Annotated in this window: 55 protein-coding genes and 1 tRNA gene (2 of these 56 running past the window's edge); 36 read left to right on the forward strand and 20 right to left on the reverse strand. The window is 62.4% G+C overall.

Annotation, left to right across the window (positions count from 1 at the left end):
* A protein-coding gene (locus tag E8Q41_RS24400; RefSeq protein ID WP_137158168.1) for an ATP-binding protein crosses the window boundary here: on the reverse strand, window positions 1-468 show its start. Its footprint begins 1,044 nt before the window's first position; 468 of the gene's 1,512 nt are visible here — the first part of the coding sequence; it begins with the start codon at window positions 466-468; its stop codon lies beyond the left edge, outside the window.
* 163 nt (window positions 469-631) lie between these two features.
* Between E8Q41_RS24400 and E8Q41_RS24405 the strand changes: the two genes are divergently transcribed.
* The 3 genes from E8Q41_RS24405 (at window position 632) to E8Q41_RS24415 (ending at window position 2,812) form a co-directional block, all read left to right on the forward strand.
* The gene (locus tag E8Q41_RS24405; protein WP_137158169.1) at window positions 632-1,093 is read left to right on the forward strand and encodes a hypothetical protein; all 462 of its coding nucleotides are present in this window, start codon (window positions 632-634) and stop codon (window positions 1,091-1,093) included.
* Between the two features lie 59 nt (window positions 1,094-1,152).
* Complete coding sequence (locus E8Q41_RS24410) at window positions 1,153-1,680, forward strand: flavodoxin domain-containing protein (RefSeq protein WP_137158170.1); 528 nt, start codon at window positions 1,153-1,155, stop codon at window positions 1,678-1,680.
* Window positions 1,681-1,855: 175 nt separating this feature from the next.
* A complete protein-coding gene (locus E8Q41_RS24415; protein ID WP_170976603.1) occupies window positions 1,856-2,812 on the forward strand; it encodes a flagellin in 957 nt (318 codons plus the stop codon).
* Window positions 2,813-2,825: 13 nt separating this feature from the next.
* Here E8Q41_RS24415 and E8Q41_RS24420 read toward each other — a convergent pair whose 3' ends face one another.
* Window positions 2,826-3,266: a hypothetical protein gene (locus E8Q41_RS24420; RefSeq protein ID WP_137158172.1), complete on the reverse strand. Its 441-nt coding sequence runs from the start codon at window positions 3,264-3,266 to the stop codon at window positions 2,826-2,828.
* A gap of 82 nt (window positions 3,267-3,348) precedes the next feature.
* Complete coding sequence (locus tag E8Q41_RS24425) at window positions 3,349-4,563, reverse strand: NADP-dependent isocitrate dehydrogenase (protein ID WP_137158173.1); 1,215 nt, start codon at window positions 4,561-4,563, stop codon at window positions 3,349-3,351.
* A gap of 253 nt (window positions 4,564-4,816) precedes the next feature.
* On the opposite strand from E8Q41_RS24425, the gene E8Q41_RS24430 reads away from it, so the two are divergent.
* The 8 genes from E8Q41_RS24430 (at window position 4,817) to E8Q41_RS24465 (ending at window position 12,136) form a co-directional block, all read left to right on the forward strand.
* Window positions 4,817-5,824, forward strand: a complete 1,008-nt coding sequence (locus E8Q41_RS24430; protein WP_137158174.1) for a hypothetical protein — start codon at window positions 4,817-4,819, stop codon at window positions 5,822-5,824.
* 26 nt (window positions 5,825-5,850) lie between these two features.
* Entirely contained in the window at window positions 5,851-6,420 is a 570-nt protein-coding gene (locus tag E8Q41_RS24435; RefSeq protein WP_137158175.1) for a hypothetical protein, read from the forward strand.
* Between the two features lie 158 nt (window positions 6,421-6,578).
* Window positions 6,579-7,208, forward strand: a complete 630-nt coding sequence (locus E8Q41_RS24440; protein WP_137158176.1) for a hypothetical protein — start codon at window positions 6,579-6,581, stop codon at window positions 7,206-7,208.
* A gap of 74 nt (window positions 7,209-7,282) precedes the next feature.
* Window positions 7,283-8,086, forward strand: coding sequence for an RNA methyltransferase (locus tag E8Q41_RS24445; protein WP_137158177.1), 804 nt, complete (start codon window positions 7,283-7,285; stop codon window positions 8,084-8,086).
* Window positions 8,070-8,870 (forward strand): glutamate racemase, encoded by an 801-nt coding sequence (gene murI, locus E8Q41_RS24450; RefSeq protein WP_170976604.1) that lies wholly within the window; start codon window positions 8,070-8,072, stop codon window positions 8,868-8,870. Before E8Q41_RS24445 ends, murI begins: the two co-directional genes overlap by 17 nt.
* Before the next feature lie 356 nt (window positions 8,871-9,226).
* On the forward strand, window positions 9,227-9,475 hold the full coding sequence (locus tag E8Q41_RS24455) for a hypothetical protein (protein ID WP_137158179.1): 249 nt from the start codon (window positions 9,227-9,229) through the stop codon (window positions 9,473-9,475).
* Window positions 9,476-9,609: 134 nt separating this feature from the next.
* Window positions 9,610-10,374: an EAL domain-containing protein gene (locus E8Q41_RS24460; protein WP_137158180.1), complete on the forward strand. Its 765-nt coding sequence runs from the start codon at window positions 9,610-9,612 to the stop codon at window positions 10,372-10,374.
* A gap of 100 nt (window positions 10,375-10,474) precedes the next feature.
* On the forward strand, window positions 10,475-12,136 hold the full coding sequence (locus tag E8Q41_RS24465; RefSeq protein ID WP_137158181.1) for a SulP family inorganic anion transporter: 1,662 nt from the start codon (window positions 10,475-10,477) through the stop codon (window positions 12,134-12,136).
* A 6-nt stretch (window positions 12,137-12,142) separates the two neighbouring features.
* Here E8Q41_RS24465 and E8Q41_RS24470 read toward each other — a convergent pair whose 3' ends face one another.
* From E8Q41_RS24470 to recA, 3 genes are all read right to left on the reverse strand, one after another.
* A complete protein-coding gene (locus E8Q41_RS24470) occupies window positions 12,143-13,408 on the reverse strand; it encodes a GGDEF domain-containing protein (RefSeq protein ID WP_137158182.1) in 1,266 nt (421 codons plus the stop codon).
* 140 nt (window positions 13,409-13,548) lie between these two features.
* Window positions 13,549-16,203 (reverse strand): alanine--tRNA ligase, encoded by a 2,655-nt coding sequence (gene alaS / locus E8Q41_RS24475; protein ID WP_137158183.1) that lies wholly within the window; start codon window positions 16,201-16,203, stop codon window positions 13,549-13,551.
* Between the two features lie 147 nt (window positions 16,204-16,350).
* On the reverse strand, window positions 16,351-17,439 hold the full coding sequence (gene recA / locus E8Q41_RS24480) for a recombinase RecA (RefSeq protein ID WP_137158184.1): 1,089 nt from the start codon (window positions 17,437-17,439) through the stop codon (window positions 16,351-16,353).
* A gap of 222 nt (window positions 17,440-17,661) precedes the next feature.
* Between recA and E8Q41_RS24485 the strand changes: the two genes are divergently transcribed.
* The 3 genes from E8Q41_RS24485 to E8Q41_RS24495 all read left to right on the forward strand — a co-directional run bounded on the left by E8Q41_RS24485 (window position 17,662) and on the right by E8Q41_RS24495 (window position 20,132).
* Window positions 17,662-18,603, forward strand: a complete 942-nt coding sequence (locus tag E8Q41_RS24485; protein ID WP_137158185.1) for a carbohydrate kinase family protein — start codon at window positions 17,662-17,664, stop codon at window positions 18,601-18,603.
* Window positions 18,604-18,633: 30 nt separating this feature from the next.
* Window positions 18,634-19,551 carry a pseudouridine-5'-phosphate glycosidase gene (locus E8Q41_RS24490; protein ID WP_137158186.1) on the forward strand — a complete coding sequence of 306 codons (918 nt, stop codon included), beginning with the start codon at window positions 18,634-18,636 and terminating at the stop codon, window positions 19,549-19,551.
* A gap of 149 nt (window positions 19,552-19,700) precedes the next feature.
* Window positions 19,701-20,132 (forward strand): VOC family protein, encoded by a 432-nt coding sequence (locus tag E8Q41_RS24495; RefSeq protein WP_137158187.1) that lies wholly within the window; start codon window positions 19,701-19,703, stop codon window positions 20,130-20,132.
* Window positions 20,133-20,142: 10 nt separating this feature from the next.
* On the opposite strand, the gene E8Q41_RS24500 is transcribed toward E8Q41_RS24495, so the two are convergent.
* Window positions 20,143-20,460, reverse strand: coding sequence for a hypothetical protein (locus E8Q41_RS24500; RefSeq protein WP_137158188.1), 318 nt, complete (start codon window positions 20,458-20,460; stop codon window positions 20,143-20,145).
* 68 nt (window positions 20,461-20,528) lie between these two features.
* Between E8Q41_RS24500 and E8Q41_RS24505 the strand changes: the two genes are divergently transcribed.
* Window positions 20,529-20,957 carry a CoA-binding protein gene (locus tag E8Q41_RS24505; protein WP_137158189.1) on the forward strand — a complete coding sequence of 143 codons (429 nt, stop codon included), beginning with the start codon at window positions 20,529-20,531 and terminating at the stop codon, window positions 20,955-20,957.
* 22 nt (window positions 20,958-20,979) lie between these two features.
* Here E8Q41_RS24505 and E8Q41_RS24510 read toward each other — a convergent pair whose 3' ends face one another.
* The 3 genes from E8Q41_RS24510 to E8Q41_RS24520 all read right to left on the reverse strand — a co-directional run bounded on the left by E8Q41_RS24510 (window position 20,980) and on the right by E8Q41_RS24520 (window position 23,932).
* A complete protein-coding gene (locus E8Q41_RS24510) occupies window positions 20,980-21,402 on the reverse strand; it encodes a DUF6455 family protein (RefSeq protein ID WP_137158190.1) in 423 nt (140 codons plus the stop codon).
* A gap of 359 nt (window positions 21,403-21,761) precedes the next feature.
* Window positions 21,762-22,706 (reverse strand): TIM barrel protein, encoded by a 945-nt coding sequence (locus tag E8Q41_RS24515; RefSeq protein ID WP_205910420.1) that lies wholly within the window; start codon window positions 22,704-22,706, stop codon window positions 21,762-21,764.
* Between the two features lie 92 nt (window positions 22,707-22,798).
* Window positions 22,799-23,932: a flagellar biosynthetic protein FliO gene (locus E8Q41_RS24520; RefSeq protein ID WP_170976605.1), complete on the reverse strand. Its 1,134-nt coding sequence runs from the start codon at window positions 23,930-23,932 to the stop codon at window positions 22,799-22,801.
* 265 nt (window positions 23,933-24,197) lie between these two features.
* Here E8Q41_RS24520 and E8Q41_RS24525 point away from each other — a divergent pair, with 265 nt between their 5' ends.
* The 3 genes from E8Q41_RS24525 (at window position 24,198) to E8Q41_RS24535 (ending at window position 28,308) form a co-directional block, all read left to right on the forward strand.
* The gene (locus E8Q41_RS24525) at window positions 24,198-26,795 is read left to right on the forward strand and encodes a PAS domain-containing sensor histidine kinase (RefSeq protein WP_137158193.1); all 2,598 of its coding nucleotides are present in this window, start codon (window positions 24,198-24,200) and stop codon (window positions 26,793-26,795) included.
* Between the two features lie 8 nt (window positions 26,796-26,803).
* Window positions 26,804-27,352, forward strand: coding sequence for a DUF924 family protein (locus tag E8Q41_RS24530; RefSeq protein WP_137158194.1), 549 nt, complete (start codon window positions 26,804-26,806; stop codon window positions 27,350-27,352).
* A gap of 113 nt (window positions 27,353-27,465) precedes the next feature.
* Window positions 27,466-28,308, forward strand: a complete 843-nt coding sequence (locus E8Q41_RS24535; protein ID WP_137158195.1) for a DMT family transporter — start codon at window positions 27,466-27,468, stop codon at window positions 28,306-28,308.
* Between the two features lie 33 nt (window positions 28,309-28,341).
* Here the strand turns inward: E8Q41_RS24535 and E8Q41_RS24540 are convergent, their stop codons facing one another.
* Window positions 28,342-30,516 carry a TonB-dependent siderophore receptor gene (locus tag E8Q41_RS24540; RefSeq protein ID WP_137158196.1) on the reverse strand — a complete coding sequence of 725 codons (2,175 nt, stop codon included), beginning with the start codon at window positions 30,514-30,516 and terminating at the stop codon, window positions 28,342-28,344.
* A 438-nt stretch (window positions 30,517-30,954) separates the two neighbouring features.
* On the opposite strand from E8Q41_RS24540, the gene rplM reads away from it, so the two are divergent.
* A complete protein-coding gene (gene rplM, locus E8Q41_RS24545; protein ID WP_137158197.1) occupies window positions 30,955-31,419 on the forward strand; it encodes a 50S ribosomal protein L13 in 465 nt (154 codons plus the stop codon).
* A gap of 2 nt (window positions 31,420-31,421) precedes the next feature.
* Window positions 31,422-31,889: a 30S ribosomal protein S9 gene (gene rpsI, locus E8Q41_RS24550; RefSeq protein ID WP_137158198.1), complete on the forward strand. Its 468-nt coding sequence runs from the start codon at window positions 31,422-31,424 to the stop codon at window positions 31,887-31,889.
* Window positions 31,890-31,964: 75 nt separating this feature from the next.
* On the opposite strand, the gene E8Q41_RS24555 is transcribed toward rpsI, so the two are convergent.
* Window positions 31,965-32,267: a DUF982 domain-containing protein gene (locus E8Q41_RS24555; RefSeq protein ID WP_137158199.1), complete on the reverse strand. Its 303-nt coding sequence runs from the start codon at window positions 32,265-32,267 to the stop codon at window positions 31,965-31,967.
* Window positions 32,268-32,439: 172 nt separating this feature from the next.
* Between E8Q41_RS24555 and E8Q41_RS24560 the strand changes: the two genes are divergently transcribed.
* Together E8Q41_RS24560 and speB are read left to right on the forward strand one after the other, a co-directional pair.
* Window positions 32,440-32,793, forward strand: coding sequence for an antibiotic biosynthesis monooxygenase (locus E8Q41_RS24560; RefSeq protein WP_137158200.1), 354 nt, complete (start codon window positions 32,440-32,442; stop codon window positions 32,791-32,793).
* A 57-nt stretch (window positions 32,794-32,850) separates the two neighbouring features.
* Entirely contained in the window at window positions 32,851-33,798 is a 948-nt protein-coding gene (speB, locus tag E8Q41_RS24565; protein WP_246660310.1) for an agmatinase, read from the forward strand.
* Between the two features lie 6 nt (window positions 33,799-33,804).
* On the opposite strand, the gene E8Q41_RS24570 is transcribed toward speB, so the two are convergent.
* Complete coding sequence (locus tag E8Q41_RS24570) at window positions 33,805-35,490, reverse strand: sulfatase-like hydrolase/transferase (protein WP_170976606.1); 1,686 nt, start codon at window positions 35,488-35,490, stop codon at window positions 33,805-33,807.
* A 190-nt stretch (window positions 35,491-35,680) separates the two neighbouring features.
* On the opposite strand from E8Q41_RS24570, the gene argC reads away from it, so the two are divergent.
* The 3 genes from argC to E8Q41_RS24585 all read left to right on the forward strand — a co-directional run bounded on the left by argC (window position 35,681) and on the right by E8Q41_RS24585 (window position 38,295).
* Window positions 35,681-36,613, forward strand: a complete 933-nt coding sequence (argC, locus tag E8Q41_RS24575) for an N-acetyl-gamma-glutamyl-phosphate reductase (protein ID WP_137158203.1) — start codon at window positions 35,681-35,683, stop codon at window positions 36,611-36,613.
* 104 nt (window positions 36,614-36,717) lie between these two features.
* Entirely contained in the window at window positions 36,718-37,452 is a 735-nt protein-coding gene (locus tag E8Q41_RS24580) for a LuxR family transcriptional regulator (RefSeq protein ID WP_137158204.1), read from the forward strand.
* Between the two features lie 99 nt (window positions 37,453-37,551).
* Complete coding sequence (locus E8Q41_RS24585; RefSeq protein ID WP_137158205.1) at window positions 37,552-38,295, forward strand: acyl-homoserine-lactone synthase; 744 nt, start codon at window positions 37,552-37,554, stop codon at window positions 38,293-38,295.
* Here the strand turns inward: E8Q41_RS24585 and E8Q41_RS24590 are convergent.
* Window positions 38,255-39,403 carry a COX15/CtaA family protein gene (locus E8Q41_RS24590; RefSeq protein WP_137158206.1) on the reverse strand — a complete coding sequence of 383 codons (1,149 nt, stop codon included), beginning with the start codon at window positions 39,401-39,403 and terminating at the stop codon, window positions 38,255-38,257. The two genes, E8Q41_RS24585 and E8Q41_RS24590, sit on opposite strands and share 41 nt — an antisense overlap.
* Before the next feature lie 79 nt (window positions 39,404-39,482).
* On the opposite strand from E8Q41_RS24590, the gene E8Q41_RS24595 reads away from it, so the two are divergent.
* The gene (locus tag E8Q41_RS24595) at window positions 39,483-39,698 is read left to right on the forward strand and encodes a DUF2842 domain-containing protein (RefSeq protein ID WP_137158207.1); all 216 of its coding nucleotides are present in this window, start codon (window positions 39,483-39,485) and stop codon (window positions 39,696-39,698) included.
* A 162-nt stretch (window positions 39,699-39,860) separates the two neighbouring features.
* The gene (locus tag E8Q41_RS24600) at window positions 39,861-41,072 is read left to right on the forward strand and encodes a GNAT family N-acetyltransferase (protein ID WP_137158208.1); all 1,212 of its coding nucleotides are present in this window, start codon (window positions 39,861-39,863) and stop codon (window positions 41,070-41,072) included.
* A gap of 27 nt (window positions 41,073-41,099) precedes the next feature.
* Here the strand turns inward: E8Q41_RS24600 and E8Q41_RS24605 are convergent, their stop codons facing one another.
* Window positions 41,100-43,295: a Wzz/FepE/Etk N-terminal domain-containing protein gene (locus E8Q41_RS24605; RefSeq protein ID WP_137158209.1), complete on the reverse strand. Its 2,196-nt coding sequence runs from the start codon at window positions 43,293-43,295 to the stop codon at window positions 41,100-41,102.
* 269 nt (window positions 43,296-43,564) lie between these two features.
* On the opposite strand from E8Q41_RS24605, the gene E8Q41_RS24610 reads away from it, so the two are divergent.
* From E8Q41_RS24610 to E8Q41_RS24630, 5 genes are all read left to right on the forward strand, one after another.
* Window positions 43,565-44,104 (forward strand): polysaccharide biosynthesis/export family protein, encoded by a 540-nt coding sequence (locus tag E8Q41_RS24610; protein ID WP_246660314.1) that lies wholly within the window; start codon window positions 43,565-43,567, stop codon window positions 44,102-44,104.
* An 11-nt stretch (window positions 44,105-44,115) separates the two neighbouring features.
* Entirely contained in the window at window positions 44,116-45,255 is a 1,140-nt protein-coding gene (locus E8Q41_RS24615) for a glycosyltransferase family 4 protein (protein WP_137158211.1), read from the forward strand.
* A 114-nt stretch (window positions 45,256-45,369) separates the two neighbouring features.
* Entirely contained in the window at window positions 45,370-46,911 is a 1,542-nt protein-coding gene (locus tag E8Q41_RS24620; RefSeq protein WP_137158212.1) for an undecaprenyl-phosphate glucose phosphotransferase, read from the forward strand.
* Window positions 46,908-48,161 (forward strand): O-antigen ligase family protein, encoded by a 1,254-nt coding sequence (locus E8Q41_RS24625; RefSeq protein ID WP_137158213.1) that lies wholly within the window; start codon window positions 46,908-46,910, stop codon window positions 48,159-48,161. The genes E8Q41_RS24620 and E8Q41_RS24625 overlap by 4 nt, the downstream gene beginning before the upstream one ends.
* Window positions 48,161-49,306 (forward strand): glycosyltransferase family 4 protein, encoded by a 1,146-nt coding sequence (locus E8Q41_RS24630; RefSeq protein WP_137158214.1) that lies wholly within the window; start codon window positions 48,161-48,163, stop codon window positions 49,304-49,306. The genes E8Q41_RS24625 and E8Q41_RS24630 overlap by 1 nt, the downstream gene beginning before the upstream one ends.
* A 334-nt stretch (window positions 49,307-49,640) precedes the next feature.
* Here E8Q41_RS24630 and E8Q41_RS24635 read toward each other — a convergent pair whose 3' ends face one another.
* On the reverse strand, window positions 49,641-50,201 hold the full coding sequence (locus E8Q41_RS24635) for a cytochrome b/b6 domain-containing protein (protein WP_137158215.1): 561 nt from the start codon (window positions 50,199-50,201) through the stop codon (window positions 49,641-49,643).
* Window positions 50,202-50,203: 2 nt separating this feature from the next.
* Window positions 50,204-50,479: a PepSY domain-containing protein gene (locus E8Q41_RS24640; RefSeq protein WP_137158216.1), complete on the reverse strand. Its 276-nt coding sequence runs from the start codon at window positions 50,477-50,479 to the stop codon at window positions 50,204-50,206.
* Window positions 50,480-50,611: 132 nt separating this feature from the next.
* Here E8Q41_RS24640 and E8Q41_RS24645 point away from each other — a divergent pair, with 132 nt between their 5' ends.
* The 3 genes from E8Q41_RS24645 to E8Q41_RS24655 are packed head-to-tail and all read left to right on the forward strand — an operon-like array spanning window position 50,612 to window position 52,988.
* Window positions 50,612-50,959 carry a PepSY domain-containing protein gene (locus tag E8Q41_RS24645; protein WP_137158217.1) on the forward strand — a complete coding sequence of 116 codons (348 nt, stop codon included), beginning with the start codon at window positions 50,612-50,614 and terminating at the stop codon, window positions 50,957-50,959.
* Complete coding sequence (locus tag E8Q41_RS24650; RefSeq protein ID WP_170976607.1) at window positions 50,959-51,627, forward strand: response regulator transcription factor; 669 nt, start codon at window positions 50,959-50,961, stop codon at window positions 51,625-51,627. Before E8Q41_RS24645 ends, E8Q41_RS24650 begins: the two co-directional genes overlap by 1 nt.
* Window positions 51,624-52,988 (forward strand): HAMP domain-containing sensor histidine kinase, encoded by a 1,365-nt coding sequence (locus E8Q41_RS24655; RefSeq protein ID WP_137158219.1) that lies wholly within the window; start codon window positions 51,624-51,626, stop codon window positions 52,986-52,988. Before E8Q41_RS24650 ends, E8Q41_RS24655 begins: the two co-directional genes overlap by 4 nt.
* Before the next feature lie 68 nt (window positions 52,989-53,056).
* Here E8Q41_RS24655 and E8Q41_RS24660 read toward each other — a convergent pair.
* Window positions 53,057-53,130, reverse strand: a tRNA-Pro gene (locus tag E8Q41_RS24660).
* Between the two features lie 330 nt (window positions 53,131-53,460).
* Between E8Q41_RS24660 and E8Q41_RS24665 the strand changes: the two genes are divergently transcribed.
* Window positions 53,461-55,038: an HWE histidine kinase domain-containing protein gene (locus tag E8Q41_RS24665; RefSeq protein WP_137158220.1), complete on the forward strand. Its 1,578-nt coding sequence runs from the start codon at window positions 53,461-53,463 to the stop codon at window positions 55,036-55,038.
* Here E8Q41_RS24665 and E8Q41_RS24670 read toward each other — a convergent pair.
* Together E8Q41_RS24670 and E8Q41_RS24675 are read right to left on the reverse strand one after the other, a co-directional pair.
* Window positions 55,032-55,223 carry a hypothetical protein gene (locus E8Q41_RS24670; RefSeq protein ID WP_137158221.1) on the reverse strand — a complete coding sequence of 64 codons (192 nt, stop codon included), beginning with the start codon at window positions 55,221-55,223 and terminating at the stop codon, window positions 55,032-55,034. The genes E8Q41_RS24665 and E8Q41_RS24670 overlap by 7 nt on opposite strands.
* 65 nt (window positions 55,224-55,288) lie before the next feature.
* Window positions 55,289-55,602, reverse strand: partial view of a MerR family transcriptional regulator gene (locus E8Q41_RS24675; RefSeq protein WP_137158222.1) — the 3' portion only. The gene runs 271 nt beyond the window's last position; only the last 314 of its 585 coding nucleotides appear in the window; its start codon lies beyond the right edge, outside the window — the gene reads right to left on this strand; the stop codon is at window positions 55,289-55,291.

Genomic DNA, 55,602 nt, shown 5'->3' on the forward strand with positions numbered 1-55,602 from the left:
ACGAACCTCGTCATTGACTTCGCCGGCGGCGGCGGGGGCAAAGAGCTGGGCTTCGTCGACCACCACCAGCACGGGATACCAGAAATCGCGATCGGCGTCGAACATGCCGTTGAGGAATATCGCGGCATTGCGCATCTGGTCTTCGGCGTCGAGGCCTTCGAGCGAGAGGACGCAGGAGACGCGATGCTGTCGCACACGGGCGGCGATGCCGAGCAGTTCGGCCTCGGTGCGGTCGCCCTCGATGGCGACATGGCCGTAACGGTCGCCAAGCGTGACGAAATCGCCTTCGGGATCGATGATGACCTGCTGCACCCAACCGGCCGATTGCTCCAGCAACCTGCGCAGAAGATGCGATTTGCCCGAACCGGAATTGCCCTGCACCAAAAGACGGGTCGCCAGCAATTCCTCAAGGTCGAGCGTCGCGCGCGTGCCGCCCGCGCCGGTTCCCATGTCGATGCCTGCCGTCATGCCAATCCTCGTCGTCCGCCAATCCCTCTCCTAGCAACGATTCTCACCAGGGGGCAATCAAATCGATCTTCCCCACAGATTTTGCGCGTGCTTCAATGTCCATTCTGGAAACCGATCGGAAAAGTTTGGCTGCTATCACAGCAGGACAACCGGATATCCAGCCATGACCAAATCTCTCGAGCTCTTTTATCGACCCGGACTGCTGATCGTCTGGCTGTTGCTGCTCTTGGGAGGATTTACGGTGATCGGCGCGCAGGCGCTCCAATCGCTCCGGCTGGGCGCGACGCCCATCGCCTCCCTCCTGCTTTTGATGTTCACGGCTGTAGGCATCCTCTATATCCTTCGTCGCCTGCTGACCCCGTCAAAACCGGCATTGGTCGCCGATATCGCGGGGATCTCCTACCGGGGCGGCGCGAACCGGATTGAATGGCGCGACGTCAGGGAATTCACCCTCCGCCGGGAGATGATGATCACCTATCTCCGCCTCCGCTATGCGGCCTCTGGTCAACCCGGCAAGATGCGAAGCGTCGACCTCTGCCTGTCGGGGCTGAGCCTTCCTCCTGAGGACATCGCCATTCAACTGCGCGCCTTGAAGGAAAATAGCGCCGCGCCGAAGCCTGCTTGATCCTGCACAAAGCGCCGGCCGCCGCATGAGCGCAGTCTGCCGAAAACGGAGGACGCGCCATGAAGCTGATGATCATCTACGCCTCGATCGAGGGACAGACCCGCAAGATCGCCGAACACATCGCCGCGCATGCCGAAAACAAGGGGCATGCCGCCGCGCTGATGAATGTCAACGCCGCCCAGGAATTCGGCCTCGAAAAACCGGACGCCGTGATACTCGCGGCTCCCATCCATGCGGCGCGTTATCCCACGCCCTTCGTGGATTTCGTCCATCGCGAGAAGGACTGGCTCAACGCCCTGCCCTCGGCCTTCGTCTCGGTCACGCTGTCAATCCACAGCGAGCATGACGACGAACGCGCCGCGGCGGCAAATTTTCCCGAGGCGCTCAAAGCCGAAACCGGTTGGCGGCCGCAAGCGATCCACAACGCCGCCGGCGCTCTCCGCTTCACCGAATATGATTTTTTCAAGCGCTGGATGATGCGTCGCATCGCCGAGGCCGAAGGCGCGCCGACTGATCGCGGCGACGTGGAATTCACCGACTGGCGGCTGCTCGACGACTTCGTCGACGCTTTTCTCGACCTCGTCTGACGGCTGTTTCTGGGCGGCGACGGCGCGCCCGCGGCGCGCCTGTAAACCCGGCGTTAAGCATAGGCCTTTACGGTTGATTTGCCATAGTTCTTCACGAGTTCATGACGAATTCGAATGTGTTCGAGGAATGTGGCCAGGCATTTGTATCGTCCATGTATTGAGTTCGGAAGTTGCCGTGACGAGTATCAACACCAACGCCAGCGCAATTGCGGCTGTCGACATCCTGCGCGCGCAGAGCACCAAGGTGCTGAATGCGCAACAGGAGGTCGCGACCGGCTATCGCGTCAAGGATGCGAGCGACAACGCCGCATACTGGTCCATCGCGACCCAGATGAAGTCCGACAACAAGGCTTTGTCGGCTGCGGAGGATTCGCTCGCCTTTGGCGCAGCGGCCGTCGATGTCGCCTATACCGGCCTCAACCAGGCGATCGACGTCATCAAGGATATTCGCAACAAACTGATCACCGCGCTGGGCGCCGGCAACGAAATCAACAAGATCAACGATGAAATCCAGGAATTGCGACAGCAGTTGCGCACGGTGGCCGAGGAGTCCTCGTTCAACGGCGAAAACTGGCTGGTTCGCGACGACGCCAGCGACGACAAGGACCGAGAACTCGTGGGCTCGTTCCGCCGCGCCGCCGACGGTACGGTCGAAGTCAAGCTCCTGCGCTATTCGATGGCGAATGCGCTCGGCACCAATCACCTGATCGACCAGGACAGCCAGCTCGGCATTCTCACCAATCCCGGTTATGCGAGCGCCATCGGCGCAAGCACGGACTGGGTGATGCTGAATGGGGAAAACGACCCCACTGCGCATACGGAATTCGCCGTCAGCCAGTCGACAACGGATGTCGAGATCACCGAGATGATGGAGGTGTCCGACAATATGCTCGAGGCGATGATCGAAGCGTCCTCCAATCTCGGCGCGCTCAGCAAGCGAATCGAGATGCAGAACGATTTCGTCAAGGATCTCCAGGACACGCAGGACCGAGGCGTGGGACGCATGGTCGACAGCAATCTCGACATCGCCTCCTCGCGACTCCGGGCCGTCGAGGCGCAGCGCAGCCTGACGATTTCGGCGCTGTCCATCGCCAATTCGCAACCGCTGACGACCCTGAGGCTGCTGGAATAGCCACTCTCACGCTTCAGTTTTCCGGCGGCAACGCGTCGCGCCAGGCGCCGGCGGTTCGGCCGGCCATCCGCCAGTAGATCAGCCCCCAAACGAGGCCGCTCAGAGCATAGATCAAGGCGACGACCCCGAGCAGGTCTTCGCCATTGGCCTTGCTGTATTGAATGCCGGCAGTCGAAGAGAAAAGACCGAGGGCAAGCCCAGAGACGAGATAGTATCGCGCGTTCCGGTAAGACCGCCATTCGGCGACGAGAACGATCAGGCAAACCGGGATGAATTCGACGCCGGCGATCAGCAGGCTGCCGAGAAGGACGATCGGGCTGAACACGATCATCAGCGCCCGAGGCTCCGCCGTTCCCCGGAGCACATCCAAGCCGCTCAACATGAACGCTCCGAAAACCAGCGCGCCGAGGCAGGCGATGGTATGGGCCAACAGGATCATCATTACGCGCGCCATGCGGCAGGTCCCGTTCTCCAATTAGGGAAAAGGCCCGGCGTCGATGACGCCGGGCCCGCTCATGTCAGCGAAATCTATGGCCTCAAGCGGACATGGCCTTCTGCAGGTTCTCGTCGATCTTGTCGAGGAAGCCGGTCGTCGACAGCCAGGGCTGATCCGGACCGATCAGCAGCGCGAGATCCTTGGTCATGAAGCCGGATTCGACGGTGGCGACGCAGACCTTTTCGAGCGTGTCGCAGAACTTGGCGAGTTCGGCGTTGTCGTCGAGCTTGGCGCGATGAGCGAGACCACGGGTCCAGGCGAAGATCGAGGCGATCGAGTTGGTCGACGTTTCCTGACCCTTCTGATGCTGGCGGTAGTGACGGGTCACCGTGCCATGGGCGGCTTCGGCTTCCACCGTCTTGCCATCCGGCGTCAAGAGAACCGAGGTCATCAGGCCGAGCGAACCGAAGCCCTGGGCCACGGTGTCGGACTGCACGTCGCCGTCGTAGTTCTTGCAGGCCCATACATAGCCGCCGGACCACTTGAGCGCGGAAGCGACCATGTCGTCGATCAGGCGGTGTTCATAGGTGATGCCGGCTTCCTTGAACTGGTCGAGGAATTCAGTCTGATAGACTTCTTCGAAGATGTCCTTGAAGCGGCCGTCATAGGCCTTGAGAATGGTGTTCTTGGTCGACAGATAGACCGGCCACTTGCGCATCAGGCCGTACATCATCGAGGCGCGGGCGAATTCGCGGATCGATTCGTCCAGGTTGTACATCGCCATGGCGACGCCGGCGCCGGGGGCGTCGAACACTTCCTTCTCGATCACCTGGCCGTCTTCGCCGACGAACTTGATGGTCAGCTTGCCCTTGCCGGGGAATTTGAAATCGGTGGCGCGATACTGGTCGCCGAAAGCGTGACGGCCGACGACGATCGGCTGCGTCCAGCCCGGAACCAGGCGCGGCACGTTCTTGCAGATGATCGGCTCGCGGAAGATCACGCCGCCGAGAATGTTGCGGATCGTGCCGTTCGGGCTCTTCCACATCTGCTTGAGATTGAATTCCTTCACGCGGGCTTCATCCGGCGTGATGGTCGCGCATTTGATGCCGACGCCGTACTTCTTGATGGCGTTGGCGGCGTCGACGGTCACCTGGTCGTTGGTGGCGTCGCGGTTTTCGACGGAGAGATCGAAATAGTCGATGTCGAGGTCAAGATAGGGGTGGATCAGCTTGTCCTTGATGAGCTGCCAGATGATGCGGGTCATCTCATCGCCGTCGAGATCGGCGACTGGATTGGCTACCTTGATCTTCGTCATATTTCGTCCTCTTGATGTCGCCGCCGGTTGGGAGCCGACGACGTTCGGCTGTGAATGCAAATGCCTATAACACCCGCCGCGCGCGAGGCAAACAGGAAGCGCCGAATTCGACGAAAATCCTAGGTCGACGGCGTTCAAACCGCGCGCTGGAAACTTTGGGCGTGAGCTATGAAGAAGGCCTCGCCCCCGTTGACCGCAAAAAGCCGCTCTGTATCGGATCTCGCGAAATCTTCGCTCACCGATGGGGGACGCCATGTTCAAGACCATTCTCGCCGCCCTGCTCCTGGGCGCCGCCCTGCCCGCTTACGCTGCGGATGTCACGGGGCCTGCCCGCGAGCTCATGAAAGCCGCGACCGCCAACTGGTCGGATGCGGGCGGCAACGAGGATTACACCAGCGAAGAGCGCATGGGCCGGCTTTATGCGCCCGGTCTGGCCGCCGTCATCGAAGAGGCTGTCGGCCATGCCAGCCGGCTCAACAAGGACACGGTGCTCGGCTATGACATGATCACCGGCTCCGAGGACGGCTGCGCCATCAAGGACCTGAAGATCACCCAGCAGAAGGCGGAGCCCGACTTCATTCCCGTCATCGCCGAGTTCAAGCCCTTCACCTGCCTCAAGGGCGATCCCCGCCGGAAAATGGTGATGAAGGTGCTGTTCATGATGGGCGAGTATGACGGCGTCTTCAAGATCGACGAGATCTTCCGCACCGTGCGCGACAACGAGGTGATCGCCGTCAGCGACGAATTCAACGCGGTGACCACCGCCGCCGTCTTCACGCCCAAGAAAGCGTCTGCGGCAGCCAAGGAGTTGCTGGAAGCGGCCTACGCCAAGACGCAGGATACGGGGGACGGCGCCAAGACCGACGAAGACGCCGTCAATTATTTCAGCAAGAAACGGCTGAACCGGCTCTACACGACGAGTTTCGTCAATCTCTACCGCGCCGCCTGGAAGAAGCAGGAATCCGACGAGAATGGCGGCTATCTGCTCGGCAGCGATCCGATCATCGGGAGCCAGGACAACTGCCCGATGAAGGATCTGAAGATCGAGACCAAGGAGCCCGATTTCATCTATGTGAACATCATCGCCCGATTCCGGGCCGCCTATTGCTTCGGCAATCCCGGCGACGACAAACGCGTAACCACGGTGCGATTCGTGACCATCCTGGAAGGCGGCGTCTTCAAGATCGACGACATCCAGCAGATGGACGGCGACAAGGCGACGTCGTCGCTGAAGGACGATCTAAAGGCGTTGGGCGAGTGACGGAGATATACAATGGAGGGCGTGCCATGTTGAAACCTTTGATCGCAGCCCTGATGCTGGCTGCGCCGCTTCCGGCGCTCGCCGGCGCGGCAGCCGCACCGGCGGACAAAGCCATCGTCGGCCCCCGGGAATTGATATGGGCGGCCAGCAGCGAGGACGACGCGACGACGCCCGAGCAGAAGGCGGCGGCTGCTGACGACGACTATTTCAGCAAGAGCCGCCTGAAGCGCATCTACACCAAGAGCTTCGCCCGCCTGTATCGATCCGCAACGAAAAACTATGCGGCGCGCGACTATGCGGAGCCGATGTTCGATTGGGATGTGGTGCTCGGTGGACAGGACGGATGCTCCCCCAAGGACATTTCCTTCACGACGAAGAAGACCGACGCGTCGCATGTCCGCGTCGATGTCAGCTATCGTATGGCATGGTGTTTCGATGGAAGCGACGAGGCCACAAAGGCGCAGGTATCGAGCGTGCGCTTCCTCACAACCCTCGAGGACGGCGCCTATAAGATCGACGACATCCAGCATCTGGCCGGAGACAAGATCGAGACCAGCGTGAGGGAAGCGTTGGAATATTGGGAGACGCAGAAGTAAAGCGATCCACCCGCCGATCCCAAATTGGCCGCAGTCTGACACCAGAATCAGGATAGAAGCATGATCGATCCGCAGCGGCGCATGAGACTGCTGCAAAGATCGACGTCCAAGGCGTGAAGGGGCAGTCCTTTCGCCGCCAACCCTTCGGGATGATCTTGATGTCCGTCAGAAAATTTGCCTGCGCCCTGGTTTTGCTGTTTCCGCTGGCGACCTCCACCCTCGCCCAGACGGCAACCGACCCGGTCAAAAACCTCATGGATCTCGCTCAGGGCCTGTGGAGCGACGATCCCAAGGTCGAGGGGCAGGATTATTTCGACGCCTCGCGGCTCGACGCGCTCTACAGCAAGCGCTTTGCCGACGCCTATCGCGCCGCGGCGAAATTCCCGATCTATGACGACGCCAGCGGTCCCTTCGGCTATGACGTGATCACCAACGGCCAGGACGGATGCCCGCTCAAGGATGTGGCGATCGCGCCCGGCGCAGACGCCAATGGCGTGACCGACGTCAAGGTCACCTTCAAACTCTGGACCTGTGTGGACGACGGCTCGGTCGACAAGAACAGCGTCAACGAAGTACATTTTTCGGTGATCACCGAGAACGGCAGGCCTGTGATCGACGATATCAGGCGCAAGGATGACGAGGGCAAGCTCGATTCGCTGATGACGGAGATGCAGGACATCGCCAAGAACGGCCAGGATGTCGGCCCCGAAGCGAAGCAGCCCGACGAGAGCCAGGCGACCCTGCCCGCAGACGACAAGCCGAAAATCATTCTCAGCCAGCCGGAATGAGCGGCACTCGGGAAAGCGCATGACTTGGCTGCGGAAAAGCGCTATTCGCCTGAGAAAATTCCCAGGTTACAGGCATGTCCGGCACAAATTCTGAACTCGAACTCCTCACGGGCGGCCCGGTGGTCGTGCTCGTCGAACCGCAACTCGGCGAAAACATCGGCATGGTCGCCCGCGCCATGGCCAATTTCGGCCTGTCCGAACTTCGTCTCGTCAATCCACGCGACGGCTGGCCGAGTGAAAAGGCCCGCGCCGCCGCCTCCAAGGCCGATCACGTCATCGACGCCGTCCAGGTGTACGACACGCTGGAAGCGGCCATCGCCGATCTCAATTTCGTCTACGCCACCACCGCCCGCATGCGCGACGGCTTCAAACCGGTCCGCTCGCCCATCGTCGCGTCGAAAACGCTCAGGGCGAAATACGACGCCGGCGAAAAGGTCGGCGTGCTCTATGGCCGCGAGAAATCCGGCCTGTCCAACGAAGAAGTGGCGCTGGCCGACGAGATCGTCACTTTCCCGGTCAATCCCGCCTTCGCCTCGCTCAACATCGCCCAGGCCGTGCTGCTGATGTCCTATGAATGGATGAAGACGCGGATGGAGAGCGAGGACGAGACGCTGTTTTCCGCAGTGGCGCAGACGCCGGCCACCAAGGAAGAACTGTTCGGCTTTTACGATCACATCGAAGAAGCGCTGGATGCGCGCGGATATTTCCGCCCCGCCGCCAAAAAGCCGAGAATGGTGGAGAATCTCCGCGCCGTATGGTCCCGCCGCGCTTTGACGTCCGAAGAGATCAAGGTGTTCCGGGGCGTGGTTTCCTCTCTCGACCGGTTCAGCCGCAAGAACCCGCGCGGCGCCGGCAATCCGGATGACAGCGATGACTGAACTGGACAGGCCGATCCTCGTTTTCGACTCGGGCATCGGCGGGCTGACCGTGCTCCGCGAATTGCGGGTGCTGATGCCCGAGCGCAATTTCGTCTATGTCGCCGATGACGCCGGATTTCCCTATGGCGGCTGGGGCGAGCCGGAGTTGAAGGCGCGGCTTCTCGACCTGTTCAAGGGCATTCTCGAAGAACACAAGCCGGAAATATCGGTGATCGCCTGCAACACGGCGTTCACGCTGGCCGGCGCCGATCTCCGCGCGGCCTTTCCGGAGCATACATTCGTCGGCACGGTTCCCGCCATCAAGCCGGCCGCCGAACGCACGCGGTCGGGCCTGGTTTCCGTGCTCGCCACGCCCGGCACGGTCAAGCGCGCCTATACCCGCGATCTCATCCAGTCCTTCGCCAGCCAGTGCGATGTCCGCCTGGTCGGTTCCGAGCATCTCGCGCGGATGGCGGAGGCCTATATTCGCGGCGAAGCGCTCAATCCGGATGCGGTCACGGCCGAGATCAGCCAGTGCTTCCAGGAAAAGGACGGCCGCAAGACGGATATCGTCGTGCTTGCCTGCACGCATTACCCGTTCATGGCCAATCTCTTCCGCAAGCTCGCGCCCTGGCCGGTCGATTGGCTCGACCCGGCGGAGGCGATCGCGCGGCAGGCGCGGCGGCTGGTTCCGGTTCTGCATCACCTGCATCCCGACACACATCACGATCGCGCCGTCTTCACCTCGGGAAAACCAGATTTTTCCACCCGTCGCCTGCTGCAAGGCTTCGGCCTCACTGTCTGACACCTGTTGCCTCACCGCAACAGGAGCGGCGTCTTGACGCAATTTTCGATTGCGCCCGCTTGCCAGATCAGAAAAGCCGTGAGACAGTCTCGGCAGGTCAACACCAGCGCAGGAGGGCGTGATGAATACATTTTCTGTCGTGCATTACGCATTTGCTGGTTTCATGCGCTCAGGCGTGAATTCTACGCGACCGTGGTCTCTCTGCGCCCTTTGAGGCCTGATTCCAGCATTTCCCTAACCTGAATCCATTCCGGCGCTTCGCTGCGCGTATTTCGGCTTGTCGGCCGACATGCGACGTCTGCTGTCCGCGCCCCAATTTGCGAGGACCCGCGCGCGGAGCGTCGGGCTGATGAACCATGACTGCAAGACAACCCCTGGACGAACACAGCATCGATCGGATCGCAGCAGCGCTGATCGAAAAGCACCATCCCCTGCGCGTCATTCTGGCTGTCTGGCTGGCGGCGCGCGAGCGGCGCAAGCGCGACCACGCGACCGACATAGCCCTCTTGAATGTGAGCGACCGGATGCGGCGCGACATGGGCCTACCGGAAGAAAAGAACGATCCGCGCGGCATGCCGATCGACGTTTTTAGAATCAAACTGTAACGCGCATGCGGCGCGCCTGCCTCGGCGGCGCGCCGCAAACACATATGCAGACGGAACCTTAACCGACCCCATGTATTGATGCGGTTGCGCTTGAATGGGCGGCGCTTGCGCCTGCGCGTATTTCGGGGACGAGAATGAACGACAAGACACAATGCGCCGCCTGCGCAAATGGTGAAAAATTCCCAATCGCCATCACTATGGCTTTCCAACCGATCGTGGACACCGACACCGGACGCGTTTTCGCCCATGAAGCGCTGGTGCGCGGCGAAAACGGCGAAGGCGCGGGCGCGGTTCTGTCACGCCTCAACGACGACAATCGCTACGCCTTCGATCAGCTCTGCCGCGTCAAAGCCATCGATCTCGCCGCCGGGCTGGGCCTTGCCGAGACGGGGGCGATGCTGTCGATCAACTTTCTCCCGAATGCGGTCTACGAACCCTCGGCCTGCATCCGCCAGACGCTGGCTGCCGCCAAACGCGCGGCCTTTCCGATCGAGAACATCATCTTCGAATTCACCGAAGCGGAGCGGCTAGACACCGCCCATCTCCTCAACATCCTCAATTCCTATCGCGCCATGGGCTTCAAGACGGCCATCGATGATTTCGGCGCGGGCTTTGCCGGCCTCGGTCTGCTCGCCGAGTTCCAGCCCGATATCGTCAAACTCGACATGGAGCTGATCCGCGGCATCGACAAGGACGGGCCGCGCCGCAAGATCGTCTCCCATACGCTTGCTATGTTGCGCGATCTCGGTATCACGCCGGTCTGCGAAGGCATTGAGACGGCGGAGGAATATCATGTGCTGGCCGATCTCGGCGTCACGCTGATGCAGGGCTATTTCTTCTCCAAGCCGTCGCTCGCGGCGCTCTCCGCCCCGAAGGTGCCGCGCCTGCAGATGAATTGACGGGCTGACGTCGCCTAAAACTTGATCTTCGTCATTGCAGGGACTCGTCTTGCGGGAGCACAGTCTCATCCGTGCGGAATGGCGTGGGGAGACGGCGGGCATGCGGACGAATGGCGAGATATTCGCACCCAAATTGTGGAGCGTGTTTCAGGAAGGCTATGGTTTCGGGCGATTGCGCGCCGACCTGATCGCGGGGCTCACGGTGGCGATCGTGGCACTGCCGCTGTCCATGGCCATCGCCATCGCTTCAGGCGTCGCGCCCGCCATGGGGCTCTACACTGCGGTCGCCGGCGGCTTTCTCGTCTCGGCCCTGTCCGGCAGCCGCCATCAGATCGGCGGCCCTGCGGGGGCGTTCATCGTGCTTGTTTCGGCGACTGCCGCCCGCCATGGCGTCGACGGATTGATCCTCGCCACGGCGCTATCGGGCCTGATGTTGGTCGCGGCCGGATTTCTCCGGCTTGGCGGCTTCGTCAAATACATCCCCTATCCGGTCACTGTCGGCTTCACCGCCGGCATCGCGGTGATCATTTTTGCGAGCCAGCTGAAGGATCTTTTCGGGCTGACGCTCTCCGGGACGGAACCCGGTCCCGTCATCGGCAAGCTCGAGGCGCTCTATGCGGCCCGCAACACGCTGAATGGATCAGCGCTTGCGATATCCGCCGGCGTGGTTGTCGTGATCGTCGTCTTGAAGCGTCTTGCGCCCCGCGCGCCCAATCTGCTGATCGCCGTCGCGCTCGCCACGCTGGCCGCCGTCTTGCTCAATCTTCCGGTCGCCACCATCGGCTCGCGCTTCGGCGGCATTCCCGGCGGTCTGCCGGCCCCGGCGCTTCCCGTGCTGTCGTTCGACAAGATCGTCGCCGTTCTGCCGGACGCCGCCTCCTTTGCACTCCTGGGGGCCATCGAGTCGCTGTTGTCCGCCGTGGTCGCCGATGGCATGACCGGACGCCGGCACCGGTCGAATATCGAGCTCGTCGGCCAGGGCGTCGCCAATGTCGGTTCGGCCCTGTTCGGCGGCTTCTGCGTCACCGGCACGATCGCCCGCACCGCCACCAATGTGCGCGCCGGCGCCACCAGCCCGGTGTCCGGCATGGCGCATGCGCTGTTTCTCCTGGCCTTCATGGTTCTGCTTGCGCCGCTCGCCGCCTATATTCCGCTCGCAGCGCTGGCGGGCGTGCTGGCATCGGTCGCCTGGAACATGATCGAGAAACCGGCCGTCACCGCGCTGCTTCGCTCGTCGCCGGGTGACGCGCTGGTGCTTCTCGCGACGTTCCTGATCGTGGTGTTTCGCGACCTCACCGAAGGGATCCTCGCAGGCTTCCTGATCGGCTCGGTGCTGTTCATCGACAGGATGAGCAAGGAAGTGCGGGTGAGCCTCGCCGAACAGGGCCGCGCGCCGGCGGCGGACAGCGAAGACGGCCTTCCCTCCGACAATCCTGATATCGTCGCTTACCGGCTGGAAGGCGCCTTCTTCTTCGGCGCGGCCGCATCGATGGGGGCAGTGCTCGACCAGATCTCGGATCGCGCCAGGATCTTCATCCTCGATGTCAGCCGCGCCGCCTATATCGATTCGACGGCGGCGAATGTCATCGAAGGCATGGCGAAGAAAGCGCAGCGGCGTGGGGTGACGGTGATCATCGCCGGCGCTTCGCCGGATATGGAAGCGATCCTGCGCGCCCACCACGCCGGGCCGCCACTGACGGTGTTCGCCCCCTCGGTGGAAACCGCGTTTCAGCAGGCCGGGGAACTCACAACCGCGACCTGACAGGCGTCAGGCCCGGTCGCGCGCCATTTTCGTGCGCACCGAGACGCGGCTGACCCGCTTCTTGCGCAGGCTGACGCGGGTTTCGCGACCATCTTCCTCCAGCACGGCGCGCAATTGCATGGCCGGGGAGAAGGCCGAAACTCTGTTGCGGCCCTGCTCCTTGCTGACATAGAGCGCGTGGTCGGCGCCGGCGAGCAGATGATCAAAGAGATGGCCGACTTCCTGGGTTGACGCAAGACCGATGCTGGTCGTGACTTTCAGCCCATTGCCATTGAAATGCGTCGTCGCCTCTTCGACGGAGGCGCGCAGCCCCTCAAGAAAGACCGCCGCGCCCTCCTGATCCATCTCCGGCATCAACAGGGCGAATTCTTCACCCCCCATGCGGCCGAGCAGCATTCCCTGTTCGAGCCGCGCATTCACATGGCTTCCGAAGGCGCGCAACACCGCGTCGCCGGCCAGATGGCCATAGGTGTCGTTGACTTTTTTGAAGTAATCGAGATCCAGGACCGCCAGTGCGCCCTGTTTCGGCTTGTCAGAGAGCCATGCGGTAGCGATTTCGACGAAGTGACGGCGCGTCGCCGCGCCGGTCAAGCCGTCGATCTCGGCCGCCAAACGGTAGCGACGCTCGGCGCGCTCCCGCACCAGCAGCACGAAAATGAACGTGCTGAACGAAGCCTGGACGAAGGCCTCCAACATCATAAACTGGAACCAACCGCCGACAACGGGGTTCATGGCTCCTTCGACAGGAAGGAAATAGCAAAGGGCTACGCGCGCGAGGAAGGTTAATGTATGCGCAAAATAAACGCCGAGGGTGAAGAGCGCCGACGGCAACCGTTCCTCTTTGTGGATGGCATAAGAGATCCGGGCGCAAAGACCTGAATAGAACGCGCCAATTGCTGAAATAACTATGGTGCGCAGATTGAAGTCGCTCCGAAACTCATCACTTGCCACGCACACCATCACCCAGATCAACGCACCCAGCGGCACTAAAGACGGGCGGACGGGGAGGCCGTGAAATTTGGCGAAACCCGCCAAGACGAAGCCATAGCCCAGAATGATCATCCCATTGCCCAAAACAATAGAAAGCCAAAATGTGCCTTCCCAAGCGCGGAACATCGTCAAGAAGCAGCCCAGGCACACGCACCACATCGCCGCGCACCAATATTGCAACGCCTTTTCGCGCTTTTCAAAAAACAGCGCATAGGTCAGGATGACTGACACCGACAATGTCATCAGACCGGTGCAGAGCATCATAGTCGGCAGGTTGAGCAAAGCCGAAGCCTCTTTGGATGATCACTCCCTCCAGCTAGATCCAAAAGCCTTAATAAACGGGGAATTTTCCGTAATGCCGCAAAAGCAATGGGGCCGACGGATAACCGCGGCCCCACAAAAGACAGTCGATGGTTAACAAATTACCCCAAAGCGGCGGCCACGGCGTCGAGCGCGGCTTCCGCCTGCGAGCCATCCGGGCCGCCGGCCTGCGCCATATCGGGACGTCCGCCGCCGCCCTTGCCGCCCAATGCCTGGGAGGCGACGCGCACCAGATCGACCGCGCTGAAGCGCGAGGTCAGGTCTTCGGTCACCGCCACGACGGCGCTCGCCTTGCCGTCTTCTGAGACGCCGATAAACACCACGACGCCCGAACCGGCCGTCTTCTTGCCTTCGTCGGCGAGGCTCTTGAGATCCTTCGGTTCGACGCCGGTGACGACGCGGCCGAGGAATTTGACGCCGTTGACGTCACGGACGCCATCGCCGCCGCCCGCGCCGCCGCCGAGGGCGAGCTTCTTCTTGGCGTCCGAGAGTTCGCGCTCGAGCTTCTTGCGCTCGTCCATCAGCTGTTCGATGCGGGCGATGATGTCGTCGGGCTGGGTTTTCAGCACGCCGGCGATCTGCTTCACGCGTTCATCCTGCTGCGACAGGTAATCGCGCGCCGCCTCGCCCGTCAGCGCCTCGATGCGACGCACGCCCGCGCCGACGGCTGTGTCCGAGAGAATGCGGATCAGGCCGATATCGCCGGTTTCGCGCACATGCGTGCCGCCGCAGAGTTCCACCGAATAGGGCTTGCCGGCTTTCTCGCCGCGCTTGGCCGTGCCCATGGCGACGACACGCACTTCCTCGCCATATTTTTCACCGAACAGCGCCATCGCGCCCTCGGCGATGGCGTCGTCGACGCTCATCAGGCGGGTGGTCACGGGCGCGTTCTGCACCACGATCTCATTGGCCATGGCTTCGACGACGCGGATTTCCTCGGCGCTCATCGGCTTGGGATGCGAAACGTCGAAACGCAGCCGCTCGGGCGCGACCAGCGAGCCCTTCTGCGCCACATGGGTGCCCAGCACTTCGCGCAGCGCCTCATGGATGAGATGGGTGGCGGAGTGGTTGGAGCGCAGCTTGCCGCGGCGCGCATGATCCACTTCGAGCACCACGGCTGCGTCGGGCTTCAAGACGCCGCTTTCAATCGTGGCGTAGTGCACGAACAGGCCGTCGCCCTTCTTCAACGTATCGGACACGACGGCCTTGCCGCCCTCGAACAGGATCTCGCCGGTGTCGCCCATCTGGCCACCCGACTCGCCGTAGAAGGGGGTCTGGTTGACGACGATCTGCACCGCCTCGCCGGCGGAGGCCTCTTCCACGCGGGCGCCGTCGCGCACCAGCGCCTGCACCACGCCTTCGGCGCGCTCGGCGTCATAGCCGAGGAATTCGGTCGCGCCCTTGTCTTCCTTGATCTCGAACCAGACCGCTTCGGTAGCGGCTTCGCCGGAACCAGACCAGTTGGCGCGGGCTTCGGCCTTCTGGCGCGCCATGGCTTTGGAGAAGCCGTCGGTGTCGACGCCGATATTCTTCTGGCGCAGGGCGTCCTGCGTCAGGTCGAGCGGGAAGCCATAGGTGTCGTAAAGCTTGAACGCGGTCTCGCCATCGAGCTCCGAGCCTTCGTCCAATCCCGACACGGCGTCGTTGAGCAGGCCGAGGCCGCGCTCCAGCGTCTTGCGGAAGCGGGTTTCCTCGAGCTTCAGGGTCTCGGTGATCAGGGATTCGGCGCGGACCAGTTCCGGATAGGCGGCGCCCATTTCCTTCACCAGCGCCGGAACCAGCTTGTACATCAAGGGATCGCGTGCGCCGAGCAACTGACCGTGGCGCATGGCGCGGCGCATGATGCGGCGGAGCACGTAACCGCGGCCTTCGTTCATGGGCAGCACACCGTCGGCGATCAGGAAAGCCGAGGAGCGCAGGTGATCGGCGATGACGCGATGGCTGGCGCGACGCTCATCCTTGTCATCGGTCCCCGTGGCCTGCATGGAGGCCTCGATCAGCGCGCGGAACAGGTCGGTGTCATAATTGTCATGCTTGCCCTGCAGCAGCGCGGAGATGCGCTCGAGGCCCATGCCGGTGTCGATCGAGGGACGCGGAAGATTGACGCGCTCTTCCTTGGTCACCTGCTCATACTGCATGAAGACGAGGTTCCAGATCTCGATGAAGCGATCGCCGTCTTCATCGGCGGAACCCGGAGGGCCGCCCCAGATGTGGTCGCCGTGATCGTAGAAGATTTCCGAGCAGGGACCGCAGGGACCGGTGTCGCCCATCGCCCAGAAATTGTCCGAGGTCGGAATGCGGATGATGCGGTCGTCGGTAAGGCCGGCGATCTTCTTCCACAGGCCGAAGGCTTCGTCGTCGGTGTGATAGACGGTGACCAGCAGACGCTTGGCGTCGATGCCGTATTCCTTGGTGATCAGGTTCCAAGCGAGTTCGATGGCGCGTTCCTTGAAATAGTCGCCAAAGGAAAAGTTGCCGAGCATTTCGAAGAAGGTGTGGTGACGCGCGGTGTAGCCGACATTGTCGAGGTCGTTATGCTTGCCGCCGGCGCGCACGCATTTCTGCGCGGTGGCCGCCGTGGAATAGGGGCGCGATTCCAGGCCGGTGAAGACGTTCTTGAACTGCACCATGCCGGCATTGGTGAACATCAGCGTCGGGTCATTGCGGGGCACGAGCGGAGACGAGGCTACGATTTCGTGGCCGTTCTTGCGGAAATAATCCAGAAATGCGGAGCGGATTTCGTTCACGCCACTCATTTTATGCCCTTTGCGCTTGTATGCCCGGTGTACTGGCCGTTTTTTGGTCAACGGCTTTTATCGTTCAGCCTTGCTCATGTCCAGAAAAACAAGACCGGCGCCGGGACTTGTCCCGACGCCGGCTGAAGAACTGAAAATCGTGGAAGATCAAGCTTCCAGCGCGTCGTCGCCCTCGCCCGGCTCCGGACCGCCATTCTCCAGGAAGCGGTCGGCGATCAGGCCGGCGTTCTGACGCAGCGACAGTTCGATCTCGCGGGCGAGATCCGGATTGTCGCGCAGGAAGGACTTGGCGTTTTCACGGCCCTGGCCGAGACGCTGGCTGTTGTAGGAGAACCAGGCGCCCGACTTTTCGACGATGCCGGCCTTGACGCCGAGATCGACGAGTTCGCCGGTCTTGGAGACGCCTTCGCCATACATGATGTCGAACTCGACCTGCTTGAAGGGCGGCGCCATCTTGTTCTTGACCACCTTGACGCGGGTCTGGTTGCCGACGACTTCGTCGCGCTCCTTGACCGAGCCGATGCGGCGGATGTCGAGACGCACCGAGGCGTAGAATTTCAGCGCATTGCCGCCGGTCGTGGTTTCGGGCGAGCCGAACATCACGCCGATCTTCATGCGGATCTGGTTGATGAAGATGACCATGCAGTTCGAGCGCGAGATCGAGGCGGTCAGCTTGCGCAGCGCCTGGCTCATCAGACGGGCCTGAAGACCCGGCAGGCTGTCGCCCATTTCGCCTTCGATTTCGGCGCGCGGGGTGAGAGCCGCGACGGAGTCGACCACGAGCACGTCGATCGCGCCCGAGCGCACCAGCGTGTCGGTGATTTCGAGCGCCTGTTCGCCGGTGTCGGGCTGCGAGATCAGGAGGTTTTCCAGATCGACGCCCAGCTTGCGGGCATAGACGGGATCGAGCGCGTGTTCAGCGTCGACGAAGGCGCAAATGCCGCCCTTCTTCTGGGCTTCCGCGATGGTCTGCAGCGCCAAAGTCGTCTTACCGGAGCTTTCCGGGCCGTAAATTTCCACGATGCGGCCCTTGGGCAGGCCGCCGATGCCGAGGGCGATATCGAGGCTCAGCGAGCCGGTCGAGACGGTTTCGATCTCGACGACATTCTCGTTCGAGCCCAGGCGCATGATCGAACCCTTGCCGAAGGACCGTTCGATCTGGGACAGGGCCGCGTCCAGTGCCTTGCTTTTATCCACTGATTTTTCCTCTACGAGTCGCAATGTGTTCTGGGCCATGTCATCCACCTTTAGGTTATCCGGGCTGGCGAAGCAATGCAGTGTATGTACACGCTTTGTTCTATAGTTTCAAGTTCACATCAACCAATTGAAGAAAAATAGTTTTCCTTCCTCTGTTCCTTTTTTGTTTTCACAGGTGTTTTCAAGGAGTTCCCATCGCGTCGGCGCTTGCGGCGGAGCGCGCGGAACGGCTAAGATGATTCGAAAATCGGGGTATCGGGAATGACGGCAATTCTGGCGCTCGGCGGCGCTCATATCGATCGGCGCGGACGTATTTCGGGCGAAACGGCGCCGGGCGCATCCAATCCGGGTTCCTGGCGGGAAGAGGCCGGCGGCGGCGTGTTCAATGCGGCGCGCAATCTTGCACGGCTCGGGCATGCGGTGACGCTGATCTCGCCGCGCGGCGGCGACGCCGAGGGCGAAGCGGTGGCGATCGCGGCGGAGGCGGCCGGCGTGATCGACAGGCCCTTCACCTTCCTCGACCGACGGACGCCGAGCTATACGGCGATCCTCGAGCGCGACGGCAATCTGGTCATCGCGCTCGCCGACATGGAGCTTTACCGGCTGTTCTCCCCGCGCCGGCTGTCGGTGCGGACGGTGCGCGACGCGTTCGAGGCCACCGAAGCCGTGATCACCGACGCCAATCTGCCCGAGGAAACGCTGCTGCTGATCACGGCAACCGCCCGACGGCTCGGCAAGACGACAGCGGCGATCGGCATTTCGCCCGCCAAGATCGTGCGCTTTTCCGAGGCGCTCGCCCATCTCGATTTCCTGTTCATGAACGAGGCGGAAGCCAAGGCCCTGTCGGGCCAGGAGGTCGAGGATTTCAGGCGTTGGCCTGAGATCATGACCGCGCTCGGCCTCCAAGGCGGCGCGATCACCCGCGGCGGCCACGAAGCGGTGGCGTGGATAGGCGGCAAGAGCGCCTGCCTCGCCCCTCCGGCGCTCGCCTCGATCGGCGATGTCACGGGCGCGGGCGACGGCTTCGCTGCAGGCTTCCTGGACGCGGCCCTGTCGGGCGCCCCACTGGAAGCCTGTCTCAGATCCGCCACCGCCTCGGCGCGCATCGCGCTCGAAAGTGAAATGGCAGCTTCGGAAGCGCTGAGCCGGGCGCTGCTCGCCGCCACCCTCGCCCTTGTGCCGGAAGCGGAAATATTGTTGTAACTCGCTTTTAGAAACCAGTCAGGAAAGACCATGTCCAGCCACAAGCTCCCGATCACCTATTCGGCGGAGGTCGCCGTCGCCAAGTCCGAGGGCCGGGCTCTCGTCGCGCTCGAATCCACCATCATCACCCATGGCATGCCCTATCCCGGCAATCTCGCCATGGCCCGCAGCGTCGAGGCGATTATTCGCACTGAGGGCGCGGTTCCCGCCACCATCGCCGTGATCAACGGCGTGCTGCATGTCGGCCTCGACGAGCAGGAACTCGAACAGCTCGCCCGGACGCCGGACGCCATGAAACTGTCGCGCGCCGATCTCGCCTTCGCCATGGCGGAAGGCCGCACCGGGGCGACCACGGTGGCCGCCACCATGATCTCCGCAGCCGGCGCCGGCATCAAGGTGTTCGCCACCGGCGGCATCGGCGGCGTGCATCGCAAGGCCGAGGAGACGTTCGACATTTCGGCCGATCTGGAAGAGCTGTCCCGCACCGGCGTGATCGTCGTCTGCGCCGGCGCAAAAGCCATTCTCGATGTTCCCAAGACGCTGGAAGTGCTGGAAACCAAAGGCGTTCCCGTGGTCACCTACGGGCAGGACGAATTTCCGGCCTTCTGGTCGCGCCGTTCCGGGCTCAAGAGCCCGCTCCGCCTCGACAGCCCCGCAGCCATCGCCCGCTTCCAGAAGATGCGCGACGAACTCGGCATCCATGGCGGCCTGTTGATCGGCAATCCGGTTCCGGAAGAGAAGGAAATCGAGCGCGAGGAGATGGAAATCTACATCAACCGCGCGCTCGAAAACGCCGAGGCCGACGGCATCGCCGGCAAGGCGGTGACCCCCTATCTGCTGTCGAGCATTTTCGACATCACCGAGGGCCGCAGCCTGGACACCAATATCGCGCTGGTGGAAAACAACGCCCGCCTCGCCGCCCGCATCGCGCTGGCGCTCAACGACTGAGGACATGTCAGTCACGCGCAGCCGCGTCGAGCGTGGCTGCGCGTCCGTCCGGAGCGGATTGCGACCAATCAGAAAAATTGAAGCTTCGTTGACGCTTTGCTGAAGTTCGCGTACAGATGAGGAACGTTTAGCGAACACGTGGAGCTCGCATGTCCCTCGACCGCCGAATTTCCCTCATTACGCTGGGCGTCGAAGACGTGGCGCGCTCCACCGCCTTCTATGAAAGGCTCGGCTGGACCAAGTCCGAAGCCAGTCAGGACGCCATCACGTTCATCCAGTTGAAGGGCGTGACGCTGGCGCTTTTCGCGCGGCAGTCGCTGGCCGAAGACGCTCATGTCGAAAACACCGCGCCGGGCTTTTCCGGCGTCACGCTCGCGCATAATGTCACGAGCGAGCGGGGCGTCGACGCCGTCTACAAATTCGCCCTGTCCTGCGGGGCGACGCCGGTAAAGGACCCGGAGAAAGTGTTCTGGGGTGGTTACTCCGGCTATTTCGCCGATCCCGACGGACATTTGTGGGAAGTGGCATATAACCCCTTCGTCAAGATGGACGCCGAGGGACATCTCATTCTCGACGCCTGAAATCTTCCTATCAGAAACAGAAGGGTTCGCCCGGATCGCAATCGGCCGGCACGCAGTGGCGGACCCGGCAAGCCTTCGTATCGGCGGCCGGGATGCTCATCGTTTCCGCCATCTGGCGATTGCCGCAGGAGGAGACCGAACTGACATACCGGTCGTAGAGCGTCAATCCCGGCTTGTTGCGCGAGGGATAGCGAATGATGGCGGCGCCATTCTCCTCGACGATCCGTTGCAGGCTTTCGCAGCTGTGCTGGAGCGCGTTCACCCGCACAGGATCGGCAAGCGCAGAGGTCGGTAAAATCAAAAGAGCGGCGAGAATAGTTGCGCGCATGGTCTTTTCTCCTTCGATCGCGACGCCTATGTCCTGACATCGACACGTCAACATCAGGAGGAACGGGCATGAACCACGATTCTTACGATCCGAAAACCATTCGGGATGTGCTTGGTTCCGTAAAGACGATCGCCGTCGTGGGCGCCTCCGCCAATCCGGCGCGTCCCAGCTTCGGCGTCATGCGCTTCCTCATCGACAAGGGCTACAAGGTCATTCCCGTCAATCCAGGCCATGCCGGCGGCGAGATCTTGGGCCAGACCGTCCACGCCCGCCTCGCCGACATTCCCGAACCGGTCGACATGGTCGACGTCTTCCGCGCCGCCGATCAATTGTCCGGCGTCATCGACGAGGCGCTGGCTCTCAGCCCCAGGCCCAAAACCATCTGGGGCCAGCTGTCGGTGCGCGACGACAAGGCGGCGGAGAAGGCGGAAGCCGAAGGCGTGACGGTGATCATGGATCGTTGCCCGGCCATCGAATATCCGCGCCTGATGGGCTGACGCTTCGCCGCGCGCGCCGCGGTTACTCCGACAACATCATCGGCTGGGCGCGAAGCGCGTTCATGACCTCGGCGTTTTCGCAATAGTCGCGGTAGTGTTCAGAAATCGAGCCGTCGCCCAGATGCGAGCGACATTCTCCCTTGGCGCCGCATCGTGCGCAGGCCACCTGCATGTCGCGGAAATTGCGTGGATTGAATTCCCGGACGGCGTCGGGATCGATGTTGAGCGCCTTCATCAGCGCCAGCATTTCATCCGAACCATGCGGCCCCGCCTTGATGACGTCGACCAGTTGCAGGGCCGTCATGCCGCAGTCATTGGCCACGTCTTCGAGATCCTGATAGCTCAGCCGGGCGATTTCCTCGAGTTGCGACGAAATCTGCACACGGTCCCGCCACCAGGCAGAGACCGTGTCGATGACCGCATGCGCGGCGAGTGGCATATTCATGGCGTCCCCCACAACAAAAGATGCAATGGGGGAGATCATCCGTCCGATTTCGGGACGGCGCATTGACATCGGTCAAGCGGCTCGGCGAGTTCTAGAGCGTATCTCAGCTTATCCGCCTCATTCTGCCGGATCAATTTCGGTCAGGATCAAGGCTTTTGGCGAGGGCGTACCCAGATGTACGGCGGAGCCAAAAGCCGAAGATAATGGCCGAAATTCATCCGGCCCGAAGGGTTGGTCGAAACCGGGCGCCCGCGTCGTCGAAGAGCTTGGCCGTAGCATCAGCTACGACCAGCGCCCTTCTCCTCGCGGATCATCCCGGTTTGGACCAACAGAATGAGGCGGATAAGCTGAGATGCGCTCTAGCCTCGCCGGTAGAGTTCCTGCATGATGATGCGCTGGCTGATCGCCGCATCCTGGCGCGCGATGGCGTCGGCAAGGCCGGCATGATCCTTGAGACGCTCGGCGATGTCGAACATCATATTGGCGGCGAGAATATTGGTGCGGCATTCCTCGACCGGGTCCAATCCGCCATGATCGGGGAAGGTGTCGAAATAGATGGCCTTGTCGTAACCGATCCGCTCGAGTTCGATCAGAAGTTCAATCGTCTGAACGGGATGGACGGTTCCGATCATCAGGCCGTCGTCGCGCTTGCCGTAGCCGTCATTGAGGTGGACGCCGAGAATGCGGGAATGACGGGCCGCGAGGCTCGCGGCATGCGCCGGCATTTCGTCGGCGAACAGGACATGGGCGAAATCCAGCGTCACGCCGAGATTGGAGGCCCCTGCTTCGCGGATCGCGAGCAGCGTCGTGCCGATATCGGGCATCAGCGCGTAGGAGCGCGGCTCGTTCGGTTTGTATTCGATGGCGATGTCGCACGCCGAGTCATGGCCCGAGACCTCGATGAGCGCGGCGATCGTATCGTCCCACATCCGCTTGTAGTCGCCCTGGAAGGAATAGTCGAAACCGTCCTGCCCCATCCACAGCGTCATCAGCCCGCCGCCCATCTCGCGCACGGCGTCGATGCCGCGCTTGGTGAGATCGATCGCAGCGCGGCGGACGGCCTGGTCGGGATGGGTGAAGGCGCCGAGCTTGAAGCCGGGATCGGTGTAATAGCGCATGGCGCCGCCGTTCAGCGTGATGCCGAGATCATCCATGCGCGCTTTCAGTTCCGCTGCGGGCGCGTCGACGAAATGGTCGGGATAATTGAGGTCGGCGGCGTTCAGACCCTCGACGGTCGCGGCGCGCTCGATCAGGTCGAGCGTGGTGACGCGGTTCTTGCCCGGCCAATAGCGCGCGGCGTCCATCTTGAAGGCGTTGAGCCGCGCGGCGTAGTGTCTGGTCTTCGTGCTGGGCATGTCCCCTCCCCGGACGACGCCCCCGTCGATGCTTGATGCTGTCAGGCGGGGTCGGTCTTGTTGACGTTGATTTCTCCGAGCCTGCGGTTCACCGCCTGTTCGGCGCTGCCGCTACCGGGCTGGCCGGGTCCGGCTGCCGCGCGGGGGCTGTCGGCCAGAACGCCGCCGGCCTCGAGTTCCGCCTCCAGGAAGCTCGCGAAATCCGACGCCAGCCGATCCTGGTTGGATGCGGGCGCGGGCGTCGGAGACGGCAGGCTCGCCTGCGGGCGCGGCGCCGCGGCGGCCGGACGGGATGCGGGCGCGGTCTGCGCCTGGCGGGCGGCTTCGAGCTTGGCGGCAGCCTCGGCGCGCATCGCCTCCAGTCGGGCGTCGCTGGAGGTGTTTTCGATGCGAGGAGCCGGTGTCTCCGCTACGGGCGCGGACGGCGGCAGAACCCGGCTGCGGGCCTGTTCGAGAATGGCGTCGGCCTGGCTGGCTGTAGCGGGCGGAGAGGCCTGCGCGGCCTTCTGCGCCTGCGCGGCGCTCATCGACGACAAGGGCGCCTTGGCGCCGGCGAAGGGCTCGCGGCCCTCGTCATAGAGCATGGCGCCCATATTGGAGATGCGCGGCTCGACCGGTTTGGCGGGCGGCTGTTCGGCCTGCGAGGGCCGCGAAGCCGCAGCGGGCTGAACGGGCGGGGCGATGGCGGGCGTTGGTCTGGCGAGGGCTTCCCGCGGCTTCTCCGCTTGCGCGGCGGGCGGCGCGACGCGCGGCTCCTGCTGGCGCGGCGGCTCCACGCGGCGTTGGGGCTGCGGCGGCTGGATCTGAGGCTGGGGCTTCGGTTCGGCGGCGATCGCGGCGGGCGCCGGCGCTTGAAGCTGCTGCGCGATCTCTCCGGACAGGGGCCGGCCCGGAATGATTCCGGTTTCGATGACGATATCGGTCGGGCCGCCGATCATGATCAGATGTTCGGTGTCGTCGCGGCGGATCAGCACCAGGCGGCGCTTGGCGTCGACGGCTGCGGCGTCGAGCACGTGCAGCCGATGCTCGCGGGAGCGGCCGCCCTTGATGAACAAGGGAGAATTGCGCTTCTTGAGGAACATCAGAACGACAATGAAAGCGACGAACGCGAGAGCGACGCCGCCAATGGCGATCACCAGCCTCGGCGCGAGATCGGGCGCCAATCCATCCAGCATCATGCTTTCCTTTTCGTCCGAGATGCGTCGACCACAACACACTCATATGGGTCATTGAAGGCATTTTTCCGGATTGGCAAGTCAAATCCCATCTTATCCCTCGCCGCGACGCGCCCAGCCAGCGCTCCCGTCAATCAACTGATGCAATAGAGTGGTGAATTAGTCCTGCGCGCGCTTTGTGGAACTGTTTCAACTTGATAAACATGAGTCGGCGCAATGCGCGTTGAGGCTCGGCCGGTCCGCCGGGGCGCATATCGAGGACTGGATGACAAAAGCTAACGGGACGGCCGACCCTTACAGGCCGGTGGTGGTGAACGGACAGCGACCGGGAACGGCGCTTCGCCTCGTTCTGCTTGCGATGACCCTGGTGGCGGCGGCGGCGGCTTTCGTCTGGTTCCGGGACCAATTAGAGAATGAAATGGTGCTCGGCATTCTCGGCGTCCTCGCCATGGCCGGCATCTTCTTTCTGGTTTCCAGCATCGTCGGCTTTGTCGAGGTGATGCCGCAGAACCGCTCCGACACCGTCTCGCGCGCCGTGCTCGACACCATGCCCGAAGGCGTGCTGATCACCGACCGCAAGGGTCGCGCCGTCTACGCCAACGCCGCCTATGGCCGGTTGACCGGCGCCGATCCCGCGACCGGCCCTGTGACCATCGAACATCTGCTGTCGCGCAGCCGGGAATCCACGGAAGCGGTCTACCGGCTGACCAACGGCCTCATCGAGGGCAAATCCGGTTACGAGGAATTCCGGCTCGCCCGGCCGCTCGGCCTGACTGTGTCCGACAATGAACCCGCCTGGTGGTACCGGCTGAAGGCGCGGCCCGTCGAAATCGACGACGAGCCCGGCGGTCCCTTCTTCCTCTGGGAGATCGCCGACACCACCGGCGAACGCAGCGAGCAGGAAAAGTATTTCCGAGAATTGCAGAACGCCATCGACTATCTCGACCATGCGCCGGCCGGTTTCTTCTCCGCCGGCCGCAAGGGCGAGATCCTCTATCTCAACGCCACGCTCGCCGACTGGCTCGACATCGACCTGACGCGCTTCCGTCCGGGCTCTTTGTCGCTTCGCGACATCTGCGCCGGCGAAGGGCTGACGCGGCTAGAGACCATTCATCCCGAACCGGGCCAGAACCGCACCGAGACGCTCGATCTCGATTTCCGCAAGCTCGACGGACGCACCGCGCCGGTGCGCATCATCCACCGCGTCTCCGCCGCCAAGGACGGCGCGCCGGGCGAAAGCCGCACCATCGTGCTCAAGCGCGTGCAGGACGAGGCCTCGTCGGAGAATTCGTCGGCGGCCCAGCGCTTCAACCGGTTCTTCAACAACACGCCGATGGCGATCGCCTCGGTCGACGGCGCGGGCCGCATTCTCCGCACCAACACGCAGTTCATGAAACTGTTCACCGGCCTCAAGACGCCGGACGGCGAAGACGGCCAGGACCTGTTCTCGGTGGTGGCCGGAACAGAACGCGACAAACTCGCCGCAGCGCTGCAGGCCGCCAAGGATTTCAAGGCCGATATCGAACCCGTCGACGCCCGGCATCCGGCGGACGAGAGCCGGTACTTCCGCTTTTACGTCAACGCCGTGATCGACCAGTCCGACGAGGCGCCGGAAGAAGCGGCCATCGTCTACGCCGTGGAAACCACCCAGCAGCGGGCGCTGGAAACCCAGATGGCCCAGACGCAGAAGATGAATGCGGTGGGCACGCTGGCAGGCGGCATCGCGCATGACTTCAACAATGTGCTGACCGCCATCCTGCTTTCCTCCGACCATCTTCTGCTGCAGGCGCGGCAATCGGATTCCTCTTTCGCCGATCTCATGGAGATCAAGCGCAACGCCAACCGGGCCGCGGTGCTGGTGCGCCAGCTTCTGGCCTTCTCGCGCAAGCAGACGCTCAGGCCCGCTGTCATCAATCTCACCGACGCCATCGGCGACCTGCGCATGCTGGTCACCCGCATGCTGTCGGGCACCAATGTGAAGCTCGAGATCGATTACGGCCGCGATCTCTGGCCGGTGAAGACGGACCTTTCCCAGTTCGAACAGGTGATGGTGAACCTGTCGGTCAACGCCCGCGACGCCATGCCCGGCGGCGGCACGCTGACGATCCGCACGCGCAACATGCCGTCGTCCGAAGCCGCCGTCGCGCCCTTCCGGGGGCTGCCCGTCGAAGACTATGTGGTGATCGACGTGGTCGACACCGGCACCGGCATCGCGCCCGATATCATGGACAAGATCTTCGAGCCCTTCTTCACCACCAAGGAAGTGGGCAAGGGCACGGGTCTCGGCCTGTCGATGGTCTACGGCATCATCAAGCAGTCCGGCGGCTATGTGTTCCCGGAATCGGAAGTCGGCAAGGGCACGGTCTTCCACATCTTCCTGCCCCGGCACATCCCGCAGGAGGTTCCGGCCAGCGAAGCCGCTGCGAATTCCAATATCGCTGCGGCTCCCGCCGCCGCGCCTCAGCCTCCGCAGGAAGAACCTGATCTCACCGGCAATTCGGCGGTGGTGCTGCTGGTCGAGGACGAAGAAGCGGTGCGTCGCGGCGGCAAGCGCATGCTGGAAACACGCGGCTACACCGTCCACGAAGCAGGCTCCGGCGTGGAAGCGCTCGATATTCTCGACGAACTCGATGGTCAGGTCGATGTGGTCGTCTCCGACGTGGTGATGCCGGAGATGGACGGCCCGACGCTCTTGAAAGAGATCCGGCAGCGCTGGCCGGACATGAAGTTCGTCTTCGTGTCGGGTTTCGCCGAGGACGCCTTTGCGCGCAACCTGCCGGAAGGCTCGAAGTTCGGCTTCCTGCCCAAACCCTTTTCGCTCAAGCAGCTCGCCACCACCGTGCGTGAAATGCTCGACAGCTGAGTGCCCGCATGACGGACGACGCCCGCATCAACGACCTCCTCGCCTTCTGGTTCGCCGAGGGCATGGAGGAAAAATGGTTCAATGGCGGAGCCGCTTTCGACCAGGAACTCGAAAGCCGGTTCGCAGCGCTGCATGATCAAGCCTGCGCCGGGGAGCTGGACGCCTGGTCGAACATACCTCGCGGCGCGCTGGCTCTGGTCGTCCTGCTCGATCAATTGTCGCGCAATCTGCATCGCGGCACGCCGCACGCCTTCGGCCAGGATCACAGGGCGCTCTCCTTGACGACAAAGGCGCTGGCGGAAGGCTGGGACCAGGAATTTCCCGAGCGGGAACGGCAGTTTTTCTACCTGCCGCTGATGCACAGCGAAGATCCTGCTCACCAGCAGACATGCGTCGCGCTCTACGAGGCGATCGACAATGAGAACGCGCTGAAATTCGCCCGTGAGCATCGCGACATCATCGATCGCTTCGGCCGCTTCCCGCATCGCAATGAAGTTCTCGGGCGCGAAAGCACCGAAGAAGAGGAAGAATTTCTGAAAGAGCACAAAGGATTTTGAGCGGAAAGGCGGCCTGTGCCGTCGAATATTTTGCGCCAAACACGCTTTATCCCCAAGGGCGCCGGGGATAGTGTCTCAAAAGCTTCATACGACTCACCGGACCCTTTTCCATCATGCCTTTGGATGTCGTTTTTCTCGTCCTGGTCGGCGCGGCCTTTCACGCGACCTGGAACGCGCTGGTCAAATCCGGTTCCGACAAGCAACTCGATTCCAGCATGATCGCGCTGGGCGCCTCGGTCGCCTCGCTCTGCGCCCTGCCCTTCCTGCCGATGACGTTGCCGCATCCGGAGGCCTGGCCCTATATTCTCGCGTCCATCTGCATCCACTTCACCTATTACCAGCTGGTCGGCGCGGCCTACCGGTTCGGCGATATCGGGCTCGTCTATCCGCTGATGCGCGGCGTCGCGCCTCTCATCGTGGCCACGACGAGCGGAACGGTTCTGGCGGAAACGCTGTCTCCCATGATGTATGCCGGCGTGCTGGCGATTTGCGCCGGGGTGCTGACGCTGGCGGCGGAGGCGCGCAGCGGCAATATGAAAGCGGCCGGCATCGCCATCCTCAACGCCTTCGTGATTGCCGCCTATACCTATGTCGACGGTCTCGGCGCGCGCGCGGCCGGCGACCCGATCACCTATACGATCTGGATCTGCATCCTTCCGCCGCTGCTGCTGTTCTCTTTCGCCTTCTTCATGCGCGGCGTCCGGCCGGTGGTGGCTCATGCCCGCCGCACCTGGCGTCGCGGCCTGTTCGGCGGCGCGGGCTCGGTGGCGTCCTATGGGCTGGCGCTCTATGCGATGACCAAGGCGCCGATCGCGGCGGTGGCGGCGCTCCGGGAAACCTCCATCCTGTTCGCCCTGATCATTTCGGTGGTGTTCCTGAAGGAAAAGGCCAGCGTCTGGCGCTATATCGCCGGCGGCGTGATCGCGCTCGGCGCGCTGATCATGAAACTGGGATAGGCGAACGAGCCGCCTATCCCGTCATCAGAGCATTCACCAGCTGTATTTCAGCGAACCGAGCACTGTGCGACCTTGCCCGTAATAGCAATAGCCATCGGTGCAGACCTCGTCGCGCTTGTCGAAGACGTTCTTGACGCTGAAGGAAGCCTTCAATCCGTCGGCGCGCTTGAACTGCTTGCCGATGTCGAGATTCAGCGCGGCGTCGAGATACAGCCTTTCGCTGTTTTCCGTTGTGTTGGTGGTGTCCTTGAAAGACACGCCGGCGTAACGCAGACCGACCCCGCCGCTCAGCCCGTCGAGAAAACCGCCTTCCGGAATGGTGTAGTTGGCCCACAGCGAAGCGCTGTGCAGAGGCGTGGTCGAAGGCCGGTTGCCGACTTCTGCCGAATTGGCCGATTCCGTGATCTCGGCGGCGTTATAATTGTAGCCGGCAATCAGCTCCAAACCGTTGGAGAAGGATGTCTTCGCCTCGACCTCGACGCCATCAGTGGTCACCTCGCCCAGAGCACGATAGTAATAGCCCACGGTGTCATTGAAGCCGACATAGGCCGGTAGGTCCGTCTGGATCATGTGATAATAGGCGACATTCACCGCATAACTCGCACCATCCGGGCGGAATTTCACGCCGGCCTCAAACTGCTCGCCAGTCACCGGTGTCAGGAGTTGGCCGCCTTCGTCGCGATAGGATTGCGGCACGAAGGACGTCGCATAGCTGACATAGGGCGCCAAACCGTTGTCGAAGCGGTAGAGAAGGCCGGTCTGGTAGGACAGAGCGCTGTCACTGCCCTCGCCGGTCTTGGCCCCGGTGGCGTCGTCCCAGGTCGTCTGCTTGATCCAGTCGTTGCGGAGGCCGAGAACCGCGTTCCAGCCGCCCCAGCTGATCTGGTCCTGCGCGTAGACGCCGATCTGCCGCTGGTCGCTGCCGGTCAGACTGGTGAGTTCAGGCGTCGAACCCGATACCCCGGTGGTGGGGTTGTTCAGGTCGAGGTCATAGGCCGAATCGACCTCTCCATAGCCAAGGCCGAAGCTGGAATTGATCCAGGTCGCGTCAACGCCGGCGGTGAGCTTGTGTTCGAGAGGACCGGTGTCGAGCCCGCCGGAGACCCGGTTGTCGGCCTGGTAGACATTCATGTGATCGGAGACGCCCACCGGGTATCGGCTCATGATCCCTGTCGTCTCATCGGTGGACGACACTTCGAGATAACGGCTGTCGAGATCCATCACGCTATAGCGCAGATGCTGGCTGAATTTCACGCCATTGTCGAATTCGTGCTCGAACTTGTAGCCGGTCTGCAGTTGCGAGACCTTCTGATAGTCGAACTCCGGATCGCTGTAGCGCAGGATTTCGCCGCCATATTCGAAGCCCTGCACATTGGTGTCTGTCTCGTCCTTCTGGCCGATGGCGTAGACGGTCAGCGACGTCGCGTCGTCCGGCGCCCATTGGAAGGATGGCGCCAGCATCAGCCGGTCGTCGGCGATCTGATAGCTGGTGTCGCCACGCCGGGCCACGCCGACGACGCGCCAGGAGAACGCGTCGTTGGACTTGGACACGTCGCCGTAATCCAGCGCAAGCTGGGTGCGGCCGTAACTGCCCCACTGCGCCTCGACCTCGCCATGCTCCAGTCCATCGGCCATCTTCGACACGCGGTTGACGATGCCGGCGACGCTCGAGCCGCCATAGAGAACGGACACCGGTCCCTTCACCACTTCGATCCGATCCAGGCCGAAAACGTCGCTGCGGAAGGTTCCGTAGTTCATATAGGGCTGGCGCAGTCCATCCCGGAAATCGCCGGTGGTCACGGTGGCGTAGCCGCGAATGCTGATCTGGTCGAAGCGCGGATCGAAGCCGTATTGTCCGGTCTGGACGCCGGCGGAATAGTTGACGGCGTCGATCATGTCGTTGACCGCCCGCTCATCGAGTTCCTTGCGGGTGACGACGGCGACGCTGCGCGGCGTGCGCGACAGCGGCGCGCTGTCCTTGAGAACGGATTCGGCGTTTTCCGCCGCGACCGTGTCATTGTCCCTGGCGCGCCCTTCGGCCGCGGCGCGCGGTCCCTTGCTGTCGCTCGACACGACGATCTTCTTCAAAACGGTCGGCGCTTCCGCATCCTGCGCCTGCGCCTGCGCGGCCAATGCCGCCGTCAGCGCCAGCAGCGACGTCCGGGCCGCAAGCCGAAGCCTGGGGCCGACTGATTTTTCTCTAGACATGGCGTCCCTTCTTTTCTTTTTCGGCGCCTCCCGTTGAACGGAAGGCTAAAGACAGAGGGATGTCCCCACGGCGCGCATCTGAGTTTCTTTATTCTTGAGATTAATAATCATGTTTATAAAGGTGTAGATAGATGCGCGTTGCAGGCGGAGTCAACGCCGAAGTCGATTTCGACCAATTTTCACCAGAATTTTCGACAAGAGAGCAATTCTTTGTGTGGCAACATGTTACCACATGTCTATGTATCTGTTTTTAAATACTAAAATTTTTTCCCGTCGAAATTCGTCTTCTTGATTTCGACGGACCTCTCCCGTATAAGCCCGGCCAACGTCGCCAACTTCAGGCGGCGTTTCCTTTGCGGTATCTATTCCCGCAAAACAAGCAACAAAAAACGCCCCTTGCCTTCGGGCATTGGGGATCCAACACGAAAGAACAGACATATGTCCACCTTCGTTCAGAAGCCGGCAGAAGTCGAGAAGAAGTGGGTCCTGATCGACGCCGAAGGCCTCGTTGTCGGCCGTCTCGCTTCCATCATCGCCAACCGTCTCCGCGGCAAGCACAAGCCGACCTTCACCCCGCATGTCGATGATGGCGACAACGTCATCGTCATCAATGCCGACAAGGTTGTCTTCACCGGCAAGAAGTACACCGACAAGAAGTTCTACTGGCACACCGGCTACCCGGGCGGCATCAAGGAGCGCACCATGCGCCAGACCCTTGAAGGTCGTTTTCCGGAGCGCGTGCTCGAGAAGGCCGTGGAACGCATGGTTCCCCGTGGCCCGCTCGGCCGTCGCCAGATGAAGAACCTCAAGGTTTACGCGAGCGCCACCCATCCGCACGAAGCTCAGCAGCCGGTCGTTCTTGACGTCGCCAAGCTGAACGACAAGAACACGAAAAGAGGCTGATCATGGCTGACCTTTCTGCCCTCAAGGATATCGCCACCACGACCGAAGCCGCTGCTCCGGTTCACGTCCGCAAGGTCGACTCGCTCGGCCGCGCTTACGCCACCGGCAAGCGCAAGGACGCGGTTGCCCGCGTCTGGGTCAAGGCCGGCTCCGGCAAGATCGTCGTCAACGGCAAGGACTACACGGCGTATTTCGCCCGTCCGGTGCTGCAGATGATCCTGCGTCAGCCGATCTTCGCTGCTGCCCGTGATGGCCAGTTCGACATCATCGCCACCGTTGCCGGCGGCGGTCTGTCCGGTCAGGCCGGCGCTGTGCGCCACGGCCTCTCCAAGGCCATGACCTATTTCGAACCGTCCCTGCGTTCGGTTCTGAAGAAGGGCGGCTTCCTGACCCGCGACAGCCGCGTGGTCGAGCGCAAGAAGTACGGCCGCGCCAAGGCCCGTCGTTCGTTCCAGTTCTCGAAGCGTTAATCGCTTCGCCTCTGGCGGAAATTGCAAAGGCCGGGCTTTCGCCCGGCCTTTGTCGTTTGACCTGTCTGGTTGTCGTCAGGCCGCGCGCGCCGCCGCGCCATTGACGTTGGCGGGAGCACGGACCACAGGCGCATGGCAGACAAGCGCCGCTTCGATGCAGGAGGCGACGAAGGCTTCACGCGCCACTTCGGCGGGCGCGGCGCGGCACAATGCTGCGCGGCACTGGGTGATCGCATTCTCGTAGTGACGGCCTTTGCGGACCGGCCATTCGTTTTCGAGAAAGTCCAGCGCGTCATAGGCGCCGGCAAAATGCCTGACAGCGCCGTTCTGCAACTGGACGGTGATCGGGTGACGCCAAGGAATGTCGTTCATCTGCATGATTATTCTCCCAAACAGGGCGCATCATCGCGCCGCTGCAATCGTCTTTTTTCGCTCCTCGGTCCGCTCATGGTCATCGTCCCAGCCGTCCCGCGAACGAGCGGTCGAATAACCCTCTTGGCCGCCGCCGGGTTCCCTGCAATATGAAGAAAGTCCTAGCAGAGCGACCATCATGACAGCCAACCCCTCGCCTTTCGCCACCCTCCCCGAGCCGCCCTATTTCGTGGTGATCTTTTCCTCCCAGCGCCGGCCCGGCGACGACGGTTATGGCGTCATGGCTGAGCGCATGGTGGAACTCGCCGCGCGTCAACCGGGCTATCTCGGCGTCGAAAGCGTGCGCGGCGGCGACGGCTTCGGCATCACCAATTCCTTCTGGAAGGATGAGGAGAGCATCCGCGCCTGGAAGCGCGACGTCGACCATCTCGACGCGCAGAACCAGGGCCGCCGGCGCTGGTATGACCGTTACGAAGTGCGGGTCGCTTGCGTCGAGCGGGCCTATTCCTTCACCGCCAGAACGGACGATTGACCCGTTTTCCAGAGATTTCTAACGTCGCTGCGAAGAACAGACACCGGAGCCACCGTCGTGAAGAAGACCATCGACAACGCCTTCACCGCCAAATCGCTCAAGGGCGCCGCCACGGATCCGACCTATGCGGGCGCGCTGTCCTTCATGCGGCGGAAATATACGAAGACGCTGGCGGGCGCGGACGCCGTGGTCTGGGGCATTCCTTTCGACGCCGCCGTCTCGCATCGTCCGGGCACGCGCTTCGGGCCGCGCGCCATCCGCGAGGCGTCGTCGATCTTCGACAATGATCCGCAATACCCTTTTCACCGGGATCTGTTCGAAACCATGGCGGTGATCGATTATGGCGACTGCCTGTTCGATTACGGCGACCATCAGAAAACACCCCTGGCGATCGAGAAGGAAGCCGCCAAAATCCTCAAGTCCGGCGCTTTCCTTCTGTCGCTCGGCGGCGACCACTACGTCACCTGGCCGGTTCTGAAAGCGCATGCGGCCAAATATGGCCCACTGGCGCTCGTACAGTTCGACGCGCATCAGGACACCTGGTTCGACGAGGACAGGCGCATCGATCATGGGTCGTTCGTGGCGCGGGCGGCGCGGGATGGGGTGATCGACACCGACCATTCCATCCAGATCGGCATCCGCACGCATGCGCCCGACGATTTCGGCATCAGGATCGTCTATGGCCATGAAGTCGAGGAAATGTCGGCTACGGAAATCGCCGAGCAGATCCTGTCCCGCGTGGGTGACAGGCCCTGCTATGTGACCTTCGACATCGATTGCCTCGATCCGGCCTATGCGCCGGGCACAGGCACGCCGGTGGCCGGCGGTCCGTCGAGCGCCAAGATGCTGTCGGTGCTGCGCAAACTGGGCGGGCTGGACATCAAGGGCGGCGACGTCGTGGAAGTGTCCCCACCCTATGATCACGGTCTGATCACGGCGATCGCCGGCGCGAGCGTCGCGATGTATCTGCTTGGTCTTCGCGCCGAAAAGCTGGCGACCCGCTGAACCCGGTCAATCGACGACCAGCAACCCGGCCTGATGCCGCGCGGCGAGGTGCTGGTCGACGACGGCGCGGTCCATGCAAAGATGCATCCGGCCTTCGCAGCTTCGGCTTAGCTCGGCGAGATCGTCGAAGACAGGCGATTTCGGCAGGCTGGTCGCCGCCAGAATCCTTGAAGCGAGAAACGGCGCATCGACGCGATCGCCGAGTTTGGCATAGTTCACATCGGCGCCGAAACCGTGCACCGCAAAGAAGGTCTCATACATCGCGGAACGGAAGTCCGTGGTGTCACGACTCAGATTGTCGGGATCGACGAAGCGCTTGGTGGCCGCGGACTGGTGATCGCCGAATTCCGCAAGAACGGAGCCGCGCGGCCCGGGATCCATGCGCCGCGCCTCAATGAAGGCGGCGAGATCGCGACGGGCGACGATGACGCGACGTGCATATTCGTCCAGTTCGGGATCATCCGAGAGCGGCGCAGCGCTCACCGCCGACGCGGCAGGCAAGCGCGTGGTGAACGGACCATGTGTGAACATGGTCTGCATGGAGATGAACAGCGGGCGTCCGTCGGTCTTGCGGTGCTCCGCGACCAGTTTCTGGACGAAGTCGAAGTAGTCGCTGTCGCGCGCGCCGAACGAGCCGAGCTTCATCGCGTCGGCGTCGAACACGGTTTCGAAGCCCAGCGACTTGAGGAACGGCCCCTCGTTCACGGAGCGATATTTCAGCGTCATCAGCGCAATGGTGCGATAGCCGCAATCGGCGAACAGTTGCGGAAGAGAATGACGGATGCGACCTTCCATGACCGCATTGACATAGGGCGCCTGCCAGCCGAAATCGGCCGTCGACAGACCAGTCAGAACCGAGAAATTGGTCATCCAGGTGCCAGCTCCGAATGTTTCCACATTCATCGCCCGCATACGGCCGTCGCCGGATCGGAAGGAGTTGCGAATATCTTGGGGCAAAGCCAGGTCGGGGGCCAAAGCCGCCGGCGACTGGCTCTCCGATAGAACCAGAAAGAAGTCCGCTTTGTCGGCCAGACGACCGCATGTTGGCGCAGCGGCCAGATTCGTGGTGGGTTTCACAGAAAAAAAGCGCTCCTCAATGGGCGCAGGGCCAGTCAGATGCCTGATATGGCCCAATGAAAAATAGAGCGCCGACGCATTGTAGCCCGCCGTGAAGGGGAGGTAATCGGAATCGAAGGTCTGGGCGCGCGGATATGTGGCCGCGCTCAGCGCGATCGCGAGCGGCAGAAGCGACAAGCGCACCGGCAGCAGGGTCCAGACAGGACTTTCCAGCCTGAAAAGCACGATCAGCATCACCGCCGTCGCGGCCAGAACGGCGAGAGCGCCGAGGCCCAAGAGCGGATAATATTCGACGAGAAATGAGAAGAGATCCCCGTCCCGCGCCGTGAACAGGAGGTCGTAGACATGCAGCGCCATTCCGTTCAGCTGATGCTTCACATAGGATGCGAGGCCCTGAAGCACGGTCACCGTCACCGCGGCCGTAACGGAGAAAGTCGGCCGGCGGCTGAAGATAAAGACGATCGCGGCGATGGCGGCCGTGATACAGAACACATAGGGAATATAGGCCCAGCGGGAATCCATGAAGCGTATGAAGGCGAAGAGGCCCGCGCAGCTCGCTCCGATGGCGAGTATCTGCGTGACGTTGGGCAGTCCGAGCAGTCTCGCATGCGTCATGGTAAGCATGGCGTTCCTCAACTCTGGGGAGCTGTCATGATTTTGTCATGCCTGCGAAACCCCAATTTTGCAAACATGGGGTCCAATGCCGTTGAGTCACAGTTAATCCGCCGATATATGCGATGGCGAAACCACCCCTTGTCGGCCGCGATCATGCGCCGATGCTTCAAAATGAAACAGGACAGATCCGATGAGCGCGAAAATCTTCATTGACGGCGAACATGGCACAACCGGATTGCAGATCCGGGCGCGCATGGCGGATCGCCGCGATGTCGAACTGCTGTCCATTCCCGAATCGGAACGCCGCAATGCGGCCCTGCGCGAGGATCTGCTCAACAGCGCCGACATCGCCATTCTGTGCCTGCCGGACGACGCCTCGAAGGAAGCCGTGGCGATGACCGCCTCCAACCCGAAGGTCCGGATCATCGACACCTCCACCGCCTTCCGCGTGCATGCCGACTGGGCCTATGGTTTCGCCGAAATGGATCCGGCTCAAGCGGAGAAAATTCGCTCGTCTCGCTATGTCGCCAATCCCGGCTGCTATCCCACCGGCGCGATCGGTCTTATCCGTCCGCTGCGCATGGCGGGCCTGCTTCCCGCCGATCACCCCGTGACGGTCAACGCGGTCTCCGGTTATACCGGCGGCGGCAAGCAGCTGATCGCGCAGATGGAGGATGAAGGCCATGCCGAGCACATCGCCTCGCCGCATTTTCTCTATGGCCTGACCCTCAAGCACAAGCATGTGCCCGAGATGCGCGAGCATGGTCTTCTCAAGCGTTCGCCGCTGTTCTCGCCCTCCGTCGGCCGCTTCCCGCAGGGCATGATCGTGCAGATCCCGCTGTTCCGCGACCAGCTGGCCGCCGGCGCGAGCCTCGAAAGTGTGCATGCGGCGCTGACGGCGCATTATGCGGGCCAGTCGATCGTCGAAGTGGCGCCGCTCGACATTTCCGCAAAATTGCCGCGCGTCGACGCGGTCGAACTGGCCGGCAAGGACACGATGAAGCTGTTCGTCTTCGGCCAGCCCGATGGCGAGCACATCAATCTCGTGGCGCTGCTCGACAATCTCGGCAAGGGCGCGTCGGGGGCTGCGGTGCAGAATATGGATCTCATGCTCTCGTCCTGAGACATCCGTCCGAGGACGAAACACGGATAGTGCGAATTGTTGCAATTTCGCACTACTAATTTCCGTGTTACGCAGCGTGATCCGATCAGCGCCGCCGAGGGCCTATGCGCTCTATCATCGCGAACATGATGTTCGACGTCATCGACAGGCTGGACAAGATATCCAGCGAGGAACAGGCCTTCGCGGAATTGCGAAAGGTCAGTGATTTCTTCGGCCTCAACGCTTTTGCAATCTCCGGGATTCCCGAGCCGCATGAAAAGATGGACCCTTATGTCCTTCTCAACGGCTGGCCGGAGGAATGGGCGGCGCGCTATCTCGAACGGCAATATTTCCGCATCGATCCCGTCATCCAGCGCACGCTGCTGTCGGACAACGCCTTCGTCTGGTCCGATGCGCTCGATCCCGCCAGTGTCGACAAGAGGGCGCTCGACTTCATGGGCGAAGCGCGCGACTTCAAGTTCATCGACGGCTTTTCGGTGCCCATCCATTCGATCATGGGCTTTCGCGCCATCGTGACCTATGCGGCCGAAGAGGTGGACATGCCCCAGGAGGGGCGAAGCGCGCTGCACATGATCTCGATCTATGCGCACAACAAGATCAAGGAACTGAAGAGCGACAACAAACCCCAACTGGTCAAGCGCAGTGTTCAGCTGACGCCGCGGGAACGGGAATGCATCTCCTGGTGTTCGGAAGGCAAGACGGCCTGGGAAATCTCCGCGATCCTCGGCATCTCCGAACGCACCGTGTCGCATATCCTCGAAAATGCGCAGCGCAAGATGAACACCACAAATCGTGTCCAGCTTGTCGCGGAAGCGTTGAGAGCCGGGTTGATTAGATAATTAGAAATAAGGCGTTCGGCGCTGTCAACTAGGTAAATCACCCCATAGAAGGGTTTCCTAAACCAGCAGAGACTCCCCCCTATTCAACGGGAGTCTCTAATGCTGAAAGTCGTTACTTCACAAAACATCGATGAAAACGCCCATCTGATGGAGAATGTTTGGCGTTTTCGTCATACGCAATTCGTCGAGCGCCTGGGTTGGCGTGAACTGAGGTCTGAAGACGGCCGCGAGCGCGACCGTTTCGACGACGATGACGCCGTTCATCTGGTGGCGGCGCGAGGCGACACGGTCGTCGGCTATACCCGGCTGTTGCGCACCTCCGGCCCGCATCTTCTCCGCGACGTCTACCCCGAGCTCATGCAGGGGCGTTCCTGGCCGCAGGAGGCCGACATTTACGAATGGACGCGCTGCATTTCGGACGAGAAAGCCGGTCAATTCGGCGGCGTTCAGGCGTCGCATCTGTTGATCACCGGCGTGCTCGAATTCTGCCTGTCCGCCGGCATTCGCGGCCTCGTCGTCGAGACCCATCCCAAGCTCGTCACCTGGATGCTCGAAACGGGTTATGAAGTGGAAACGCTCGCGGCGCCGCGCGACATCAACAGCGTGCCCGTCGTCGCCGTCCATATCGGCATGACGGAAAAGGCGCTGAAGCGCCACCGCGCGATGTTCGGCATTCGCGGTAGCGTGCTGGATATCGACGAGGATCTGATCAATCCTGTGACGCGCATGGGCCTTGTCAGGCCGTTCGGCCAACGCATCGACACGGATGCGATGGAGGTCGCCTTCCGCGCCGACGTCGATTTCACGGCGATGCGCGAAAGCTCCGGCGCGCGATCGAACTGAGCAGATCGAATAGATTGGAGGTGTGAGGACCGCGCGGATATTCCCCGAGATATCCGCGCAGATTGGCGACGGCGAAGCCGAGGATGATCACGGCGAAGCCCTGATGGGCCAATGCGAGACCGATGTCGACATGGGTCAACAGCGTGGCGACGCCGAGGCCGGCCTGCAGGAACACCATGCCGAACAGGATCACGCCGCGATTGGCGTGCGCTGTCGCCGGCAGACTGCGCAGAAGCCAGATCATGTTCGCAAGCGCCGCAGCGAACATGAGATAGGCGTTCATGCGGTGAACGAACTGCACCGTCTTGATGTTCTCGAACAGATTGAGCCAGAGCGGTTTCATCACCCAAAGGCCGTCCGGAATAATGGCTCCGTCGATCAGCGGCCAGGTGTTGAAGGCGAGGCCGGCGTCGAGCCCGGCCACCAGCGCGCCGAGATAGATCTGCAGCAGCACGAGAAACAACAAAGCGCCTGCGGCTTTGGCCTGCGGGCTTCTCGGCATCGCCTGTCCCGAAGGCGGCGCAAGCCCGCGCCAGACCCAGGCGATGGAGGCGAAGATCAGACAGGCCACCGTCAGATGCACCGCCAGGCGATACTGGCTGACATCGACCCGCTTGGCGAGGCCTGACGACACCATCCACCAGCCGATCGCGCCCTGCAGCCCGCCAAGGGCGAGAATGCCGGTCAGCGGCCAACGCAGCGATTTTTCAAGCCGTCCCGTGGCCCAGAAGAAGAGTAACGGCACGCCGAAGATCACACCGATCCAGCGGGCGATCAAGCGATGCGCCCATTCCCACCAGAAGATGACCTTGAACTCGTCGAGCGTCATGCCCTTGTTGATCTGGCTATATTCCGGGATCTGCTTGTAGAGCGCGAATTCCTCTTCCCATTCGGCGACGCTCAACGGCGGGATCGCCCCATGGATGGGTTTCCATTCGGTGATCGACAGGCCGGAATCGGTGAGACGGGTGGCTCCGCCCACCAGCACCAACGCCAGGATCGCGAGAAGAACGAAGCCAAGCCAGCTTCGAACGGCGCGGCGATTGGCCTCGGCGCGGTCAGAACGCTTGTCCGCGCCTTCATGGGCGTTTATGGCTGTATCGATCATGACGGGTCATCCTTTTGCACCAAGCTCTGCTATATCAAGTACGAGCCTGGCAAGACCCATAAGCGGGATGTGAGACAAAATGCCCAAGACGCTTCGCAAACTGATCGGCGTGGTGCTGATCATCGCCTTGGTCCTGATCTATGCGCTGGTCGCCACCACCGTGGCCGCCGCCACGCTGGGAGCCGCGCATTGGAGCGTGCACCTTCTCTATTTCCTCTTCACCGGGCTGCTCTGGATCCTGCCTGCCATGTTCATCATCAAGTGGATGGAACGCCCCGATCGTCCCAAGGCCTGATCGAGGCTGTGCACGATAACCCCGTGTTAACCCCGCTTTTTCAAAAAGACGCAGATTCGGACGGGGATTCAGTCTTTATTGGCCAAACAGCGCCTAGAACGCCTCAAATTCTCGTGATGGGAGTGTGGGGCCGTGTTGGCGGGACAGTCGAGGGCTAGTTACGTGGACATCACCGAAGGGGAGATGCCGCAGATCGCGAAGGAGACGCCGATGGGCGCCCCCGGTCTCTCCATGACCGTGCATACGGAGATGGAGCCCCTCGAGGCCGACTGGCGCGCGCTCGAAGCCGAAGCCCACAACTCACCCCATCAGGCCTATGACTATTGCCGCGCCTGGCGCGATAATTTCGAACGCCCGCTGCGCATCGTGGTCGGTCGTCTCGATGGACGCCTGGCCTTCCTGCTGCCGCTCGAGATCACCCGGGGTCGGCTGTTCACCCGCGCCCAGTTCATCGGCGCCGAACATTCCAACATCAACACCGGGCTGTTTTCGTCGGAATTCCTCGCCCGCGCCAGCCGCGAGACGATGAACGCCATTGCCGCCGACATGCGCGACGCGCTGACCGGCGTCGATTGCATCGTGCTGTCCAACATGCCCGGCCTCTGGCGCGACATGGTGATGCCGTTCACGCTTCTGCCGCATATCGCCAATCAGAACCACGCTTTCCAGCTCCGCATGAAGGCGAATTTCGTCGAGACGCTCGCGCAACTCAACGCCAAGCGCCGCCGCAAGAAATACAGCGTCGGCCACCGCCGGCTCGAAGCGCTCGGCGGCTATGAGCATATCGTGGCGGAGACGCCTGATGAAAAGCATGCGCTTCTCGACATGTTTTTCGAGCAGAAGGCCGCGCGGCTCGCCGAATTCGGGCTGCCGAACGTGTTCGCCTGCCCCAAGACCCGAGCGTTCCTGCACGCCACGCTCGATGCGCCGCAGGATGGGGCGAATTTCCCCCTGCGCATGCATGCGCTGCGGATGACAGGCGGCGAGTTCGCAGGCGAAACGCCGGCGATCGCCGGACTGACGCGCAAGGGCGATCATGTGATCGTGCAATTCTGTTCGATCGGCTCGGGGCCGACCACCGAGGCCAGCCCGGGCGAATTGTTGTTTCACCTGATGATCGAGCAGTACAACAAGGATGGCGGCGGGCTGTTCGACTTCGGCATCGGCGACATGCCGTTCAAGCGCTCCTGGTGCACCGATGAAACGGTGCAGATCAACGTGGCGATCCCGGTGACGCCGGTCGGCAGGCTGGCGGCGCTGAAGGAGGAAACCGCCACGCGGCTGAAAACGCTGATCAAGCAGAACCCGGCGCTCTATCAGTTCCTGCAGCGCATTCGGTCGCGGTCTCATCCGGCTCCCGCCGCCGAAGATTGACGGCAGGCCCCTGCTCTTCCGAAATGATCAGGCGGCGCGGCGGCGCTTTTCCATCGCAGCCGGACGCGACGACGACAGCATCAGCATGACATCTTCGAAACCGGCATCCAGGAAGGCCGTCGCGGTCGCTTCGATTTCCGTCGGCTCGACGTCGACGCCCGAAAGGATGATGTCGATATCGCCGGCGCGGGCGATGCGGCTGACGGCGCGGGGATCGGCGGCGCCACAGTCCACGATCACGCAATCATAGGCGCGGGCCAGTCCGCCAAGCACGAGCGCGATCCGCTCGACGCCGCGCATGGCCTGGCGAGGATCGGCGTCGCCCTGCGGCACGATATGGGCTTCGCTGTCGATATCGGCATGGATGATTTCGCTATAGGCGGCGTCTCCGACCAGAAGATTGGTGACGCCCGGCAGCGAACGTTGCTCCGCCATCAATTGTGTCGGGATCGCCGCGCCGGTCATATCGACCAGGACCACGCGACCGCCGCGCTCGGCCATCAGCCGCGCCAGGCCGACGACAGCGGCCGAACCTTCGTCACCGGACAGAGACACCGAGGCAACCAGCGAAATGCCAGCGCCGATCAGATGCTCAGCGACCGCTTCGCGCGAGAATTCATCGTCGACAGGCGGCGCTGGGGATTCGTCTGGCGCTGCGTCTTCGGCTTCCGGATCCTCGTCGTCATCGAAAGCCAGAAGGCTTTTCGCCGGAGCGGATTTCGCGACGGCGCGTTGTGGTTCGGCGCGGGTCACGGCCTTCTGAGGCTCGGATGTCGGCTCAACGGTCAGATCCTCATCCTCCTCGATATCCGTCTCGTAACGGACCGGGCGGATGGCGCGGCCGGAGAAGAGTTCGGTGAGCAGGATGAAGACCGAGCTCAGCACGAAACCCGCCAGCGCGGTGACGATGGTGATCGGCAGCGTCTTCGGGAAATAGGGCTCGGTCGGCATCGGCGCGCGCGAGATGATGCGGGCATCGGCAGGCGTCGCGTTCATGTCCTTCTCGCTCATCGCCTCGCGATAGCGGGCGAGATAGGTTTCGAGAAGCTGACGTTGAGCGGCGGCCTCGCGTTCGAGCGCGTTCAGCCCGACCCGCTTCTCCTGCGACGTCGCGGTGTCGGCCTTGACCTCGCCGAGCTGCTTCAGCAATTGCTGTTCGCGCAATTTCGACACCCTCGCTTCGCTTTCGAGGCTGGCGAGGATCTTGCGGGTTTCGGTCTGGATCTGCTCGCGGATGCCGGTGAGCTGCGACCTGAGCCCCTTGATGCGGGGATGGCCGTCGAGAAGCTGGGTGGAGAGATCGGCTATCTGGCCCTCGATGCCCGACTGCGTTTCCTTGAGGCGCTGGATCATCTGCGACCCGACGACTTCGCCGAGCGTATCGGCTCCACGGCCGGATTTCAGCGCGGTGCGCACGGTCTCGGCGCGCGCCTCGGCATTGGCGCGATCGCCGCGCACGCGGGCGAGCTCCTGGGAAATGTCGTTGAGCTGCTGTTCGGAGAAGGTCGATTGCTGGCCTGTCTGGAAGAGATCGGACTGCGAGCGGTATTCGGCCACTTTCGCCTCGGCGTCGCGAACTTTCTCGCGAAGATTGGCGATCTCGGGCTCAAGCCACTTCGCCGTCTCGTTGGTCGAGTCGAGTTTGGCGCCGGCCTGCAGCGACAGATAGACATCGGCGATGGCGTTGGGGATGGCGTTGGCGAGCGCCGGGTCCTTGGAGGAGAACTGGATGGCGATGACGCGCGACTTGTCGACCTGATAGACCTGCAGTTTCTTGGCGAACTCACCCAGCACGCGCTCGTCGGGCGGCGCGTCGAGCGGGTTCTTCATCAGGCCGAGCATGACGAAGAAGCGGGTGGCGATGGAGGGGTCGGCGCTGGGATCGAATTCCGGCCGCTCATAGAGCTTGAAGTCGCGGGCAATCTTCTTGATCAGGTCGGTGGATTGCAGAAGCGCTACCTGAGAGGCGACGCCCGCCTCGTCGAGAACGCTGCCGACGGCGCTCGGATCGCTCGGACGGCGAGCGAGTTCCGGGGAACGCTCCTCGATCAGCACGCGGGCTTCGCTCTGGTATTTGGGAGACACCACGCTTGCGCCGGCAAAGCCGAGCGCGCCCAGGCAAACAGTGGAGGCGAGCACGAGCATGCGCCGGCGCCAGATCGCGCCGAACAGGCCCGCGAGATCGATATCCGCGTCTTCTCCGTTTTTCCAAGCGCCGGACATAGTTCACTCCACCAACAAAATATGACTGGAAACCTAAACAAACGCGGTAAGCAAACCCTTAACGGCGGGCGCTTTAACGGCGGCTTCAAAAAAACGTGAGAACAACCAGCAGGTTTACCGATCATTAACCCTACCAGATGGATAACGAAACCATAGCAGGGGCGAACCTCGTTCCCCCTCTCGCATTCAACCCGCCGGCCCTGCCGGCGTTACCTCGGAGCCCGTCGACCATGCCTGCCGTCCTTTCCTGGCGCAGACTGCCGATCGCCATGTTGCTGGCCGCCGCCGCTTTCGCGACGTCGTGCACATCCTACAGACCGGCGCCGAAATCCTTCAACGAAGCGACGATCCAGCCCTACCGCATCGACAGCGGCGACCGGCTTCGCATCACCGTCTTCGACCAGCGCGACCTGACCAACACCTATTCGGTGGATCAGGCCGGCTATATCTCCTTCCCGCTGGTCGGCTCGGTGCCGGCGCGTGGGCGGACGCTTCAGGAACTCGAGGGCCAGCTGGCCGCCAAGCTCCGCCAGGGCTTCCTGCGCAATCCCGACGTCTCCATCGAGGTCGATCGCTACCGCTCGATCTTCGTGATGGGCGAAGTGGGGCAGCCGGGCCAATTTTCCTATGTGCCCGGGATGACCGTACAGAACGCCATCGCGGTCGCAGGCGGCTTCTCGCCGCGCGCCAACCAGGCCAATGCCGACATCACCCGCAAGATCAATGGCGAAGTCCATACCGGCCGCGTGTCCATTTCGGATCCGGTGATGGCAGGAGATACGATTTACGTCCGCGAACGTCTGTTCTAGGTTCGCGGCCGATGGAGGACCGACCGCTCAGGATCTTGCACTGCTTCCGCTCGCCGATCGGCGGGATCTTCCGGCATGTGCGCGATCTGGCTCGCGAGCAGGCGGCAGCCGGCTGTGAAGTCGGCGTCATCTGCGACAGCTCCACAGGCGGAGAACACGAGGAGAAACTGTTCCAGACCATCATGCCGCATCTGGCGCTCGGGTTGACCCGAATGCCGATCGACCGTTCGGTGTCGGTGCGCGACATTCCGGCGTTCTGGAGAAGTTATAAACAAATCAGGAGCTTGCGGCCGGATATTCTGCATGGACACGGCGCCAAGGGCGGCGCGATGGCCAGGCTAGCCGGCACAGCCTTGCGGGTGAACAGGTATCGCGTATCCCGCCTCTATTCGCCGCATGGCGGCAGTCTGCACTTCGACCCGACGCGGCTGTCGGGTTGGCTGGTGTTTCGCCTGGAACGTATCCAGGAATGGGCGACCGACGCTATCGTCTTCGTTTGCGAATTCGAGCGCGACGCCTATCACGCCAAGGTCGGCGTCCCCTCCGTGCGCAGCGAGGTCGTCTATAACGGCGTCGGTGAAAGCGATTTCGAGCCGAATACGCCCAATCCCGACGCGGCCGATTTCCTCTATGTCGGCATGCTGCGCGATCTCAAGGGACCCGACGTCTTCGTCGACGCCTTCGCCCGGACCGAAAGGCTGTTGCGTCGGCCGCTGAGCGCCATGATGATCGGCGACGGCCCGCAACGCGACGACTATCTCAACATGATGACGGTGCGCGGTCTCGGCCAGCGCATCAAGATGGCTCCGGCGATGAATATCCGCGAAGCCTTCAAGCTCGGCAAGACCGTGGTCGTGCCCTCGCGCGCCGAGGCGATGCCGTATATCGTGCTCGAAACGCTGGCTGCGCGAAAGGCGCTGATCGCGAGCGATGTCGGCGGCATCGCCGAAGTGCTCGGCCGAGACAGCCGTGCGCTCGCGCCTCCCGGAGACGCCCAGGCGCTCGCCGAAATCATGGCGGAGAGCCTCACGGAGGCCGAATGGGCCGCACGCAACATGCCGCAGCCCGAACATTTTCACGACGTGTTTTCCTCGCAGAACATGGCTGCGAAAATCACCAGTCTCTACAAGGAGTTGGCGGCGTCTTCTTAAATAGAGAGTCGTTAACCACGTCCCAATACGGCACGAGCGCCCCACGTTGCGTAAGCGTTTCTTAGGGGCTTGTCCCTATGCTCGGTCCAACCCGAAGCACGACCGAGACACGCAATGACCCAGCCTGAAAAGCAACCGGAAATCGATATCGACGCCCTGCGCAAGCAAGTGTCGGAAAGCTCGATCGACGCCGCGCGCCCGGGCGAAGCGAAGGCCGAACTCAACGACTTCGCCAAGCGAGTGGCCGCGCAGTATCGCGACGACAAATATTCGCCGACCATCATGCGCGGCATGTTCCGCCTGTTCGACCTGTTGATGCTGGCGCTGGCCGGCAGCATCGCCAATTTCGGCCTGCGCGACGGCGAGGCGGCCCTGGCGCAATCGGGGATGACCTTCCTCGCCGCCGGTTTCGCCGTGCTCGCGATGCAGGCTTTCGACTGTTACCAGATCCAGAACCTGCGCACGCCGCGCCGTATGGCCTGGCGCAACGCCGCAGGCTGGCTGATCGGCTTCACGGCTGCAATCGGCATAGACGAATTCCTGATCGGCGGGATCAGCGCCGGCACGGTGGCCCTGTGGTTCGGACTCGGCCTCGCCTACCTGACCGCAGCACGGCTTTCACTCGCCGGTCTTCTGCGTCACTGGCTGCGCAACGGCATTCTCGAGCGCCGCGCGGTGATCGTCTGCGGCGGCAAGCCCGCGCAGGATCTCATCCGCTCGCTCGAAAGCCAGCCCGACAACGACATCCGCATTCTCGGCATTTTCGACGACCGTCTCGACCATCGCTCGCCCGAGCTGATCGCCGGCTATCCCAAGCTCGGCACGGTGGCGGAACTGGTGGAGTTCACCCGGCTCGCCCGCGTCGACATGCTGATCATCTCGCTGCCGCTGACGGCCGAACAGCGCATCCTGCAATTGCTGCGCAAGCTCTGGATCCTGCCGGTCGACATCCGCATCGCCGCTCATTCCAGCAAGCTGCGTTTCCGTCCGCGCGCCTATTCGCATATCGGTCGCATGGCGATGCTCGACGTGTTCGACAAGCCGATCCGCGACTGGGACTCGGTCGCCAAGCGCGCTTTCGACCTGGTTTTCGCAACATTCGCCATCGCATGTCTCTGGCCGGTGATGATCGGCGCCGCGATTGCGGTGAAGGCGACATCCAAGGGGCCGGTGTTCTTCAAGCAGAAGCGCCACGGTTTCAACAACGAGATCATCGACGTCTTCAAATTCCGCTCGATGTACACGGACATGGGCGACCAGAGCGCCACCAGAGCCGTGACCAAGGGCGATCCGCGCGTGACCCCGGTCGGCCGCTTCCTGCGCAAATCCTCGATCGACGAGTTGCCGCAGCTGTTCAACGTGCTGAAGGGCGATCTGTCGCTGGTCGGTCCGCGACCGCATGCGGTCGCCGCGCGCACGCATGACCGCATCTACAACCAGATCGTCGAGGGCTATTTCGGTCGCCACCGCGTCAAGCCCGGCGTGACCGGCTGGGCGCAGATCAATGGCTGGCGCGGCGAGATCGACAGCGACGAAAAGATCAAGTTCCGCACCGCCTACGACCTCTATTACATCGAGAACTGGTCGCTGTTGCTGGATCTCAAGATCCTGTTCCTGACGCCGTTCCGGCTGCTCAACACGGAAAACGCCTATTGACCGCCCTCGCCGTCTCCCAACCAGACGCCTTCCGCCCCGGCCGCGCCACCGCGCGGATGATCGGATCGGGTCTGGTTGCCTTCGGCGTTTTCCTGTCCGGCTTCGTCATCAACGAGCCTGCCCCCTATGAAGTGTTCATGGCCGGGCTCATCGGCCTCTGGTTCATTCTCGGGCTGAAGATCTCGCGCACCACCGGCGTGCTGCTGATCTTCATGCTGCTCTATATGGTCGGCGGCATGCTGTCGCTGACCCAGATGACCAAGGGCGTCGTCGAGGGAGCCATCTATCTCGCCGTCACCTTCTTTCTGGCGCTGAGCTCGGTGTTCTTCTGCGCCATCATAGAGGACGACCATCGCCGCCTGACGCTGATCTTCGACGCCTGGACGGCGGCGGCGGTGATCACCGCGCTGCTCGGCATTCTCGGCTATTTCAACGCCTTCCCGGGCTCGCATGTATTCACGCTCTATGATCGCGCCAAAGGCGCGTTTCAGGATCCGAACGTGTTCGGCCCCTATCTGGTCTGCCCGGCGCTCTACCTCATCCACGGCATCCTGACCGGCAAGATCAAGCATCTGCCCATTCGCGCGGGGTCCTTGGCGATCCTCACTTTCGGGGTGTTCCTGTCCTTCTCCCGCGCCGCCTGGGCGATGTTCCTGTTCTCCGCCATGATGATGGTGGCGATCATGTTCATCAAGGAACGCTCCGGCGCCTTCCGGCTGAAAGTGCTGGTCATCGTGCTTTCAGGCGCGGTCCTCGGCGTGGTCGCCATCATCGTGGCGCTGCAGATCCCGCAGATTTCCGACCTTCTGACCCAGCGCACCAAGCTGGTGCAGGATTACGACGGCGAACGGCTCGGCCGTTTCGCCCGCCACCAACTCGGCTTTCTCTCGGCCATGAGCCAGCCGCTCGGCATCGGGCCGATGGTGTTCTCCACCATCTATCCAGAGGACGAACACAATATCTGGCTGAAGTCGCTGACCACCTATGGCTGGCTCGGGCTCCTGACCTATCTCGGTCTCGTCTGGTCGTCGATCTGGTTCGGCTTCAAATACATGTTCCGCAACAGGCCCTGGCAGCCCTTCCTGGCCGCCGCCTGGATCGTGCTTTGCGCCCATGAACTGATCGGCAACGTCATCGACACCGATCACTGGCGCCATCACTTCATGCTGTTCGGCATCGTCTGGGGCTGCGCGGCGCTTGAGCATCGCCACCAGAAACAATTGGCGCGCGCAGGCGCGGGACGGACGTGATGTCGGGCAATCAATCTCTCAACATCCTCCAGGTCATCGAACCGAGCGGGGGCGGCTCCGGCCGGCACTTCAACGATCTCTGCGGCGCGCTGACAAAGCGCGGGCACCGCATCACGGCCATCTATTCGCCCATGCGCGCAGAGGAGCGATTCGTCGACGAGTTGATGAACCTCGGACTTGCCGGCGTGCATGCCGTGTCGATGACCCGCAGCCCCTCGCCGTCCGACATCAAATCCTGGCGGGAGATCGGCAAGATCATTGCGGCGCATGGCCCCTTCGACATCATCCACGGGCATTCGTCGAAGGCGGGCGCGCTCACCCGCCTCAGGGCGCCGGGCGCTCATATTCCCCGGGTCTATACGCCGCACGCCTTCCGCACCATGGACCCGACGCTGGGCGCCCGGGGACGGCAGATCTTCGGCGGCATCGAAAGCCTGTTCGGGCGCTATTTCACCGACGCGCTGATCTGCGTCTCCGAGGACGAACTGATCCATGCCCATCATGATCTTGGCATCCCGCAGGACATCCTGCATCTGGTGGTGAACGGCGCATCCTCGCCGCCGAGCGGCCGGCGCGCGGAGATCAGGGCGCGTTGCGGATTGCGGGACGATGCCCTGGTGTTCGGCTTTGTCGGCCGTCTGTGCGAACAGAAAGCGCCGGAGCGGCTGGTCCGCGCCTTCGGCCGGGTCGCCAGACAGCATCCGGACGCGCATCTCCTGATAATCGGCTCCGGGCCTCTCGAAGACATGACGCGCGCCGAAATCGCCCAGAGCGGCGCGGCCGACCGTATCCGCCTGGTTTCGGACATTCCCGGCCCCGAAGCCATGCAGGCCTTCGATCTTATGGTCATGCCGAGCCGCTACGAAGCGATGTCCTATGTGATGCTGGAGGCCGAAGCCTGCGGCCTGCCGATGGTTCTGACCCGCGTCGGCGGCGCGACGACGGTGGTTGACGACGGCGAAAACGGGCTGCTGGTCGCCAATGAAGACGATCCGACAAATCTGGCCGGTGCGCTGACCGACGCTATAGCGCCGGAACGATTGCAGCGCCTTCGCCTTGCCGCCGCCTCCAGGCGCGACCGGCATTCGCTTGATCGCATGACCCATCAAACGGACGCGGTCTATCGCAGCATCGTCGAGCGCTGAGAGGGGCCGCCCCTCCGCCGTCCTGGTCCAGAACTGCGCCATGACGAAACGCCGGACGGCGCCCACGCCATCGTCGATTCATCATCACGGGAGCGCCGCCTCATTTTCGACGGAACGTCCGCCTTAATTCTCCGTTCAGACGTCGTGGAACCGGAGGCGGACATGGAAACGGGGCTTGTGGAATGGTGTCTTGTCGCCGGCATAGCCGCAGGATGGCTCATCCGTTTCGCGTCCGATATGGGGCTCCTTCCATAGCGCCGGGCAGCGGGACGAACGGAGCCGCCCGATAGGCTCGGGCGGCGACCGCGTGGAAGAACATCGGATGATGAGCAGTTCATTCAGCCCGCTTGCGGCCCGTGATCATCGCCCGGACCAGATTTTCCTTATGCTCGATGCTCGCCAGCACGACCCCGGCGATGTGAAGACCGACCAGCACGAGCGTGGCGTTCACCAGCACTTCATGGGCGTCTTCCACCCATTCCACGCCCCAATAGGCGTCCGTCGTCATCATATAGCCTGTTGCCGCGATGCCGGAGATGACGAGGATGAGCGCAATCACCATGGCCCCGCCGGCGGGATTATGACCGAGATAACGCTTGGCGCGCAGAAACAGGCTGTCCCGGAGAAAGCGAGCAATCGTCGTCGGGCTGTAAATGAAGCTGGAAAAGCGCGCATGCCGCGTTCCGACCAGGCCCCAGACGATGCGAATGGCCAGCAGGCCGATAATGGCGTAACCGGAGAGGATATGCGCCTGTTTCCACTCGTCACCGGTCAAATAGGATAACGCGAACAGCGCCACGAGGCTCCAATGGAACAGTCGCACCACGGGATCCCATACTTTGACCGTCGGCGGCGAGCCCTTGCTCGCCGCATATCCCTTCAACAATGTGCGCATGGTCATTCGCTTTCATGGCCGACGAGCGCGCCCGTTTCCGGATTGAACAACGCCTCGACCTTGGCGCCTTTGGCGTCGACGGCGTAGACTTCGTAGCAGCTACCCTCGACCTTCACCCGGCGCACATCGAGACCGGCCGCCTTGGCCTTGTCCTTGATCGCGTCTTCGCTCAGCCATTTGTCCTTGGCGGCTTGTGTGCAATTCTGGTCTTCTTCGGCGCGGGCCATTCCGGCGGATGCGGCGGCAATCAGAAGTGTGGCAAGGATGATCTTGTTCATAGTGTCTACTCCATCTGGGTCCCAGGAGCCTTGTGCTCGTCTGGTCGAGACGGAAGCTAGCCGCGCGAAGCTGACGGTCGCCTGATGGAGATTGTCAGCTTCTTGTCATCTCGGTTGCGCTATCACTCGGCGATGCGCCGTGTTCCCATCCTTGCCCTCATCTCTTTCCTCCTCGCCTGCGCCGCGCCGCTTTCGCATCCGGCGCGCGCCGATGACAGCCATGCCCAAAGCGAGCATGAAGAGGAGGACGTGTCGCGCGACGCGTTGCGACGGATGGTTCAGGACGGCAAGATCCTGCCTCTGGGCGTTCTGAAGGCCAAAGTTCTGGCGCAGGCCCCCGGCGAATTGATCAATGTCAGTGTCGACCGCGACGAGGGCCGTATGCTCTACGAATTCCGGATCCTCACCAGCGGCGGCAAAGTCACCGAAGTGGAAGTCGACGCCGCCACCGGCAACATCATCGAAATCGAGAACGACTGATGCGCGTGCTGCTCGCTGAAGACGATCCCCTCATCGCCCGCGACGTCGCCGCGCAGCTGACCAAAGCGGGGTTTACGGTCACGCACGAAAAGGACGGCGAAGCCGTGCTCTATGCCGGCGAAACCGAAGATTTCGCCGCCGTTATCCTCGATCTCGGCCTGCCCTCGATCGATGGGTTGACGATCCTCAAGACATGGCGAACGCAGGGCCGCATCATGCCGGTGATCATTCTGACGGCGCGGGGCAATTGGGAGGAACGGGTCGAGGGCATCAATGCCGGGGCCGACGACTATCTCGGCAAACCGTTCCGAATCGCCGAACTCATCGCACGACTGCATGCGGTGCTGCGGCGCTCTTCGGGACAGGCCAGCGCCATCCTGTCCTCCGGCTCGCTCTCCATCGACACGCGAAGAAGATCCGTCGCCGTCGACGGCCTTCCTGTGGACGTCACGCCGCTCGAATATAAATGCCTATCCGTGCTGATGCAGAACAGGGATCGGGCGGTCTCGCAGATGGAGCTGACCGAACAGCTCTACACGCAGGATTTCGAGCGGGAGAGCAATTCGGTGGAAGTGCTGATCGGCCGCCTCAGAAAGAAGTTGGGGCGCGACGTCATTCTCACGCGCCGAGGCTTCGGCTACCAGATCGCCTCGGACCCGACGTCATGAGGTCGCTGCAAAGCCGCTTCATCCTCACCTCGGTGATCGCCGTCACCATCTGTCTCGGCATTGCCGGCGCGGCGCTGCTGCACATATTCGCCGAGAGCTACAGTTCGCGCGTGCAGAAGGAGCTCACGGGGCATATCAACCGGCTGGCCGCCGTCATCCGCTTTGCGCCCGGCGGCGCAATCGAAGCGCCCGAGGGGGGACTTGCCGACAATCGCTCGCTACTGCCCTATGGCGGCCTCTACTGGCAGATCGACGATCCCGCCTCCAGCCGCGAACTGCGCTCGCCATCCCTGTTCGACTATGCGCTGCCGCTGCCCAGGGATGCGCATCCGGTCGGCGTGATGCATCAATATCGCTTGCCGGGTCCGGAGGGTCGGGATGTGCTGGTGCAAGAGCGCGTGCTGGCCCTGAACGCGCCTGAAGGCGTGCGCGCTGTGCGCATCGCGGTTGCCGTCGACGCCGAAGAGGTCGACACTGCCCGCGCCGCCTTCGCGCTCGACATTCTCCCCTATGTCGCCGTTCTCGCCGCGTTGCTTGTGCTCATGTCGATCGGCCAGCTCTGGATCGGCTTGCGGCCGCTCGAGCGGATCGGTCGCGACCTGGAGGCGATCCGCGACCGGCGCGCCAACCGCCTCGCCGGCACTTATCCCCGAGAAATCCAGCCGCTTGTCGATCGGTTGAACCGGCTGCTCGAGAGCCAGACCGAGATCATGGAAAAAGCGCGCGGCCGCGCCAGCGATCTCGCGCATGGGCTGAAGACGCCGCTGACCGTGCTGACCAACAACGCCCTGACGCTGCGCGACAAGGGCGAGATCGAGATGGCGGATGAACTCGACCATCTGGCGGATGCGATGCTCTCGCATGTCGAACACGAACTAGCCCGCGCCCGCATCACCCCGAGCCCCGAACAACGCAGCGGGGACGCCGATGTCGCCAGGATCATCCGCGAGACGATCCACATGCTGCAGCATACGGAAGCCGGCGAACGCCTGATATGGCGAAGCGATGTTCCTGACGACATGACGGTCCCGCTCGACCCGCATGATTTTCGCGAACTCGCCGGCAACCTCCTGGAAAACGCCGCGAAATGGGCCCGGGCCGAAGTTGTTGTCACGGCAACGAAGACGGACGACGGCTTTGAGCTGAAGATCGAGGATGATGGCCCCGGGGCAGCGCCCGAACGCTTGGCGGATCTTCCGCGCCGCGGCCTGCGGCTCGACCTGATCAAGCCTGGTTCCGGGCTGGGTCTGGCGATCGTTTCGGAAATCGCGAGCGTTTACGGCCTGAAGTTGACGCTGGACAATCGCGAGGAAGGCGGCTTCCGGGCTCGGGTCGCGTCGCATGATCCAGCATCGCAGTGACGCGCATCGACGTCCCGACGCGCCGGCGCTCAAAGCCTAAATATGATTTTGATTTTTTAGAGAAAACGTCGGAGTGGCGGGATTCGAACCCACGACCCCTTGACCCCCAGTCAAGTGCGCTACCAGGCTGCGCTACACTCCGTACGACGTTTTCGAACTGTCCAAGGACAGTTTCAGGACTTTCCCACAACCGCTCCGATGTCGCCACCGGTGTCGCGCTCGATGCGCCGCGTTGCGTTCAGACCTCGCCCTAAGGCTTGGGTTCGTTAGACTTTCCCTGCGGAAGAAGCAAGAGCAAAATGTTCCGCGCCCATGCTTTTCCGTCGACATTCTCGATCTCCGGCCGGTTTTCCACTTCCCTGCTGTTGGTCGGAACGGGACGGGGCGAGCGCGTTGCAAACTTGGAAAACATCTTTAATGTGCCGCAGACTTAGTTGGGCGCCGGGGGCAGTACTTGGGTCGTAGAGGCGCGATGATGGACGGTTCGACGTGGCGAACATTGCCCGCATCGCTCGTAGCGCTGCGGTGGGGCAGTCTTTTGCTGCCGCTTCTGGTCAGCATCGTCTGGGCCGTATTGAGCCATAACGCGGCCGAACGGCAGGCGATCGCGACAGCGCGTTCGAACGCCTATCTGATCCAACAATTCCTGGAGCGACTGGCGCAAACCCATACGCTTGTTCATCAGGCCGTGCGGGAGCGCGCCCAGGGCGAAGACCTAGCCTTTCTGAGATCACGAAGCTTTCACCTCTTTCTCGAGGGAATGGAACAGTCTCAGAAAAACAGCCTTGGCCTGTTGATAGTCGGCTTCGATGGCGAACTGATCGCCTCCAGCCGCTCCTATCCTATCAAGGCGAAGTTCGGACGGCGGGACTACATAGATGCGATCCGCGACGGGCAGCAAATTTACGTGGATCGGCTTCTGCTCAATCAGGGCAAGAACGACGCGATCATCTTCGCCCAGCCCTTCGTCGTTGAGGGATTTTCAGGCGTCATTGTGTCCGCCGTAGCCGTCGAGGCCCTGCGGAGTTATCTTCAGACAATCGCCGAGGAAAACGGTAATGCGGCGTCGGTGACACGTACCGACGGCATGCTGCTCATCCGGAATTTCGTCTCCCCGCCAATGATGCTTCCGCGGGATGCCGGGGTCACAATGGCACTGAGAAATGGCGCCGACATCCTCCGCGCGGTCGCGAAGACCGACGGCGTAGAGCGAATCTATGCAATTTCTCGCTTGCCCGAACTGTCGCTTACAGCAAATTATGGCATTACCACGAGGTCGATCCTCGTTGGATGGGCCTATCAGATCGGGCCGATTCTCGGAGCGCTCTTGGCGCTTGGCGCGATCGGATTCGTGCTGGTCGGCAAGGTGAGAAGCGACTGGGCCGCACAAAGCTCGCGGCAGGAAGCCGAAGAATCCCGACGCCGGAGCGAGGACGCCGAGAAACTCGCAAGCGAACGCGAGCGGTTGATGCAGGAGCTCAATCATCGCGTCAAAAACAACCTGGCGCTGGTCGAAGCGATGATCGGCATGCAGATGCGTCGGCAAAGCGCGATCGACGGCGCGGAATTACGCGCCAGGGTGCATGCGATATCTGAAGTTCACGATCTTCTTTATCGCGCCGGCGGCGATTCACAGGTCGACCTCGTCAATCTGATCGAGCAAATTAGCCAAAGTCCGGCGATCATTCCCGATGAAAGAAGTATCGCCGTGGCTTTTCTCCATGCTGGCCCCGTACGCCTGAAAGCCGACCGGGCGACTCCGCTTGCGCTGATCGTCACGGAGCTTCTCACAAATTCCGTCAAGCACGCCTTTGCCGACAGGAACGATGGAAAGATTGACATCTGTCTCGAAAGATCCGGTGGAGACATCGCCCTGAGCGTTCGCGACAACGGGGTCGGTTTCCAGGAGACGACGGAGCGCAGTTCTGGCCTCGCAATGGTCCGCGCCTTCACTCAACAGATCGGCGGCGCATTCGAAATCTTGCGCCAGGAGGGTCAGGGGGCGCATTTCGTCATTCGCTTTGCCGAGGACGACGAGATTTCTCAGTAATAGATCGGCGCGACAGGACCGCCGTCATCCTTCTCCGGAGCATTGAGGCTGTCGCAAATCTTCACCCAGAGAGTGCGCTTTGCGCGGCGCTGTTCAGCGGCATGGGGCATGGCGTAGACGGGACCCGAGACGGGCCAGGAATCGCGTTCGCGGAGCGGGGAACGGATCGATGCGCTGATATTCATGGAGACCTCCCTGGCTATGCGGCATCAACGCCGGGCCCGGATCAAGGTTCCCGTCGGTTAGCGAATTAGCGCACCTGGTCGAGCAGCCGCTTGCATTCCAAGAGATCGAACAGGGCCTCCTGCAGCAGCGCCCGGTCTTCCTTGCTCATCATGCCGCTCGAACCGCTGAAAGACGGTTCGTCGTCTCCGCCGCTGATGAGGCCGAAGAAACGGCGGGTGGCGGGCGGCTTCGGACGACCAACCAACTGGTCATCGTCGGACAGGATGCCCTTGGGCAACGCATGCGAAATCGGCGGCGCGATCGAAATCTGCAGCGGAGGCGGCGCGTCTTCGGGCTCGTCGCGGCTCTGGGCGGCGAGCGCCTCCATGGTGGCGAGAT

Source organism: Rhizobium sp. FKL33 (genome assembly GCF_005222915.1).
GTDB lineage: Bacteria > Pseudomonadota > Alphaproteobacteria > Rhizobiales > Rhizobiaceae > Rhizobium_E.

Coding starts and splice junctions, on each gene's coding strand:
- E8Q41_RS24435 (WP_137158175.1), top strand. CDS start 5,851: ATGTTGAAACCTTTGATCGCAGCCCTGATGCTGGCTGCGCCGCTTCCG.
- E8Q41_RS24445 (WP_137158177.1), top strand. CDS start 7,283: ATGTCCGGCACAAATTCTGAACTCGAACTCCTCACGGGCGGCCCGGTG.
- E8Q41_RS24555 (WP_137158199.1), bottom strand. CDS start 32,267: ATGCAGATGAACGACATTCCTTGGCGTCACCCGATCACCGTCCAGTTG.
- murI (WP_170976604.1), top strand. CDS start 8,070: ATGACAGCGATGACTGAACTGGACAGGCCGATCCTCGTTTTCGACTCG.
- E8Q41_RS24635 (WP_137158215.1), bottom strand. CDS start 50,201: ATGCGCACATTGTTGAAGGGATATGCGGCGAGCAAGGGCTCGCCGCCG.
- E8Q41_RS24645 (WP_137158217.1), top strand. CDS start 50,612: ATGCGCCGTGTTCCCATCCTTGCCCTCATCTCTTTCCTCCTCGCCTGC.
- E8Q41_RS24615 (WP_137158211.1), top strand. CDS start 44,116: ATGGAGGACCGACCGCTCAGGATCTTGCACTGCTTCCGCTCGCCGATC.
- E8Q41_RS24570 (WP_170976606.1), bottom strand. CDS start 35,490: ATGACGCATGCGAGACTGCTCGGACTGCCCAACGTCACGCAGATACTC.
- E8Q41_RS24595 (WP_137158207.1), top strand. CDS start 39,483: ATGCCCAAGACGCTTCGCAAACTGATCGGCGTGGTGCTGATCATCGCC.
- E8Q41_RS24410 (WP_137158170.1), top strand. CDS start 1,153: ATGAAGCTGATGATCATCTACGCCTCGATCGAGGGACAGACCCGCAAG.
- E8Q41_RS24605 (WP_137158209.1), bottom strand. CDS start 43,295: ATGTCCGGCGCTTGGAAAAACGGAGAAGACGCGGATATCGATCTCGCG.
- E8Q41_RS24420 (WP_137158172.1), bottom strand. CDS start 3,266: ATGGCGCGCGTAATGATGATCCTGTTGGCCCATACCATCGCCTGCCTC.
- E8Q41_RS24510 (WP_137158190.1), bottom strand. CDS start 21,402: ATGAATATGCCACTCGCCGCGCATGCGGTCATCGACACGGTCTCTGCC.
- E8Q41_RS24530 (WP_137158194.1), top strand. CDS start 26,804: ATGACGGACGACGCCCGCATCAACGACCTCCTCGCCTTCTGGTTCGCC.
- E8Q41_RS24505 (WP_137158189.1), top strand. CDS start 20,529: ATGAACCACGATTCTTACGATCCGAAAACCATTCGGGATGTGCTTGGT.
- E8Q41_RS24515 (WP_205910420.1), bottom strand. CDS start 22,706: ATGGACGCCGCGCGCTATTGGCCGGGCAAGAACCGCGTCACCACGCTC.
- E8Q41_RS24520 (WP_170976605.1), bottom strand. CDS start 23,932: ATGCTGGATGGATTGGCGCCCGATCTCGCGCCGAGGCTGGTGATCGCC.
- E8Q41_RS24610 (WP_246660314.1), top strand. CDS start 43,565: ATGTTGCTGGCCGCCGCCGCTTTCGCGACGTCGTGCACATCCTACAGA.
- alaS (WP_137158183.1), bottom strand. CDS start 16,203: ATGAGTGGCGTGAACGAAATCCGCTCCGCATTTCTGGATTATTTCCGC.
- recA (WP_137158184.1), bottom strand. CDS start 17,439: ATGGCCCAGAACACATTGCGACTCGTAGAGGAAAAATCAGTGGATAAA.
- E8Q41_RS24630 (WP_137158214.1), top strand. CDS start 48,161: ATGTCGGGCAATCAATCTCTCAACATCCTCCAGGTCATCGAACCGAGC.
- E8Q41_RS24560 (WP_137158200.1), top strand. CDS start 32,440: ATGACAGCCAACCCCTCGCCTTTCGCCACCCTCCCCGAGCCGCCCTAT.
- E8Q41_RS24540 (WP_137158196.1), bottom strand. CDS start 30,516: ATGTCTAGAGAAAAATCAGTCGGCCCCAGGCTTCGGCTTGCGGCCCGG.
- E8Q41_RS24670 (WP_137158221.1), bottom strand. CDS start 55,223: ATGAATATCAGCGCATCGATCCGTTCCCCGCTCCGCGAACGCGATTCC.
- E8Q41_RS24655 (WP_137158219.1), top strand. CDS start 51,624: ATGAGGTCGCTGCAAAGCCGCTTCATCCTCACCTCGGTGATCGCCGTC.
- E8Q41_RS24440 (WP_137158176.1), top strand. CDS start 6,579: ATGTCCGTCAGAAAATTTGCCTGCGCCCTGGTTTTGCTGTTTCCGCTG.
- argC (WP_137158203.1), top strand. CDS start 35,681: ATGAGCGCGAAAATCTTCATTGACGGCGAACATGGCACAACCGGATTG.
- E8Q41_RS24430 (WP_137158174.1), top strand. CDS start 4,817: ATGTTCAAGACCATTCTCGCCGCCCTGCTCCTGGGCGCCGCCCTGCCC.
- E8Q41_RS24525 (WP_137158193.1), top strand. CDS start 24,198: ATGACAAAAGCTAACGGGACGGCCGACCCTTACAGGCCGGTGGTGGTG.
- E8Q41_RS24500 (WP_137158188.1), bottom strand. CDS start 20,460: ATGCGCGCAACTATTCTCGCCGCTCTTTTGATTTTACCGACCTCTGCG.
- E8Q41_RS24490 (WP_137158186.1), top strand. CDS start 18,634: ATGTCCAGCCACAAGCTCCCGATCACCTATTCGGCGGAGGTCGCCGTC.
- E8Q41_RS24455 (WP_137158179.1), top strand. CDS start 9,227: ATGACTGCAAGACAACCCCTGGACGAACACAGCATCGATCGGATCGCA.
- E8Q41_RS24650 (WP_170976607.1), top strand. CDS start 50,959: ATGCGCGTGCTGCTCGCTGAAGACGATCCCCTCATCGCCCGCGACGTC.
- E8Q41_RS24620 (WP_137158212.1), top strand. CDS start 45,370: ATGACCCAGCCTGAAAAGCAACCGGAAATCGATATCGACGCCCTGCGC.
- E8Q41_RS24640 (WP_137158216.1), bottom strand. CDS start 50,479: ATGAACAAGATCATCCTTGCCACACTTCTGATTGCCGCCGCATCCGCC.
- E8Q41_RS24590 (WP_137158206.1), bottom strand. CDS start 39,403: ATGATCGATACAGCCATAAACGCCCATGAAGGCGCGGACAAGCGTTCT.
- rpsI (WP_137158198.1), top strand. CDS start 31,422: ATGGCTGACCTTTCTGCCCTCAAGGATATCGCCACCACGACCGAAGCC.
- E8Q41_RS24535 (WP_137158195.1), top strand. CDS start 27,466: ATGCCTTTGGATGTCGTTTTTCTCGTCCTGGTCGGCGCGGCCTTTCAC.
- E8Q41_RS24460 (WP_137158180.1), top strand. CDS start 9,610: ATGAACGACAAGACACAATGCGCCGCCTGCGCAAATGGTGAAAAATTC.
- E8Q41_RS24580 (WP_137158204.1), top strand. CDS start 36,718: ATGCGCTCTATCATCGCGAACATGATGTTCGACGTCATCGACAGGCTG.
- E8Q41_RS24495 (WP_137158187.1), top strand. CDS start 19,701: ATGTCCCTCGACCGCCGAATTTCCCTCATTACGCTGGGCGTCGAAGAC.
- E8Q41_RS24665 (WP_137158220.1), top strand. CDS start 53,461: ATGATGGACGGTTCGACGTGGCGAACATTGCCCGCATCGCTCGTAGCG.
- rplM (WP_137158197.1), top strand. CDS start 30,955: ATGTCCACCTTCGTTCAGAAGCCGGCAGAAGTCGAGAAGAAGTGGGTC.
- E8Q41_RS24425 (WP_137158173.1), bottom strand. CDS start 4,563: ATGACGAAGATCAAGGTAGCCAATCCAGTCGCCGATCTCGACGGCGAT.
- E8Q41_RS24405 (WP_137158169.1), top strand. CDS start 632: ATGACCAAATCTCTCGAGCTCTTTTATCGACCCGGACTGCTGATCGTC.
- E8Q41_RS24465 (WP_137158181.1), top strand. CDS start 10,475: ATGCGGACGAATGGCGAGATATTCGCACCCAAATTGTGGAGCGTGTTT.
- E8Q41_RS24585 (WP_137158205.1), top strand. CDS start 37,552: ATGCTGAAAGTCGTTACTTCACAAAACATCGATGAAAACGCCCATCTG.
- E8Q41_RS24485 (WP_137158185.1), top strand. CDS start 17,662: ATGACGGCAATTCTGGCGCTCGGCGGCGCTCATATCGATCGGCGCGGA.